This is a genomic window from uncultured Bradyrhizobium sp. (genome assembly GCF_947648125.1).
Classification (GTDB): domain Bacteria; phylum Pseudomonadota; class Alphaproteobacteria; order Rhizobiales; family Xanthobacteraceae; genus Bradyrhizobium.
The window spans coordinates 1-56,505 of record NZ_CANSMR010000020.1; the positions used below are offsets into that span (position 1 = coordinate 1).

At 64.7% G+C, this 56,505-nt stretch carries 50 protein-coding genes and 1 riboswitch (1 of these 51 only partly in view); of the genes, 27 read left to right on the plus strand and 23 right to left on the minus strand.

What is annotated here, in order from left to right:
• Window positions 1-253: 253 nt before the first annotated feature.
• Both Q0030_RS28480 and Q0030_RS28485 read left to right on the plus strand, forming a co-directional pair.
• Window positions 254-1,228, plus strand: coding sequence for a hypothetical protein (locus tag Q0030_RS28480; RefSeq protein ID WP_298374697.1), 975 nt, complete (start codon window positions 254-256; stop codon window positions 1,226-1,228).
• A 24-nt stretch (window positions 1,229-1,252) separates the two neighbouring features.
• Complete coding sequence (locus Q0030_RS28485) at window positions 1,253-2,251, plus strand: hypothetical protein (protein WP_298374698.1); 999 nt, start codon at window positions 1,253-1,255, stop codon at window positions 2,249-2,251.
• 33 nt (window positions 2,252-2,284) lie between these two features.
• Here the strand turns inward: Q0030_RS28485 and Q0030_RS28490 are convergent, their stop codons facing one another.
• From Q0030_RS28490 to gcvT, 4 genes are all read right to left on the minus strand, one after another.
• Window positions 2,285-2,716: a thioesterase family protein gene (locus Q0030_RS28490; protein ID WP_298374701.1), complete on the minus strand. Its 432-nt coding sequence runs from the start codon at window positions 2,714-2,716 to the stop codon at window positions 2,285-2,287.
• Window positions 2,717-2,889: 173 nt separating this feature from the next.
• Window positions 2,890-5,763 (minus strand): aminomethyl-transferring glycine dehydrogenase, encoded by a 2,874-nt coding sequence (gene gcvP / locus Q0030_RS28495; protein WP_298374703.1) that lies wholly within the window; start codon window positions 5,761-5,763, stop codon window positions 2,890-2,892.
• Window positions 5,764-5,785: 22 nt separating this feature from the next.
• A complete protein-coding gene (gcvH, locus tag Q0030_RS28500; RefSeq protein ID WP_298374705.1) occupies window positions 5,786-6,151 on the minus strand; it encodes a glycine cleavage system protein GcvH in 366 nt (121 codons plus the stop codon).
• Between the two features lie 19 nt (window positions 6,152-6,170).
• Entirely contained in the window at window positions 6,171-7,316 is a 1,146-nt protein-coding gene (gcvT, locus tag Q0030_RS28505; RefSeq protein ID WP_298374708.1) for a glycine cleavage system aminomethyltransferase GcvT, read from the minus strand.
• A 141-nt stretch (window positions 7,317-7,457) separates the two neighbouring features.
• Window positions 7,458-7,546, minus strand: a riboswitch (glycine riboswitch).
• 202 nt (window positions 7,547-7,748) lie between these two features.
• Between gcvT and alaS the strand changes: the two genes are divergently transcribed.
• Both alaS and Q0030_RS28515 read left to right on the plus strand, forming a co-directional pair.
• On the plus strand, window positions 7,749-10,436 hold the full coding sequence (gene alaS / locus Q0030_RS28510) for an alanine--tRNA ligase (RefSeq protein ID WP_298374710.1): 2,688 nt from the start codon (window positions 7,749-7,751) through the stop codon (window positions 10,434-10,436).
• Between the two features lie 11 nt (window positions 10,437-10,447).
• Entirely contained in the window at window positions 10,448-11,698 is a 1,251-nt protein-coding gene (locus tag Q0030_RS28515) for a cyclic nucleotide-gated ion channel (RefSeq protein ID WP_298375016.1), read from the plus strand.
• Here Q0030_RS28515 and Q0030_RS28520 read toward each other — a convergent pair.
• From Q0030_RS28520 to Q0030_RS28530, 3 genes are all read right to left on the minus strand, one after another.
• Window positions 11,695-12,195, minus strand: a complete 501-nt coding sequence (locus tag Q0030_RS28520; protein ID WP_298374713.1) for a DUF3455 domain-containing protein — start codon at window positions 12,193-12,195, stop codon at window positions 11,695-11,697. The genes Q0030_RS28515 and Q0030_RS28520 overlap by 4 nt on opposite strands.
• 36 nt (window positions 12,196-12,231) lie before the next feature.
• Window positions 12,232-13,446 (minus strand): NADP-dependent isocitrate dehydrogenase, encoded by a 1,215-nt coding sequence (locus Q0030_RS28525; protein WP_298374716.1) that lies wholly within the window; start codon window positions 13,444-13,446, stop codon window positions 12,232-12,234.
• Window positions 13,447-13,638: 192 nt separating this feature from the next.
• On the minus strand, window positions 13,639-15,366 hold the full coding sequence (locus Q0030_RS28530) for an alpha/beta hydrolase (RefSeq protein WP_298374719.1): 1,728 nt from the start codon (window positions 15,364-15,366) through the stop codon (window positions 13,639-13,641).
• 318 nt (window positions 15,367-15,684) lie between these two features.
• Here Q0030_RS28530 and Q0030_RS28535 point away from each other — a divergent pair, with 318 nt between their 5' ends.
• On the plus strand, window positions 15,685-16,884 hold the full coding sequence (locus tag Q0030_RS28535; protein ID WP_298374722.1) for a TrmJ/YjtD family RNA methyltransferase: 1,200 nt from the start codon (window positions 15,685-15,687) through the stop codon (window positions 16,882-16,884).
• A gap of 583 nt (window positions 16,885-17,467) precedes the next feature.
• Window positions 17,468-18,313, plus strand: coding sequence for a c-type cytochrome (locus Q0030_RS28540; RefSeq protein ID WP_298374724.1), 846 nt, complete (start codon window positions 17,468-17,470; stop codon window positions 18,311-18,313).
• Window positions 18,314-18,363: 50 nt separating this feature from the next.
• On the opposite strand, the gene Q0030_RS28545 is transcribed toward Q0030_RS28540, so the two are convergent.
• The 4 genes from Q0030_RS28545 to Q0030_RS28560 form a co-directional block, all read right to left on the minus strand.
• On the minus strand, window positions 18,364-19,134 hold the full coding sequence (locus Q0030_RS28545) for a glucose 1-dehydrogenase (RefSeq protein ID WP_298374727.1): 771 nt from the start codon (window positions 19,132-19,134) through the stop codon (window positions 18,364-18,366).
• Window positions 19,135-19,145: 11 nt separating this feature from the next.
• The gene (locus Q0030_RS28550; protein WP_298374729.1) at window positions 19,146-20,810 is read right to left on the minus strand and encodes a thiamine pyrophosphate-binding protein; all 1,665 of its coding nucleotides are present in this window, start codon (window positions 20,808-20,810) and stop codon (window positions 19,146-19,148) included.
• 113 nt (window positions 20,811-20,923) lie between these two features.
• On the minus strand, window positions 20,924-22,150 hold the full coding sequence (locus tag Q0030_RS28555) for an ABC transporter substrate-binding protein (RefSeq protein WP_298374733.1): 1,227 nt from the start codon (window positions 22,148-22,150) through the stop codon (window positions 20,924-20,926).
• 230 nt (window positions 22,151-22,380) lie between these two features.
• Complete coding sequence (locus Q0030_RS28560; protein ID WP_363323507.1) at window positions 22,381-22,836, minus strand: PACE efflux transporter; 456 nt, start codon at window positions 22,834-22,836, stop codon at window positions 22,381-22,383.
• A 92-nt stretch (window positions 22,837-22,928) separates the two neighbouring features.
• Here Q0030_RS28560 and Q0030_RS28565 point away from each other — a divergent pair, with 92 nt between their 5' ends.
• The 3 genes from Q0030_RS28565 to Q0030_RS28575 all read left to right on the plus strand — a co-directional run bounded on the left by Q0030_RS28565 (window position 22,929) and on the right by Q0030_RS28575 (window position 26,033).
• Window positions 22,929-23,819: a LysR family transcriptional regulator gene (locus Q0030_RS28565; RefSeq protein WP_298374739.1), complete on the plus strand. Its 891-nt coding sequence runs from the start codon at window positions 22,929-22,931 to the stop codon at window positions 23,817-23,819.
• Window positions 23,820-23,921: 102 nt separating this feature from the next.
• Window positions 23,922-24,650, plus strand: coding sequence for an SDR family oxidoreductase (locus tag Q0030_RS28570; RefSeq protein WP_298374742.1), 729 nt, complete (start codon window positions 23,922-23,924; stop codon window positions 24,648-24,650).
• Between the two features lie 108 nt (window positions 24,651-24,758).
• Window positions 24,759-26,033, plus strand: a complete 1,275-nt coding sequence (locus tag Q0030_RS28575; protein WP_298374744.1) for a tetratricopeptide repeat protein — start codon at window positions 24,759-24,761, stop codon at window positions 26,031-26,033.
• Between the two features lie 43 nt (window positions 26,034-26,076).
• Here the strand turns inward: Q0030_RS28575 and Q0030_RS28580 are convergent, their stop codons facing one another.
• Together Q0030_RS28580 and Q0030_RS28585 are read right to left on the minus strand one after the other, a co-directional pair.
• The gene (locus tag Q0030_RS28580) at window positions 26,077-27,294 is read right to left on the minus strand and encodes a GGDEF domain-containing protein (protein ID WP_298374747.1); all 1,218 of its coding nucleotides are present in this window, start codon (window positions 27,292-27,294) and stop codon (window positions 26,077-26,079) included.
• Between the two features lie 249 nt (window positions 27,295-27,543).
• Window positions 27,544-28,203 carry a TetR/AcrR family transcriptional regulator gene (locus tag Q0030_RS28585; protein WP_298374750.1) on the minus strand — a complete coding sequence of 220 codons (660 nt, stop codon included), beginning with the start codon at window positions 28,201-28,203 and terminating at the stop codon, window positions 27,544-27,546.
• Between the two features lie 268 nt (window positions 28,204-28,471).
• Between Q0030_RS28585 and Q0030_RS28590 the strand changes: the two genes are divergently transcribed.
• The 5 genes from Q0030_RS28590 to Q0030_RS28610 all read left to right on the plus strand — a co-directional run bounded on the left by Q0030_RS28590 (window position 28,472) and on the right by Q0030_RS28610 (window position 33,044).
• Window positions 28,472-29,014 (plus strand): OsmC family protein, encoded by a 543-nt coding sequence (locus Q0030_RS28590; protein WP_298374753.1) that lies wholly within the window; start codon window positions 28,472-28,474, stop codon window positions 29,012-29,014.
• Between the two features lie 35 nt (window positions 29,015-29,049).
• Window positions 29,050-30,177, plus strand: coding sequence for an acyl-CoA dehydrogenase family protein (locus Q0030_RS28595; protein ID WP_298374755.1), 1,128 nt, complete (start codon window positions 29,050-29,052; stop codon window positions 30,175-30,177).
• A gap of 47 nt (window positions 30,178-30,224) precedes the next feature.
• Window positions 30,225-31,103, plus strand: coding sequence for a sulfurtransferase (locus Q0030_RS28600; protein ID WP_298374758.1), 879 nt, complete (start codon window positions 30,225-30,227; stop codon window positions 31,101-31,103).
• A 99-nt stretch (window positions 31,104-31,202) separates the two neighbouring features.
• Complete coding sequence (gene cynS / locus Q0030_RS28605; protein WP_106951845.1) at window positions 31,203-31,691, plus strand: cyanase; 489 nt, start codon at window positions 31,203-31,205, stop codon at window positions 31,689-31,691.
• Window positions 31,692-31,988: 297 nt separating this feature from the next.
• On the plus strand, window positions 31,989-33,044 hold the full coding sequence (locus Q0030_RS28610) for a tetratricopeptide repeat protein (RefSeq protein WP_298374761.1): 1,056 nt from the start codon (window positions 31,989-31,991) through the stop codon (window positions 33,042-33,044).
• Between the two features lie 91 nt (window positions 33,045-33,135).
• On the opposite strand, the gene purB is transcribed toward Q0030_RS28610, so the two are convergent.
• Both purB and Q0030_RS28620 read right to left on the minus strand, forming a co-directional pair.
• Entirely contained in the window at window positions 33,136-34,569 is a 1,434-nt protein-coding gene (gene purB / locus Q0030_RS28615; RefSeq protein WP_363323508.1) for an adenylosuccinate lyase, read from the minus strand.
• Window positions 34,570-34,753: 184 nt separating this feature from the next.
• Window positions 34,754-35,581, minus strand: a complete 828-nt coding sequence (locus Q0030_RS28620; RefSeq protein WP_298374765.1) for an isocitrate lyase/phosphoenolpyruvate mutase family protein — start codon at window positions 35,579-35,581, stop codon at window positions 34,754-34,756.
• Between the two features lie 113 nt (window positions 35,582-35,694).
• Between Q0030_RS28620 and Q0030_RS28625 the strand changes: the two genes are divergently transcribed.
• Both Q0030_RS28625 and Q0030_RS28630 read left to right on the plus strand, forming a co-directional pair.
• A complete protein-coding gene (locus tag Q0030_RS28625) occupies window positions 35,695-36,651 on the plus strand; it encodes a LysR family transcriptional regulator (RefSeq protein ID WP_298374767.1) in 957 nt (318 codons plus the stop codon).
• Window positions 36,652-36,754: 103 nt separating this feature from the next.
• Window positions 36,755-37,147 (plus strand): hypothetical protein, encoded by a 393-nt coding sequence (locus tag Q0030_RS28630; protein WP_298374769.1) that lies wholly within the window; start codon window positions 36,755-36,757, stop codon window positions 37,145-37,147.
• A gap of 42 nt (window positions 37,148-37,189) precedes the next feature.
• On the opposite strand, the gene Q0030_RS28635 is transcribed toward Q0030_RS28630, so the two are convergent.
• Window positions 37,190-37,513, minus strand: coding sequence for a DUF1476 domain-containing protein (locus tag Q0030_RS28635; RefSeq protein WP_298374771.1), 324 nt, complete (start codon window positions 37,511-37,513; stop codon window positions 37,190-37,192).
• Window positions 37,514-37,862: 349 nt separating this feature from the next.
• On the opposite strand from Q0030_RS28635, the gene purC reads away from it, so the two are divergent.
• The 6 genes from purC (at window position 37,863) to Q0030_RS28665 (ending at window position 42,101) form a co-directional block, all read left to right on the plus strand.
• Window positions 37,863-38,630, plus strand: coding sequence for a phosphoribosylaminoimidazolesuccinocarboxamide synthase (purC, locus tag Q0030_RS28640; protein WP_016843454.1), 768 nt, complete (start codon window positions 37,863-37,865; stop codon window positions 38,628-38,630).
• A 15-nt stretch (window positions 38,631-38,645) separates the two neighbouring features.
• Window positions 38,646-38,888, plus strand: coding sequence for a phosphoribosylformylglycinamidine synthase subunit PurS (gene purS, locus Q0030_RS28645; RefSeq protein WP_029083848.1), 243 nt, complete (start codon window positions 38,646-38,648; stop codon window positions 38,886-38,888).
• Window positions 38,889-38,957: 69 nt separating this feature from the next.
• On the plus strand, window positions 38,958-39,482 hold the full coding sequence (locus Q0030_RS28650) for a hypothetical protein (RefSeq protein ID WP_298374776.1): 525 nt from the start codon (window positions 38,958-38,960) through the stop codon (window positions 39,480-39,482).
• 4 nt (window positions 39,483-39,486) lie between these two features.
• Entirely contained in the window at window positions 39,487-40,188 is a 702-nt protein-coding gene (gene purQ / locus Q0030_RS28655; RefSeq protein WP_298374778.1) for a phosphoribosylformylglycinamidine synthase subunit PurQ, read from the plus strand.
• Window positions 40,189-40,193: 5 nt separating this feature from the next.
• Window positions 40,194-41,174 (plus strand): tripartite tricarboxylate transporter substrate-binding protein, encoded by a 981-nt coding sequence (locus tag Q0030_RS28660; RefSeq protein ID WP_298374780.1) that lies wholly within the window; start codon window positions 40,194-40,196, stop codon window positions 41,172-41,174.
• A 189-nt stretch (window positions 41,175-41,363) separates the two neighbouring features.
• Window positions 41,364-42,101 (plus strand): tetratricopeptide repeat protein, encoded by a 738-nt coding sequence (locus Q0030_RS28665; RefSeq protein ID WP_298374782.1) that lies wholly within the window; start codon window positions 41,364-41,366, stop codon window positions 42,099-42,101.
• A gap of 7 nt (window positions 42,102-42,108) precedes the next feature.
• Here Q0030_RS28665 and Q0030_RS28670 read toward each other — a convergent pair whose 3' ends face one another.
• Window positions 42,109-43,053, minus strand: coding sequence for a DMT family transporter (locus Q0030_RS28670; protein WP_298375018.1), 945 nt, complete (start codon window positions 43,051-43,053; stop codon window positions 42,109-42,111).
• 322 nt (window positions 43,054-43,375) lie between these two features.
• On the opposite strand from Q0030_RS28670, the gene Q0030_RS28675 reads away from it, so the two are divergent.
• The gene (locus tag Q0030_RS28675; protein ID WP_298374784.1) at window positions 43,376-43,780 is read left to right on the plus strand and encodes a hypothetical protein; all 405 of its coding nucleotides are present in this window, start codon (window positions 43,376-43,378) and stop codon (window positions 43,778-43,780) included.
• A 67-nt stretch (window positions 43,781-43,847) separates the two neighbouring features.
• On the opposite strand, the gene Q0030_RS28680 is transcribed toward Q0030_RS28675, so the two are convergent.
• Complete coding sequence (locus Q0030_RS28680; protein ID WP_298374785.1) at window positions 43,848-46,082, minus strand: alkaline phosphatase family protein; 2,235 nt, start codon at window positions 46,080-46,082, stop codon at window positions 43,848-43,850.
• Between the two features lie 273 nt (window positions 46,083-46,355).
• Window positions 46,356-46,847 carry a PaaI family thioesterase gene (locus Q0030_RS28685; RefSeq protein ID WP_298374787.1) on the minus strand — a complete coding sequence of 164 codons (492 nt, stop codon included), beginning with the start codon at window positions 46,845-46,847 and terminating at the stop codon, window positions 46,356-46,358.
• Between the two features lie 186 nt (window positions 46,848-47,033).
• Here Q0030_RS28685 and purL point away from each other — a divergent pair, with 186 nt between their 5' ends.
• A complete protein-coding gene (purL, locus tag Q0030_RS28690) occupies window positions 47,034-49,265 on the plus strand; it encodes a phosphoribosylformylglycinamidine synthase subunit PurL (RefSeq protein ID WP_298374789.1) in 2,232 nt (743 codons plus the stop codon).
• Window positions 49,266-49,376: 111 nt separating this feature from the next.
• Here the strand turns inward: purL and Q0030_RS28695 are convergent, their stop codons facing one another.
• Complete coding sequence (locus Q0030_RS28695) at window positions 49,377-49,637, minus strand: GlsB/YeaQ/YmgE family stress response membrane protein (RefSeq protein ID WP_298374791.1); 261 nt, start codon at window positions 49,635-49,637, stop codon at window positions 49,377-49,379.
• 101 nt (window positions 49,638-49,738) lie between these two features.
• Entirely contained in the window at window positions 49,739-50,215 is a 477-nt protein-coding gene (gene soxR, locus Q0030_RS28700; RefSeq protein WP_298374793.1) for a redox-sensitive transcriptional activator SoxR, read from the minus strand.
• Between the two features lie 136 nt (window positions 50,216-50,351).
• On the opposite strand from soxR, the gene Q0030_RS28705 reads away from it, so the two are divergent.
• Together Q0030_RS28705 and Q0030_RS28710 are read left to right on the plus strand one after the other, a co-directional pair.
• Window positions 50,352-51,467, plus strand: coding sequence for an efflux RND transporter periplasmic adaptor subunit (locus Q0030_RS28705; RefSeq protein WP_298374794.1), 1,116 nt, complete (start codon window positions 50,352-50,354; stop codon window positions 51,465-51,467).
• Window positions 51,468-51,495: 28 nt separating this feature from the next.
• Entirely contained in the window at window positions 51,496-54,576 is a 3,081-nt protein-coding gene (locus tag Q0030_RS28710) for an efflux RND transporter permease subunit (RefSeq protein ID WP_298374795.1), read from the plus strand.
• 223 nt (window positions 54,577-54,799) lie between these two features.
• On the opposite strand, the gene Q0030_RS28715 is transcribed toward Q0030_RS28710, so the two are convergent.
• Entirely contained in the window at window positions 54,800-55,984 is a 1,185-nt protein-coding gene (locus tag Q0030_RS28715) for an acyltransferase (RefSeq protein ID WP_298374796.1), read from the minus strand.
• A 183-nt stretch (window positions 55,985-56,167) separates the two neighbouring features.
• Here Q0030_RS28715 and Q0030_RS28720 point away from each other — a divergent pair, with 183 nt between their 5' ends.
• Complete coding sequence (locus Q0030_RS28720; protein WP_298374798.1) at window positions 56,168-56,341, plus strand: DUF1328 domain-containing protein; 174 nt, start codon at window positions 56,168-56,170, stop codon at window positions 56,339-56,341.
• Window positions 56,342-56,470: 129 nt separating this feature from the next.
• Here Q0030_RS28720 and Q0030_RS28725 read toward each other — a convergent pair whose 3' ends face one another.
• A protein-coding gene (locus Q0030_RS28725) for a DUF427 domain-containing protein (RefSeq protein WP_298374801.1) crosses the window boundary here: on the minus strand, window positions 56,471-56,505 show its final stretch. 325 nt of this gene lie beyond the right edge of the window; the window shows 35 of its 360 coding nt (coding positions 326-360); its start codon lies off the right edge, out of view; it ends in the stop codon at window positions 56,471-56,473.

Genomic DNA, 56,505 nt, shown 5'->3' on the forward strand with positions numbered 1-56,505 from the left:
CCGCGATCCGGCAGAACTCCGGCCTGATCTCCGAGCAGATCCTTGCCGGCACGCCCGAGCGCGACGCCGAGGGCGAAGAGCCCGCCGACGAGTAAGCGTCAAGCATGATCCGGAAAAGTGCGAAGCGGTTTTCCGAAAAGATCATGCTCAAACGATCAAATCATTTCGCTGCAAGCGGGCGCTGAGGACGTTGAGTTGCCGACGTCTTCGGCGCCCGTTTGGTTTTGTAGCCGGTGTTCAGTGAGTTGAAGCGGTGAAGCGCCTGATCTTGGGTAATCCATCCGGGCTCGACCTGAAACGCGCAGGTCTGGGCGACGCGGTGCTTCCGCTTTCATTTCGCTTCGCCTGGGGCGTGCTGCCTTCGTCACAAGAGCTGGCGGCCTATTTCAGCGTGCGAGCGGGCCAGAAGCCGGGGAATCATTGGTCGGATTGGATTTCCCCGTCCGCGAAGCGCGCGACTTGGAAGGACCTCGCGTTCAACGATTATTGCCAGTCGTTCGACATCATCGAATTGTGGTTTGACCCTGATCCAAACGATCAGCTGCAGTTAATCTGGGTGCTCGACCAGTTTCATGCTCAGCCGGACATGTTAGCGAAGCTGAAATTGCGTCTCGTCGGCTTCAGCCTGCTAACGATGGACCCGGCATGGCGCGGTTGGAACGAGGTCCCGCTGGCTAACATCCGACCTGTGGATATCGAGACCGCTAGCATATGCTGGCAGGCGTATCGGGCGACAACTCCGCAGACGTGTTTCGATGTGATGCACCGCGACCTGAGTGCGTTTCCCTTGCTGAGGCCGGCTCTGCTTGATCTGCTTCGTGAGCTGCCATGGAGCAGATCTGGCCTTGGCGCGACCGAGATGCGGTTGCTGGAGCTAATCGCGGCAGGGTTCATGGGGACCAACGCGCTGTTCTACCTCCGCGGCTTTCGCCAGCGTGGCGTATTCAACGACATGGAAATCGGCAGGCTGCTCGAGGGCCTTGCGCATGGACCGCGGCCGGCGATCGCCGGGCTCGACGATGGCTTGCGCTCCATCGAGCCGGAGAATGCGAGAGCTCGCCTGGAGGCCTTTCAGCGAAGCCGCTTGTCGGTGACAGAGTTTGGCAAGGCGGTGCTCGCCCACAAGACGGACTTCACCGATCACAATCCGATCAATCGCTGGTGGGGCGGCACGCATCTCACCAACGAGAACCTCTGGCGCTGGAAGTCGGCGCTGGTCAAGCACTAGTGTCCATTCGCGGTGTCGACTGTTATGACCCGGCTCATCCTCACATTCACCGATAGCGGAGCGGGTGGCCTGAAGGCCGCACGGCTCGCCGATTGCGTTGTTGGCGTCGAGCAGCGGTTCGTTTGCGGAAAATTGCCGCCATCAAGCGAACTGGATGCCTTGTTCTCGCCGCGCGCGGCTTCGTATCGCGCCGGGGCTCATTGGCTGGACAATCTCACCGGCAGATTGCTTGAGGACGCGCATCGTCAGGGTCTCGGATTGATCGAATTTTGCGAGCGCTTCGATGCCGTCGATCTTTGGGGCGATCCCGATCCGAACTCACAACTGCAATTGATCTGGTTGCTGAATTACTTGCGCCCGCATGCGAGCGTCGCATCCAGGCTTGCGATATTGCAAGCTGATCTTATCATCGGCGAGCGAGAGCCGGCCGAATTGGCCGCATGGCAGCCGCGCCTCGCTCCCGTCCGAGGCCATCAATTCGAAGTCGCCAGCGCTGCGTGGGCGGCTTGGGGTGCGTCAACGCCGGAAGCCTGGTTCAATCTGTTGACGCAGGAGCTGCGCGCGCTTCCGCAATTGCGGAATTCAGTCGTCGCGCTGCTGGAAGAGCTCCCAGCGCGTGGCTCCGGGCTCGGCGCAACGGAAATGCGAATGCTGGAGCTGCTGTCAGCGGGACAGGTCCATCCGTACGATCTGTTTCCCGGGCACGAGAAACCCAATACCCGGCGGACGTTCGGTTATTGGGAGACCGGGGCCCTGCTGGAGGGGCTGGCTCGATGTCCGATGCCTGCCATCTCGGGCCTCGACGAGGGGCCGTTCGATCTCGACATGCACGAGGACCCGGAACGTCACCAACGCTATAAGCGCAGCAGGCTCGCGTTGACCGGCCTCGGCAAGGCAATCGTCGCGGGCTCCGGCGACTTCAGCCAATACAATCCGATCCATCGTTGGTCGGGCGGCACCGAGCTGACCAACGAGACGCTGTGGCGCTGGGACGCCGGGAGCCGCACCTTGGTCGCTCCGTAGGGCTAGCGACGCCGGCAGGCGCCGCGTGAATCCCTACGCCAGCGCTTTTTCTCGGCTCGCAATCAGCGCCCGCAGATCTTCCGTCACGGCGACCGACTGATGGGTCTTCTGGTCGGTCGCGACCCAGATGATCTCGCCGGTCGCGCGCAAATCCTCGGAGCCCTTGGCGAAGATCGCGAGTGTAAGCACGATCGAGGACCGGCCGATCCGCGCGACCCGCACGCAGACCTCGATGTCCTCGTCGAACCGGATCGGCGCCTTGTACTCGACGACCGACTTCACGGTGTGAAAGTCGATGCCGGTCCGTGCGACCTCGCCAAGATAGTCGTAACCGAGTGCGCGGAAATATTCGGTGATGGCGGTGTCGAAATAGGTCAGGTAGTGCGCGTTGAACACCACGGCCTGCGCGTCGACCTCGGAATAGCGGACGCGAAACGGGAAATGAAACCAGTATTCCTCGCGCATGGATCCTCCTGTCGCGGCTTTGTTCGCCGTCGTTTGCCCCCGGCCAGTGCGGACAATATGATAGCCGGATCGTAGATCGTAGGATGGGTAGAGCGGAGCGAAACCCATCTTTCTCGCACGTGATTGGCAGTGATGGGTTTCGCTGCGCTCTACCCATCCTACAACATGGCCCGTTACTCCGCGGCTTGCGCGTAATCCTCGATCGGCGGGCACGAGCACACCAGATTGCGGTCGCCGTAGACATTGTCGACGCGGCCGACCGGGCTCCAGTATTTGTCGGACCGCGACACGCCGGCCGGGAAGCAACCCTCGGCGCGGGTGTAGGCCCGGTTCCAGGCGTCGTCGGCGATGTCGTGGACGGTGTGCGGCGCTTGGCGCAGCGGCGAGGCCTCGACCTTCCAGCGGCCCTTCTCGATCTCCGCGATCTCGCCCCGGATCGCGATCATCGCGTCGCAGAAGCGGTCGATCTCGAACTTCGATTCCGACTCCGTCGGCTCGATCATCAGCGTGCCCGCCACCGGGAAGCTCATGGTCGGCGCGTGGAAGCCGTAGTCGATCAGCCGCTTGGCGATATCGTCGACAGTGACGCCGCTGGTCGTCTTCAGGGCGCGCGGGTCGACGATGCATTCATGGGCGACGCGGTCGCGGACGTTGCGATACAGCACGGGAAAGTGCGGCTGCAGCCGTGCGGCGATGTAGTTCGCGTTGAGGATCGCGATCTCAGTGGCGCGCGTGAGGCCTTCGCCTCCCATCATCAGGATGTAGATGTAGGAGATGGTCAGGATCGACGCCGAGCCGAACGGCGCGGCCGACACCGGGCCGATGGCGTGCGCTGTCGCGCCGTCGGTTGCGGGATGACCGGGCAGATAGGGCGCAAGATGCGCCTTCACGCCGATCGGGCCCATGCCGGGGCCGCCGCCGCCATGCGGAATGCAGAAGGTCTTGTGCAGATTGAGATGGCTGACGTCGGCGCCGTAATCGCCGGGACGGGACAGCCCGACCTGTGCGTTCATGTTGGCGCCGTCGAGATAGACCTGACCGCCATGCGCGTGCACGATGTCGCAGATCTCGCTGATATGCTCCTCGAACACGCCGTGGGTCGACGGATAGGTGATCATGACAGCCGCGAGGTTGGCCGAGTGCTTCTCCGCCTTGGCGCGGAGATCGTTGACGTCGACGTCGCCGCGCGCATCGCACGCGACAACCACGACGTCCATGCCGACCATCGCGGCGGAGGCCGGATTGGTGCCGTGCGCGGAGGAGGGGATCAGGCAGACCTTGCGGTGCGGCTCGCCGCGCGCGAGATGATAACCCCGGATCGCAAGGAGCCCGGCATATTCGCCCTGCGCGCCGGAGTTTGGCTGCAGCGAGATCGCGTCATAGCCGGTGATGTCGCACAGCCACTGCTCCAGCCGCTTGAACAGCGCATGATAGCCCTTGGCCTGATCCGCGGGCGCGAACGGATGCAGATTGCCGAACGCCGGCCAGGTCAGCGGGATCATCTCGGTGGTGGCGTTGAGCTTCATCGTGCAGGAGCCGAGCGGGATCATCGCGCGGTCGAGCGCGAGGTCGCGGTCACTGAGCTTGCGCATGTAGCGCAGCAGCTCGGTCTCGGAGCGGTGGGTGTTGAACACCGGATGGGTGAGGAACGCGCTGGTGCGCCGCAGCTCCTTCGGCAGCGCCTCGCGTGCGGCCGCCTCGATCTCGGCAAAGCTGAGCTTGCCGCCGAACACGCGCCACACTGCCTCGACGGTCTCCGGCGTCGTGGTCTCGTCGAGTGCGATGCCGAGCGTGGTCGCGCCGATGCGCAGATTGATCCGCTCCGCCTGCGCGCGGGAAACAATCTCGATCTGCTTCGCTCCGGCCTCGACCGTCACGGTGTCGAAGAACGCCTCGCTGGTCGGTGCAAAGCCGAGCTTGCGCAGGCCTGCGGCGAGCACGGTGGCGCGGCGATGCACGCCGCGTGCGATGTGGGTTAGGCCCTCGGGGCCGTGATACACCGCATACATCGAAGCGATCACGGCGAGCAGCACCTGCGCGGTGCAGATGTTGGAGGTCGCCTTCTCGCGGCGGATATGCTGCTCGCGGGTCTGCAGCGCGAGGCGATAGGCCGGTGCGCCACGCGAATCCACCGAAAGGCCGACGATGCGGCCGGGCAGCGAGCGCTTCAGCGTGTCGCGCACCGCCATGTAGGCGGCGTGCGGTCCGCCATAACCCATCGGCACGCCGAACCGCTGTGCCGAGCCGATTGCGATATCGGCGCCGAGTTCGCCGGGCGAGGTCAGCAGGGCCAGCGACAGCAGGTCCGCGGCGACGATCGCAAGCGCGCCCTTGGCGCGCAGTGATGCGATGGCCGGCCGGAGGTCGCGCACCGCGCCCGTCGTGCCCGGATATTGCAAGAGCGCGCCGAGCACGTCGGCGTTGTCGAGCTCGGTCAGGGGATCGCCGACCACCAGCGCCCAACCCAGCGGGGCGGCGCGTGTGCGCATCACCGCCAGCGTCTGCGGATGCACTTCCTTGTCGACGAAGAACACCTTCGCCTTCACCTGCGAGTGGCGCTCGGCGAGCGCCATCGCTTCGGCCGCCGCGGTCGCCTCGTCGAGCAGCGAGGCGTTGGCGACGTCGAGCCCGGTGAGGTCGCAGATCATGGTCTGGAAGTTGAACAGGGCTTCGAGCCGGCCCTGGCTGATCTCCGGCTGATACGGCGTATAGGCGGTGTACCAGGCCGGGTTCTCCAGGATGTTGCGCTGGATCACCGCGGGCAGGATGGTGCCGGAATAGCCCTGGCCGATCAGCGAGGTGAACACCTGGTTCTGCGCGGCGAGCTCGCTCATATGCGTGAGCGCTTCGGTCTCGCTCAGCGCCCGGCCGAGATCGAGCGGCGCCTTCTGAAGGATCGACGCCGGCAGCGTCTCATTCATCAGCGCCTGCAGGCTCGCGGCGCCGACCGTTTCCAGCATCGCGTTGATGTCGCGCGGTGACGGTCCGATGTGGCGGCGGACGAAATCGGTGGCGGCTTCGTTGATCGGCTTGAAGGGCGCGTTCATGGGCAGATCCTTGGGGTGATCCTCAGGCGGTGTGTGCGGCGTAGGCGGCCTCATCCATCAGGCCGCCGAGCTCGCTCTTGTCGGCAATCTTCAGCTTGAAGAACCAGGCCTTGCCGCCGGCATCCGAATTGACCAGCGCGGGCTCGGCCGCGAGTGCCTCGTTGACCTCGATCACGTCGCCGGTGATCGGCGCGTAGACGTCGGAGGCGGCCTTGACGGATTCGACGACGGCGGCGGCCTCGGCCTTCTTCAGGCTGCGGCCGACCTTGGGCAGTTCGACGAACACGACGTCGCCAAGCTGCGATTGCGCGTAATCGGTGATGCCGATCGTGGCGACGTCGCCCTCGATGCGGAGCCATTCGTGGTCGGACGTGTACAGCGTCGTCATGGGATCGATCCTTTGGCGTTTAGCGTTTGTAGGTATTGGGAACGAAGGGCGTGGCGGCGACCTTGAGCGGCAGTCGTTGGCCGCGCACCTCGGCGAAAACGGTGGTGTCGAGCGCGGAAAGGGATGTCGGCAGATAGCCCATCGCAACCGGCGCATTGAGGCTCGGGCCGAAGCCGCCCGAGGTCACCTTGCCGATTGGTTCGGTCGAGGTCGGATCGGCGAACAGGGCAGCGCCCTCGCGCACCGGCGCACGGCCATCGGGCTTCAGGCCGACACGGCGGCGAGCGGCGCCATCGGCGAATTGTGCGAGAATCCTGTCGGCGCCCGGAAAACCGCCGGCGCGGGCGCCGCCGCTGCGGCGAACCTTCTGCACCGACCATTCCAGCGCGCCTTCGACCGGCGTCGTCGTGGTGTCGATGTCATGACCATAGAGGCAAAGCCCGGCCTCGAGCCGCAGGCTGTCGCGCGCGCCGAGCCCGATCGGCAGCACGTCGGGATTGTCCAAGAGGGCAGTGACCAGGGCTTCCGCCTTGTCAGCGGGCACGGAAATCTCAAAACCGTCCTCGCCGGTGTAGCCGGAGCGCGAGACGAAGCAGTCGATGTCGGCGACGCGGCGCGGACCGCCGTCCATGAATTTCATCGAACTGACATCTGCACAAAGTTTCGCCAGCGCCGATTCGGCCTTCGGCCCCTGCAATGCGATCAGCGCGCGGTCGGCCAGCGACACGATCTCGCAAGCTTCCGAGAGATGCGCGCGCAGATGCGCCTCGTCCTCGGCCTTGCAGGCGGCGTTGACCACCAGAAACAGGTGATCGCCGAAATTCGCCACCATCAGGTCGTCGAGCAGGCCGCCGTCGTCGTTGGTGAATTGCGCGTAGCGCTGCCGTCCCGGCGCGATGCCGACAATGTCCTGCGGCACCAGTTTTTCCAGCGCGAGCGCTGCGTCACCGACCTTGCCGGACTTGGCCCTCAGCACGAGCTGTCCCATATGGGACACGTCGAACAGGCCGGCTTCCTTGCGGGTGTGCAGGTGCTCCTTCAGCACGCCGGCCGTGTATTGCACCGGCATGTCGTAGCCGGCGAACGGCACCATCTTGGCGCCGCGCGCCAGATGCAGCGCGTGCAGCGGGGTCTGTTTCAGCGGAGAGGTTTCGCGCGCAAGCATCACAGGGCCCTCGCGGTTCCCGCCGGGGACCTATTTCCCCTTGAGAAACCTGCAGAAAGCCCCATCTGTCGCTGTGCCTGAGAGTATTATCCCGTCGGCGGACGCATCGGGGAGAACCCCAGCGCCTCTTTCCAGATGTCAGACGTCACGCGGTCCTTTTGCCTGAGAGTTTCCGGGGCGGTTGCTCCTTCGGCGCCGGCGGTAAGGCCGGTCTCTCCCGACGTGACTAATAACAGGTAGGTAGAAAACACGGCGCCACCAAGACTGTCAACGCAGCTGCAACAACTATCCAATGGGCTTTGTGCTGCCGCGGCAAGCCCATGATCCGCCTGCACAGTTTCTGGACACCGCAGCTGGCAATGTCTAAAAGCGTTCGGCCGGAAAATGACGCCTTTTTGCGGCTGGCCGGCCCCTTTTTCCGATTGGATGAACATGAGCAGCGTCAACGACATCAGGTCGACATTTCTGAACTTCTTCAAGGAGAACGGCCACGAGATCGTGGCGTCGTCGCCGCTGGTACCGCGCAACGACCCGACCCTGATGTTCACCAATGCCGGCATGGTGCAGTTCAAGAACGTCTTCACCGGCGTCGAAAAGCGCGGCTATCAGCGCGCCACGACGTCGCAGAAGTGCGTGCGCGCCGGCGGCAAGCATAACGACCTCGACAATGTCGGCTACACCGCGCGCCATCTCACCTTCTTCGAGATGCTCGGCAACTTCTCGTTCGGCGACTATTTCAAGGAGCGCGCGATCGAGCTGGCCTGGAACCTGATCACCAAGGATTTCGGGCTGAAGAAGGACAAGCTGCTCGTCACCGTCTACCACACCGACGACGAGGCGGCCGGCTACTGGAAGAAGATCGCGGGCTTCTCGGACGACCGCATCATCCGCATCGCGACCTCGGACAATTTCTGGGCGATGGGCGATACCGGCCCGTGCGGTCCGTGCTCGGAAATCTTCATCGATCGCGGCGAGCACATCTGGGGCGGACCTCCGGGCAGCCCGGAAGAGGACGGCGATCGCTTCCTCGAATTCTGGAATCTGGTGTTCATGCAGTACGAGCAGGTGACGAAGGAGGAGCGCGTGGCGCTGCCGCGTCCCTCGATCGACACCGGCATGGGGCTGGAGCGCATGGCCTGCATCCTGCAGGGCGTCGAGAGCGTGTTCGAAACCGACCTGTTCCGCCATTTGATCGATGCGGCTGCATCGGCCCTCGGCCATGGGCCGAACGCGCAGAACGTGGCGTCGTACCGGGTGATCGCCGACCATCTGCGCTCCTCGGCGTTCCTGATTGCCGACGGCGTGCTGCCGTCGAACGAGGGCCGCGGCTATGTGCTGCGCCGGATCATGCGCCGCGCGATGCGCCATGCGCAGCTGCTCGGCGCCAGCGAGCCGCTGATGCATCGCCTGGTCTGGGCGCTGGTGCGCGAGATGGGCCAGGCCTATCCGGACCTGGTGCGCGCGGAGAAGCTGATCGAGGAGACGTTGCAGCTGGAAGAGACCCGCTTCCGCAAGACTCTGGTGCGCGGCCTGTCGATCCTCGACGAGAAGAGCGCCAGCCTCAAGAAGGGCGACATGTTCGACGGCGACACCGCGTTCACGCTGTACGACACTTATGGATTCCCGCTGGACCTGACGCAGGACGCGCTGAAGTCGCGCGGCATCAGCGTCGACCAGGCCTCGTTCACCGACGCGATGAACCGTCAGCGCGAGAAGGCACGTGCCTCCTGGGCCGGCTCCGGCGAGGCGGCCACCGAGACCATCTGGTTCCCGCTGCGCGAGAAGCTCGGCGCGACCGAATTCCTCGGCTATGAGACCGAGAGCGCGGAAGGCGTGGTAACGGCGCTGGTCAAGGATGGCGCCGAGGTCGACGGCCTCAAGGCCGGCGAGAGCGGCGCGATCGTGCTGAACCAGACGCCGTTCTATGCCGAGTCCGGCGGTCAGGTCGGCGACGTCGGCATCCTCACGGGCGAGGGCGTCAAGTTCCGCGTCACCGACATGCAGAAGAAGGCCGGCGACCTGTTCGTGCATGTCGGCACGGTGGAGCAGGGCACCTTGAGCGTCGGCACCGCGCTGCAACTCGAGGTCGACCACGCCAGGCGTTCGTCGATCCGCGCCAACCACTCGGCGACGCACCTGTTGCACGAGGCGCTGCGCCAGGTGCTCGGCGATCACATCGCCCAGCGCGGCTCGCTGGTCGCGCCCGATCGCCTGCGCTTCGATTTCGTGCATCCGAAGCCGATCACGCCGGAAGAACTCGCCCGGGTCGAGGACATCGCCAACGATGTCGTGCTGGAGAATGACGAGGTGACGACCCGCATCATGGGGGTCGACGACGCCCGCGAGGCCGGTGCGCGCGCGCTATTCGGCGAGAAATACGGCGACGAGGTTCGCGTGGTCTCGATGGGCAAGAGCGCCCGCGAGCACGGCCAGAACGCGCTCGGCTGGTCGGTCGAGCTCTGCGGCGGCACCCATGTCCGCCGCACCGGCGACATCGGCCTGATTTCGGTGACCGGCGAGAGCGCGGTCGCCTCCGGCGTCCGCCGCATCGAGGCCCTGACCGGACATCATGCGCGCAAGCACGCCAATGACACCATGACGCTGGCGAAGACCGCGGCGGCCGAGCTGCGCACCTCGATCGAGGACGTGCCGGCGCGCATCGCAGCCCTGATGGAGGAGCGCAAGAAGCTCGAGCGCGACCTGTCGGATGCCCGCAAGAAGCTCGCGATGGGCGGCGGTTCGTCGTCGAACGGTGCTGCCTCCGGCGTTCGCGAGGTCGGCAACGTCAAGCTGCTCGCGCGCGCGGTCGAGGGCGTCGAGACCAAGGATCTGAAGAGCCTGGTCGACGACGGCAAGAAGCAGATCGGCTCGGGCGTGGTGGCGATCGTCGGCGTCACCGAGGACGGCAAGGCCGGCATCGTGGTCGGCGTTACCGCCGATCTCACCTCGCGCTTCAATGCGGTCGAGCTGGTGCGCAAGGGCTCCGAGGTGCTCGGCGGCAAGGGCGGCGGCGGCCGGCCCGACATGGCGCAGGCCGGCGGCCCCGATGGCGCCAAGGCGGACGCCGCGCTGTCGGCGATCGAACAGGCCATGACTCAACAGGCATCGGCCGGCGCCTGACGGAGAGGCTGATCGTGGCGACGGCTCCGCTCAAGCCCACGATCAGCGATCCCGGGCTGCGCGAGCGTCTCTACGAGCTGCTCGAGCAGGACCACCTGCCATATTCGGTCGGCTCGCGCTTCGTCCGGCTTGTCGTCGCGATCATCACCGTCGATGTGCTGGCCGCGATCCTGGCGTCGGTGCCGGAGATCGATGCCCAGTTCTGGTGGCTATTCACGGCGATCGAGATCGCCGCGGTCGTCGCCTTCGCGCTGGAATATACTGCGCGGCTCTGGAGCGTGGTCGGCCGCTCGCTACGCGACATGACGCCGTTGCAGGCGCGGCTCGAATATGCCTTTTCGGCGCTCGGCGTGATCGATTTGCTCGCCTTCCTGCCGTCGGCCATCGCGCTTGCGATCGGCGACAAGACCGCGCTGGTGCTGTTCGGCATGCTGCCGTTCCTGAAGCTGGTGCGGTATTCGACCGCGATGCGCTCGCTGCTGGCCGCGCTGCACGCCGAGCGTCGGACGCTGTTCGGCTGCGTCGTGATCCTGACCGGCGCGGTGCTGCTGTTCGCTTCGCTGCTCTATGCCATCGAGCACAAGGTGCAGCCGGACAAGTTCGGCACCATGCCGCAGGCGATGTGGTGGGCGATCGTGACGCTCGGCACCGTCGGTTATGGTGACGTCGTCCCGGTGACGCCGCTCGGGCGGATCGTCACGGTGGTTGCGATCGTGGTCGGCTTCGCGATGATCGCGCTGCCGGTCGCGATCATCTCGACCGCGTTCGCCGACGAGGTGCGGCGCCGCGACTTCGTCGTGACCTGGGGCATGCTGGCGCGGGTGCCGCTGTTCTCGCATCTCAACGCCGCCGACATCGCCGACATCATGCGGCTCTTGCGGTCGCAGACCGTCGAGGCCGGCGAGGTGCTGGTGCGGCGCGGCGATGCGGCGTCGTCGATGTACTTCATCACCGCCGGCGAGGTCGAGATCGACCTGCCGAGCCAGCGGGTGCGGCTTGCCGACGGCTCATTCTTCGGCGAGATCGCGCTGCTCAGGCGGACCAGCCGCTCCGGCACGGTGACGGCGGTGCGGAAGACCAAGCTGCTGCTGCTCGATGCGCAGGACTTCCATGCCCTGATCGAGCGGATGCCGGCGCTCGCTGCCCATGTCAGGGAGACAGCGGAGGCGCGCCTCGCTGATCCGCTCACGGCCGGTGGCGACCTTGCCGTCGGCGAGATCGCCCAGGCACCGCAAGAGACCGATGGCGGTATCCGCGATTAGTCGCGGCGCAGGAACACGTAATCCGCCGAATACGCCGCGCTCTTCAGTGCGCCTGATTTGTCGCAGACGCCACTGAGCTCGCCGCCCGAGGTGTTGATCCGCTGCACCGTGGCGACGCTCGCGAGCAGGCCGTTGCCGCGGTGGGAGATCACCTCGAGCTTCAGCCAGGGAATGTCTGAGGCGGTGGCGCCGGGTGCGCTGCCGGCGGTGCGGGCGGTCACGGCGCTGCCGTCGACATGCTCCCAGTTCGGCCCGGCGTAGTGCCGGCCGACGGTGCGGCCACCGGCGATCAGGGTGGCGACTGGTTCGCGGAACGACCAGGCGAGCTTGCCGTCGGTGACCGGCTTGCACTCATAAACCTGCACGCCCTCGGCATGCGCGGTGAGGACCGCGGTCTCGTCGGGCGCCGCAACGGGGGCGGGCAGGGGATCGGCAGCGAGGGCCGCCGATCCGGTCAGCAGGAACGATGCGAGCGCAACGGCTCTAACAAGGGCCATGATTACGCTCGCACCTGTTGTCCGGCTACGGCGGCCTCAGGCCGCCATCGCCTTCCCGAGGTTGTCGGCAACCTTGTCGAGGAAGCCGGTGGTCGAGAGCCAGCGCTGGTCGGCGCCGACCAGGAGCGCGAGGTCCTTCGTCATGTAGCCTTCTTCGACGGTCGCGACGCAGACCTTCTCCAGGGTGGTGGCGAACTTCGCCAGCGCCTCGTTGTTGTCGAGCTTGGCGCGGTGGGCGAGGCCACGGGTCCAGGCGAAGATCGACGCGATCGAGTTGGTCGAGGTCTCCTTGCCCTTCTGGTGCTCGCGGTAGTGGCGGGTCACGGTGCCGTGGGCGGCTTCGGCTTCGACCGTCTTGCCGTCCGGGGTCAGCAGCACCGAGGTCATCAGGCCGAGCGAGCCGTAGCCCTGGGCCACGGTGTCGGACTGCACGTCGCCGTCATAGTTCTTGCAGGCCCAGACATAGCCGCCGGACCATTTCAGCGCCGAGGCCACCATGTCGTCGATCAGGCGGTGCTCGTAGGTCAGGCCCTTGGCCTCGAATTCCTTCTTGAACTCGCGGTCGTAGATGTCCTGGAAGATGTCCTTGAAGCGGCCGTCATAGACCTTCAGAATCGTGTTCTTGGTCGAGAGGTAGACCGGGTAGTTGCGCAGCAGGCCGTAGTTGAGGGAGGCGCGGGCGAAATCGATGATGGAGTCGTCGAGGTTGTACATCTCCATCGCGACGCCGGCGCCAGGCGCCTTGAACACTTCCCGCTCGATCACGGTGCCGTCCTCGCCGACGAACTTCAGCGACAGCGTGCCCTTGCCGGGGAACTTGATGTCGGTGGCGCGGTACTGGTCGCCATAGGCGTGACGGCCGATGATGATCGGCTTGGTCCAGCCTGGAACCAGGCGCGGCACGTTCTTGCAGATGATCGGCTCGCGGAAGATCACGCCGCCGAGGATGTTGCGGATGGTGCCGTTCGGCGACTTCCACATCTGCTTCAGGCCGAACTCCTTCACCCGGGCCTCGTCGGGGGTGATGGTGGCGCATTTGACGCCGACGCCGACCTTCTTGATGGCTTCGGCGGCGTCGATGGTCACCTGGTCATTGGTCTCATCGCGGTATTCCATGCCCAGATCGAAATAGAGCAGTTCGACATCCAGGAACGGGTTGATCAGCTTGTCCTTGATGTACTGCCAGATGATCCGGGTCATCTCGTCGCCATCGAGCTCGACGACGGGGTTGGATACCTTGATTTTTGCCATGACAGGGAGGCCCTCTTGGGAACGGCGCGCTTTTGACGGCGGGGGTGGAATACGCCTGCGCTATAGCACCGCCCGGGGACGGGCGGAAGCGCACCGGGTATGCACTTTCAGCCCATCTTTTCACCGAGAACCGCCATTCTGACGACGGCTCTCGATCCTTGTCCTGGACGGGTTTTCCGCGCCTGAACCCCTCTAGAATGGGACCTGCGTCGCGGTCCCGGCCACGATGTACCAGGTCACGAACAGGCCGGCGATCAGGGCCCCCGGCAGGCTCGATCCGGTCCGCCGCCAGGTGAAGGTCGCGATCACGCCGACGATTGCCAGGAGTGGTACGAACTGGATCGCGACGATGGTCGAGAGCGGCACGAATCCAGGGTCCGGGACCGGGTTGAACAGCTTGCCCGTCAGCCACAGCGTGCCGTATTGCAGCACCAGCAACACGATGAAACCGAGCGTCAGCGCCAGGATGTTGGTCAGATAGAGCGCTGCGCGCGGCGCGCCCATGGTCGAGAAATTCCGGTGCAGCACATGCAGCGCCACCACGAAAAACGCCGTGAACGGAATCAGATAGATCAGGAAGATGAGGAATTGCTTCGCACTCATCAACTTGAGTGCGACGATCCAGAACCTGAAGTCGATCTTGAAGGCGAGGTCGGCGAGCCAGAGCGCGGCGTAGCCCACCGCAACCGAGGCCAGCGCGATCACGACGGATTGACCGACGAGGCCGGACCGGCTGGCCCGCTTCGGGACGAACCACATCAGGGCCATCGTGATCAGGCCGTTGATGATGGCCCAGACCAGGATCTGGTTGGTGATGCCCTGCGGCAGGAACGCGCTCGGGGTCACCAAGGTGCCGCCCAGCGCAAAGGCCGGGTAGTAGGTCAGTGCCGGGATGAAGGCGGACAGGATGAACGCTATCGTCCAGCGCCGCCCGCTGGCGGCCGTGTGCGCCGGCATGGTGCCGTCGGCAACCGCCGGCAGCCGCAGGCGGGAGAACATCGGTGCCTCCAGCAGCCCATCGAATGTCCCGATCATGAGCGCCACGAAGCCGATCAGCGCGATCAGGGTGCCGATCTCCTTGCGGAACCAGATCTGGTCGTCGACCGGACGAGGCGTGCCGCCCTTCAATGTCTTGGCGAACCAGTCGAGGCTGTAGCCGATCGCCTCATGCGAGATGTGCTCGGCCGGATGGGTCATCGCCGGGGTGTACAGCACCCGGGCGGTGCCATTGGCCGGATCGCCATAGACCTTGCCCGGCTCGACCGCGCCTTGCGTCCCGAACAGCGCCCAGAGCTTTGGGCTCTTGGTGACGTCGCGGGCGAGGTCGACGCCCCACATCAGGGTGGAGAACTCCTCGTATTGGGCGAACACCAGCGCGGTGTTGCGCGGCCAGCTCGCGGTGCCCTCGGCGGCGAACGGCTTGCCGGTGGACGAGCCCTCCAGCACCATCGACTTGTAGTCGTTGGGCATCGCGGTGGCCGCCGCCAGCACGGTCCAGCCGCCCATCGAATGGCCCTCGAGCCCGATGTTGTCCTTGTCGACGAAGGGTAGGCTGCGGAGATAGGTCAGACCATCCGGGCCGCCAAAACCGTTGGCGAAGGAGGGCGGGTCGCTGTAGCCATGGCCGGTCTGGTCGAGTGCCAGCACCACATAGCCGCGGCGGGCGAACTCGATGGCGAAGCCGTCCTGGGTCTCGCGCGAATTGATGTAGCCGTGGACGGCAAGGATGCCGGGCGCCGGGATCTGCGGCGTGGCGTTCGGCGGGACGTAGAGCAGGGCGCTCATGGTGTTGCCCTTGGCGCCCTTGAATCTGACATCCTCGATCCGGATGCCGCCTGTGGTCTGCGTGAGGTGGGCGAGCAGGCCCCCCGCCACGATCAAGACCAGGCCCACAATCGCCAGCGTCCATCTGCCCCGCATCGTCGTCCCCCCAAGTGCTTCGACCCAAGTGCCTCGCCGTTCAACCGGCGTCTCAAGCGTGCCTTTACAGCTTCGCTTTGGTTGTGGTTGATAGCCTATCCGAAGGCGAAGCGCGCGCAAGCGGCAGTCTTCGCTCCGTGCGATTGGGATTCCGATTGAGGATTCGCAAACGCTGCTAACCCTGTTATCTCCTTGGAGAAAATGGTCCCGCGCAAAACCGGTGCAAAGCTGGTTGCGCCGCCCTGCATGAGAGTTTGAGTCGGCTGCTTCGGAAGCTGATTCAAAATCTTCAGACGTTGAATCAGAAAGTGAAGTGAGATGTCCGGCACCGACAAGACCAAGGCAGGGCACGACCTTGCCGGTCCCGTCGTCATCCTGGTCGAGCCGCAGCTTGGCGAGAACATCGGCATGGCCGCGCGCGCGATGGGTAACTTCGCGCTGACCCGGATGCGCATCGTCAATCCGCGTGACGGTTGGCCGAATGTCGCCGCACAACGCGCCGCCGCCGGCGCCGACCACATCATCGGTTCCGTCGAATTGTTCGACACGGTCGAGCAGGCTATCGCCGATCTCACGCTGGTGTTCGCGACCACCGCGCGCGCCCACGACCAGGCCAAGCCGGTGGTCGGGCCGGAAGGCGCGGCGAACGTGATCGTCCGCCATGTCGCATCCGGCGGCGGGGCAGGCATCCTGTTCGGGCGGGAGCGCGCCGGCTTGACCAATGAGGAGGTCGCGCTCGCCAACCGCATCATCACCTTCCCAGTCAACCCGGGCTTCGCCTCGCTCAACCTGGCGCAGGCGGTGCTCTTGATGGGATACGAGTGGTTCAAGCTCTCGACCGCGGGCGCGCTGCCGTTCGCGATGCCCGAGCGGTCCGAGCCGGCTTCCCAGCACCAGATGCAGGCGTTCTTCGACAACCTCGTCGCCGAGCTCGACAAGGTCGAGTTCCTGCGGCCGGCCGAGAAGCGCGACACCATGCTGGTGAACCTGCGCAACATCTTCACCCGGATGGACCCGACCAAGCAGGACATGCACACCCTGCACGGGGTGGTGATGGCGATCGCCGAGGGCCGCAAGGGCCCGGCCAAGGGCGGCGTGCTCGACGGCGCGCAAGCAACGCGGCTGCGGGCGCTGCTCGCCGAGCAGGGCGGGGGCGGTGCCGCCGCCGACAACTCCAGCACGGTGCGCGGGCTCGCCCGGCTGCTCCGCCGCAACCCGACCGACGCCGAGCGGATCCTGTGGCAGGCGCTGACGCGGGATCGCCGCTTCGCCGGCCAGTTCAAGCGCCAGACCCCGGTCGGCCGCCACATCCCCGACTTCGTTTCCTTCGTACACCGGCTCGCGATCGAGCTGGTCAATGCCGGCGAGAGCGACGCCATCGGCACGGACCGCGCCAAACGCCGCGCCTGGCTCGAGGCGCGCGACTATCGGGTGGTCGACATGCAGGTGGCCGATGTCGAGCGCGACCTCGACGGCGAACTGGCGCGGCTGGAAGGGAGTTTGCAACAGGGGCGGTGAGTCCTGGCCGTCGTTCCGTCTGCTCGGTAAGAGTGAGTTCGAGGCACGACTCTCTCCGCGCGTCGTCCCTGCGAAAGCAGGGACCCATACTCCGCGGCCCGAATTGTGAACGGGACTCGTCGTTCCACAATCGCGCAACAATGACCATTCGTGGTTATGGGTCCCTGCTTTCGCAGGGACGACGCTGAATTTGTTGCGCCGCTTGTGAGTCACGCATCCGGGGCGCGGCCCTTCTGTTTGCCCGCCGACCCGCACAAGTTCTTGAGCAGTAGCGATTGGTCGGTGAGGTGTTGATCCCGATAACACGCGCCTCGGATTTCGGAACGGTCGTGCTGCCTTCTCAAACACGTGAAATCTGCTAGATTTTGATTAGCCAGCCCTCCGGCAATCGGATCTGTAGAGAAGAGGGGCGGCGATCGTACCATCGATCCGGGCGCGGCTTTTCTTGCGCGCCGGCTACGTAATTTTGCACATGGCCTTCGCACCGTTGAACACCGGTGCGCACATTTCGCTGACGTACGTTTTTGAAGCCAGAAATCGATCAGAGCTCTATCGCCATACTTAATTGATTGGAGGCGTCGTCATGATCCGTATCGGATCGTTAGCGCTCGTTATCGGTGCGGTATTGACCAACCCGGCCAGCGCACAATCGGAATTGGTCGCGCGCGGTGATTATCTGGTCAACGGCATCCTGACCTGCGGCAACTGCCATACTCCGAAGGGACCGTCGGGGGAGATCAGGGATCGGGCTTTTTCTGGCGGCGCGTCATGGGATGAGCCGCCGTTCAAGGTCACGGCCCCGAACATCACCCAAGACACCGAAACCGGCATCGGCAACTACACCGACGCCGAACTCAAGCAATTGCTGCGGAAAGGCATCAAGCGCAGCGGCACGCGGGTCGCCATGATCATGCCAAGCGGCTTCTACGAGATCATGACCGATCGCGATCTCGATGCGGTGATCGCTTATCTGCGCACGATCAAGCCGATCAGGAATGCGGTGCCGGAGCCAATCTACAAAATGGCACAGGGGCATCCTGTTCCCCCGGGCGGTGAAAGCCCGTACACCGAAGCGATGTTGGGCGACAAGGTGCAGCAAGGATTTTACCTCGCCACGATTGCGCACTGCATGGAGTGCCACACGCCGATGGGTCCGCAAGGGCGAGAATTTGCAACCAGCATGGGCGCCGGCGGCGGCAAGTTTCATGGACCTTGGGGCGTCTCGGTTTCGCGGAACATCAGCTCCAGCAAGACGAAAGGCATTGGCGGCTGGACTGATGACGAGATCAAACGCGCCATCACTCAGGGTGTCAGCAAGGACGGCAGCAAGCTCAATCCGCCGATGGGCTTCCATTACTACGCCACCGTGTCAGCCGCCGATCTAGACGCCATTGTCGCCTATTTGCGCACGGTGCCGCCAAAGGAATAGTCTGAAAAAGGAATAGCCTGAAGCCGCGACACGCTCTGCTGAAGCGCAGCTCAAGCGGCGCTGTAGCCGCCGTCGACCACCTGCGATGCGCCGGTCATGAACGACGCCTTGTCCGAGCACATCCAGACCACGGCCTCCGCGATTTCCTCTGGTACGCCCAGGCGGCGTGCGGGCACCTTGGCGATGATTTCATCGTAACGCTCGTCCATCGTCTCCTTGGTCATCGGCGTCTTGATGTATCCTGGATTGACGCAATTCACGCGGATGCCGTCTTGGGCGTATTCGATCGCAGCAGACTTGGTCAGCCCGACGACGCCGTGCTTGGTCGCGACATAGTGGCCCGACGTCGCAAGGCCGACCAGCCCGGCGATCGAGGCCGTGTTGACGATGGCGCCACCGCTGCCCTGCTTGAGCATCTGCGCGATCTCGTATTTCAGGCAGAGGAAGACGCCCATCAGATTGACGGAAAACATCTTCGCCACGGAGGGCTGCGTGAGCTCATGGATGCGTTGGCCGGGCGGGCCGACGGAGCGCCCGGCCACGCCGGCATTGTTGAACGCGCAATCGATGCGCCCGAACGCCGATACCGTGCGTGCCACCATGTTGGCGACGTCAGCCTCGTCGGTGACGTCGCCCTGGATCGCGATCGACTGGCCGCCCGCCGCATTGATGAGCGCGACCGTCTCGTCGATGCGCTCCTTCGAAAGATCCGACACCGCGACGCGCGCGCCTTCGCGCGCCATGGCAATCGCGGTTGCCCGGCCGATGCCGGAGCCGCCGCCCGTCACCAATGCAGCCTTGCCATCCAGAATGCCTGCCATCAGAAGCTCCTCTAGCGCTTGCCTTCGATTGCGATCTCGACGAGGTACGGACGCTGCGCCGCGACAGCCTTCGCAACTGCGCCGGCGATGTCGTCGGCCTTCTCGACTTTGACCGCCTCGACGCCCATGCCGGCCGCGAGATGCACGAAATCGAGCGCGGGACCGGTGATATCCATGTTCTGATAGGGATGCTGGGTGCCGGCTTCGAAGTTCTGCCGCCAGACATCCACATTGTGCTTGAGGATGCGGTATTCGCCGTTCGCGAGCACCACGAAGACGATCGCAAGCTTGTGGTGCGCGGCGGTCCACAGCGCCTGGATCGCATACATCGCCGAGCCGTCGCCGGAGATCGCGACAACCGGACGGTCCGGCATTGCGACCTTGACGCCGATCGCTCCGGCAAGACCCTGGCCGATGCCGCCGCCACGTCCGCCGAAATAGTCGCCGAAGCCGCGATAATCGAAGGCGCGCGCGAGATCGAGGCTCGCGGTGATGCTCTCATCGACGATGACGACGTCATCAGGCAGACCGCGACGCAGTTCCGCGGTGACGCGCGGCATCGAGCTCGGCTCACGGTTCCAGCTCTTCTCGACGCGCGCGCGATAAGCTTCCTTCTCCTTCGCCTGCAGTTCGGCCAGCGCAGCGTTGCGGTTTTGCGCGGCCTGCCTGAAGTCCGCGCCCGCCTTGGCGCGCAGCGCGTCCGTCAATGCACTGATGCTGACGGCGATGTCGCCGACGATGCCGGCATCGAGCCGGTTGTTGAGCGCGAGACGCTCGGCCGAGGCCTCGATCTGGAGCACGGACGCGCCGTGGGGAATGTGACTATCAGGCGCAAACCAGATGTCCTCGAAGAACGGGCCGCCGATCAGCAGCACGAGATCGGTCTCGCCGAGGATCTTGCGTACCTGCCGGGCGTCGCCGGGGAGCGACTGACGATAGCTCGGATGATTAGTCGGAAAGGGCGCGTGATGCCGCAGCCCTTCGAACCACACGGTCGCACCGATCGTTTCCGCAAGCGCGACCAGCGCCTGCTCGCCACCCGATCGCGCGACGTCGTCGCCGGCGATGATGGCCGGATGGTGTGACTTCAGAAGCAGCGCAAGCATCGCTTCGATGCCTGCCGGATCGGGGCGTGTCGACCGCCACAGATTGTCCGGCGTCGATGCATCGACCGCGGTCTCCTGTTCCATGACGTCGATCGGGAGCGATACGAACACCGGTCCCTGCGGCGCATCGGTCGCCACCTTGAACGCGCGGCGCATGATCGGAGCGATCTCGTCGGCGCGCTCGATCTGAACGCTCCACTTCGTCACCGGCGCTGCCATCGCAACGAGGTCGTGGCCGAGCAGCGGATTGTTGAGCCGCATGCGCGTGTCCTGCTGACCCGCCGTCGCGACCACCGGCGAATTTGCTTTCAGCGCGCCGTAGAGCGAGCCGATACCGTTGCCAAGGCCGGGAGCGACGTGCAGGTTGGCAACGGTGACCCGTCCCGATGCCTGCGCATAGAAGCTGGCGGCGCTGACGGCGACGCCTTCATGCAGCGCCATGATGTATTCGAGTTGAGGAAATGCCGGCAGGCTGTCGAGCAGCGGCGTTTCCGTCGTGCCGGGATTGCCGAAGATATGACGCACGCCGTGCGACACGAATGATTCCATCAGCACACGGCGTCCGCGCATTCACTTCCTCCGGTTGGTTCTGGTCCGTTTTGCGCATCATCGGCCGATGAGCGGGCGATGGCAACTGCAAGCCGGTTCGCGTCCGCGCGGCGCCGATGCAGACGCCCGGACGATCACGCCTTCGAGATGCCGCCGTCGATCACCGGTCCCATCGGCTCGTAGCGTTCGCCGCTGAAGCGCGTCAGTTGCAGTTGCTCGAGCGGATAGTAGTCGGTTGGCGAGGTGTTGATCTTGATGCCGGGCAGCAGCATGTCGGAATCGACATCCTTCAAATTCGCCGCTTGCTTGATGATGTTCTCGGGCGTGACATCGTCGCCGCACTGCTTGAGCACCTGAACCAGGATCTGGCTGGTGAGATAGCCGGTGACGGCGTAGATGTCGTTCTTGGCCGCCGCGGGATCGTATTTGTCGAGGAAGGCCCGCCATTTCTGGATGGCGGGATCGTTGTCCCAGGCGACGTCGACGGGATCCTTCAAATAGGCGCTGGAAATGATGCCCTTGGACACGTCGAAGCCTGCGGCCTTCAGTGTCGAGCCGGCGGAGGAGGCATTGTTGCCGATGTAATGCGCCGGCTGCCAGCCGAGCTCGGCGATCTTCTTGATGCCTTGCGCCGCGAATTTCGGCGTGGTCATGCTCATGAACACGTTGGCGCCGGCGGATTTGCAGCGGACCACCTGGCTGTCGATGGTCGGATCCGCGGTCTCATAGGACAACTCCGCCACGATCGACGATGTCTTACCGCCGAGTCCGTCCTTGAAACCCTTCAGCACGTCGCGTCCGAAATCGTCGTTCTGATAGACGATGCCGATCTTGGGATCGTTCTGTGTCGACAGGACATGCTGCGCGAAGGCCCGGCCTTCGATCTGGTAGCAGGGCTGGAAACCCATGGTGTAAGGGAAGTTCTTGTAGTCGCCGAACTTGGTCGCGCCTGACGCGATGAAGAGGTGCGGGACCTTCTTCTGGTTCATGTATTTCATGATCGCCGCATTGGTCGGCGCACCGAGCGGCGCGAACAGCACATCGATCTCGTCGCCTTCGACCAGCTTGCGCGCCTGCTCGACGGTCTTGGCCGGGCTGTAGGCGTCGTCATAGGTGATGTACTTGATCATGCGGCCGTTGATGCCGCCTTGCTCGTTGATCATCTTGAAATAGCCGCCGGGCGTGCGGCCGATCGATGAATAGACCGCAGCCGGTCCCGAATAGGCGTCGATGTTGCCGATCACGATCTCGGTTTTGCCCTTGGCGATCGCGGGCCTGCCGAGCAGCAGCGTGGCTGACGTGGCGGCAGTGCCCTTGATGAGATCACGGCGGGTGAGCTGGGGTGAACGGTTCCTTGGCATTGTGGTCCTCCGCTTCTTGTTGTTGGCCGTTTTGGCATTGTTGGCCGGCTGGCAGCCTCTGACGGGCATGTCGGCTTGAAGCATTCCATCGCCTCCAAGCCGGATCAAACCAGTCTATGAGTGGAGCGCGGCGGAACTTGTGTGCAGTCGCTATTGCCGGAAATATTCGCGCGGTGTCAGGGTCCGGCGCGGCAGATCGAATGATCCGCCGCGCCGGGCGCCGAGATTGATCAGGCCGGCACGGCCCGGTTCGCCGTACGACCGTGCGTGCGGAGATCGCGGCCCGGGAAGACGCGATCGTACGCGATGTTGAAGACGAACGCGTAGACCAGATAGAACGCGACGATCGAGATATCCATCATCAGCGCCGCCCACAGCGAGATGCCGAGATACCAGGCGACGAACGGGATCAGCAGCACGATCAGGCCGGCCTCGAACAGCATCGCGTGCGCGACCCGGATCGGCATCGTCTTGACGACACGGCCGGTGACGCGGACCAGCGCGTGGTCGAAGCCGAGATTGAACAGCAAGTTCCAGATTGTCGCCACCGTCGCCGAGACGACGCCGATGACGCCCATATGGGCGACCGGCTGATTGAACAGCCAGGCGGCTGCCGGCGTGAAGATGGCGATACCGATCAGTTCGAACAGGACTGCGTGCCTGATCCGGTCGGAGAAGGAACGCATAGACATTTTGAAACCCTTTCTTGTCGTTGCGACCGGGTTTCTATCTGATATTGTGGGATTACAAAGTTAGATAATATCTGGAAAAGAGATAGATGGCCGTTTCCATGGACCAGCTCGAATCCTTCGTGGTGGCGGCCGAGCAGGGCTCGTTCTCCGGCGCGGCCCGGCTTCTGAAGAAAGCGCAATCGGCCGTCAGTACGCACGTCGCCAATTTGGAGACAGACCTCGGGATTGCGCTGTTCGACCGGGCCGGCCGCAACCCGATGCTGACCGAAGCGGGGGCGCGGCTGTTGCCGGAAGCAAAATTGATCCTCGATCGCCGCGAGCATCTGATCGGTGTCGCCAGCAGCTTCGAGGCGCATGTCGAGAAGCGGCTGGTGGCGGCGATCGACGAGCTCTATCCGGAGAGCGCGGTCGGCGAGCTGTTTGCGGAATTCGCCAAGCGCTTTCCTCATGTCGAAGTGGAGCTGCTGTTTCCGATCATGGAGGACGTCAGCCGTCTCGTACTCGACGGCAAGGCTGATGTCGGCGTGATGTGGCGACAGGAGCATCTGCCGCCCGAGCTCGGCTTCAAGACCATCGGCTGGGTGCCGCTGCAACTCGTCTGCGGCAAGAACCATCCGCTGGCGCATGGGCGGGTGGACTGGGAAGAACTGAAGCGGCATCGCCAGATCATGGTCACGGTGCGCAACGAAGGCACCGAGCGGCACCGGCTGCGTGTCGCGGCAGAGGTGTGGTGGGTCGAGAGCCACTGGGTGATCCTGCAGATCCTCAAGCAGGGCGTCGGCTGGGCGCTGATCCCGGCCCACATCATGGCAAGCTCGCAAATTGCCGAGGAACTGGCCGTTCCCGAACTGGAATTCGACGAGGGCGCGCATCCCGTCGCGCTGGAAGTGGTCTGGCACAAGCAGCGGCCGGCGGGGCCGGCGGCAAAATGGCTGCGTCGCCGTTTCGCCACGCGGCCGCCGATGCTCCGCATGTGACGGGACGTGCGCGTCGGATAACGCAGCTCGCCGCATGGGAGCTGACATCACGACCGCGATGTGTTGCCATGCGTGCCGCACTGACCTGACAGGGTGGAGACGATGGCGAAGCAGTTGGAAGGCAAGGTCGCGGCCGTGACCGGGGCGGCGTCAGGCATTGGACTTGCGAGCAGCGAGGCGATGCTGGCCGCCGGCGCGCGCGTGGTGATGGTCGACCGTGACGCGGCCGCGCTGCAAGCGCTCGCCGGCCAGCACGGCGATGCGGTGATTCCGCTGGTCATCGACCTGCTCGATCCGACGGCCTGCGCGAGCCTGCTGCCAAAGATCCTCGAGAAGGCCGGCCAGCTCGACATCCTGCACGCCAATGCGGGGATCTATGTCGGCGGCGATCTCGTCGATGCCGATACCGGCGCGATCGACCGGATGCTGAACCTCAACGTCAATGTCGTGATGAAGAACGTGCACGACGTGCTGCCGCACATGATCGCGCGCGGGACCGGCGACATCATCGTGACGAGCTCGCTCGCCGCACATTTCCCGACGCCGTGGGAGCCGGTCTATGCCTCATCGAAATGGGCGATCAACTGCTTCGTGCAGACGGTGCGGCGCCAGGTGTTCAAGCACGGCATCCGCGTCGGCTCGATCTCGCCCGGGCCCGTGATCAGCGCGCTGCTCGCGGACTGGCCGGCGGAGAAGCTCGAGGAGGCCAAGGCGGCGCGCAGCCTGCTGGAGGCGAGCGAGGTTGCCGAGGTCGTGATGTTCATGCTGACCCGACCGCGCGGCATGACCATCCGCGACGTCGTGATGCTGCCGACGAACTTCGATCTGTAGGCAACATCGCGCCCATACCGTCGGCCTGCCGTTGCGGCACAAGCAACGGAAGGTTGTGTTGCGGGCAGGAGCTTTGCTACTAGTCTCCCGGTGGGCGTGGGGGACGATGTGACAGAACGGGTAAAACGTGCATTCGCCGCCAGGGCGATGATGATCGCGCTTGGAGTGCTGCTGGTGCCAATTCCGGCTGCGCGTGCACAACTTCTCCCGCCAGCCAAGTGCACCGTGGCCGGAAACATCAGCCTGGATGATCGCATCGCAGGTTGCACTGCCTTGATCGAGGCGATGTCGACCAATTTGCAAGGAGCGATCTCTGCGCATTTTCGACGGGCAGCGCTCTATCTTGATAAGAACGACGTTGATCGGGCAATCGAGGACTACAATTACGTCATCGAGCGCGATCCGAACAATCTGATCGCCCTTCTCCGCAGGGCATGGGCGCATAAACGGAAGGGCGAGGTCGATACAGCGCTTGCCGACTACGGTCGAGCCATAGAACTCGCTCCAAAAGACACCTACGCATACCTGGGACGGGCTGGCGCCTACTTGATCAAGCAGGATGTTGACAGCGCGATCGACGACTACGGCCGAGCCCTTCTAACCCATCCCGACAATGTGGCTGCGTATGTCGGCCGCGGGCGCGCCTACAATCTCAAGGGCGAGCCAGATCGGGCGATAGCTGACTGCAATCGTGCGATCGAGATCAGCCCGGAACGCGGGACGGGGGTAGGCCTCATCTGCCGTGGCCACGCGCACATCGTCAAGGGCGACATAGAGCTCGCATTGGACGACTTCAATCAAGCTATCCGTTTCAATCCAAAGAATCCCCTGCCTTATGTTGGCCGAGCCAGCATCCTTCGCGCTCGCGGCGACCTCGAACTGGGACTATCCAACATCAAACAGGCGATCGAGCTGACCCCGAACGATCCTCAACTTCATCGCTGGGCGGGGAGCGCTTACTTTCAAGGCGGGCTCCTGTCGGAAGCGAACGACGAGTTCGTCCGCGCCGGCGAGCTCGATCCGAAGGATGTTTACACGCAGCTATGGCTCGACCTGGTACGTCGCAAGACTGGTCAATCGAGCAAGCTTGACGAGGTCGCCAAGCAGCTTGACATGTCACAATGGCCGTCGCCGATCGTTCGGCTTTTTCTCGGCACCACGGCGCTGGAAGCGGTCGTTAAGGCCGCCGACGATGCCAATCCGGTCAAGGTGAAGGGGCAGCTTTGCGAAGCGCATTTCTATGGCGGTGAGCTGGCGCTGGCGAAAGGTGCGACGGACGAAGCCGTGCGGCTGCTTCGCCTCGCCGCTGACGGATGCCCGAGGATCTACTTTGAATGGGCGCCAGCCAATGCCGAGTTGCGCAAGCTCGACACCAGACACTGATGGTATTTGACGATCGCGGGCGGCCTTCCTGCCGGACGTCGCCTCAGGCGGCGCCGCGATCGAGCGCCAGCGTGGAATCCTTTTTCGTCAGCCGGCGCAGCGCCGCGACATTGGTGGCGACGGAGGCCAGGCGGCACTGTGCCTTGCCGTCGGATTTGGCCTCGTAGAGCGCGGCATCGGCAACGGCCAAAAGCTCCTCGGCCTCGGTGCCGTGCTCGGGCGAGACAGCGACACCGACGCTGACGCCGACCTTTGCGAAGGTGCCGTCGGCCAGCCGGTACGGCATCGTGACGGCCTGGATGATGTGCTGGCCGATCCCGAGCGCCTGCTCGGCGGTGACGCCGTTCGCCAGCACCACGAATTCATCGCCGCCGAGGCGCGCGATCGCTGCGGTCTCTGGCAGAGCGCGCCGCAGCCGCTCGGCGGCCAGCATCAGCACCTGGTCGCCGGCCGCATGGCCATAGGTGTCGTTGATCGGCTTGAAATTGTCGAGGTCGAGGAACAGCAGCGCAAACGGCCTGCCATTTCCGGCCGGAGCCGCCAGCTTCGTGTTCAGCGCGGCGACGAAACCGGCGCGATTGCGCAGGCCGGTCAGGGTGTCGTGATGGGCAAGATGACCGTTCTCTCGCTCGGCGCGCATGGTCGCGATCAGCATCTTGTTGAGGCGGAAGGCCGCGACCGTCATCGCCGCGAGATACATCGGCACCTGCAGGAACACGATGAACAGCAGCGGCTCGCCGGCCAATGCCGCGCCCGGCACGATCGGACCAAGGCTGAGCAAAATCATGGTGCCGGCAAGGCGGGGCGCGCTGAAGTTGCGGAAGCAGATGCCGCCGACCATCGCCGCCGCCGACAGCGAGGCCAGCATCGCAACCACCCAATCGCCGCTTGCGAGGCTGATCAGGATGCCGAAGCCGACGCTGGCGCTCCAGGCGACCGCGAGGACGAGGTGCAGATCGGTCGGCGTCGGCCGCCGTTCGCGTGCCGCGCGATGCGCAGCCAGGAGCACCGCCAGTCGCGAGAGGCAGATCACGAGTTCGAGGATGACCCAGGTGATGAACGGCGCGGTCGGCTCGCGGATCGCAATCACGGCCGCGACGGCGACCGTATTGACCGCGCCGGCCGCGAACACCGGCAGCGAGCCATAGAGATCCCCGATCAGCGCCGCGCGGATGTCATCGGGCACGCCCGGACCCGCATCGGCGAGCCAGCGCGTCACGCCCCAGCGCGGCTGGCTGTATCGTCCTTTTTCGGACTGCATTGTTCTTGCCCCGTACTTTCACGTCGCAACTGACCCGGCCGGAGCTAACAGGCGTTTAAGGCCGCGGCGGATCGCGCGGTGTGATTGACGACAGGTAAATCCGGCGGGCGATCGCGCCGCTGAATACCGATGCCGGAGGCTGCAATGCGGCCGTTGGCAGCGCCGATCCGTTCGGCCAGCGGTTAATTTCGAGCGGCGGCGATCAAGTCGGGCAGCGAGGTGATCGGGGGCGTCGCTCTATCGCGGCGCCTAGACTGCCATGAGTTCGTCCGCGCGGCCCGCGCGCTTCGCCTTCTTCAGCTTGGCCGGCGCGAACAGATTGCTTGCGGCGAGGCCCGCGGTGTCGGCGACACCGGGATCGCACGATACCATGGCGGCGACGATGGCGCCGTCGATCAACAGCGCGAGCTGGTGCGCGAGCACCGCCGGTTCGGTCGCGCCCATCTCGCCGGCGAGCTTCTCGATATGCGCCAGCACCACCTTCTTGTGCTTCAGCGCGATATTCCGGAACTGCTTGGCATCCTTGTCGTGCTCGGCGACCGCGTTGATGAAGGGGCAGCCGTAGAAGCGTTCCTCGGCGAACCAGGTCTTGAGGGCAGGGAAGATCCGCGCCAGCTTGGTCTGCGGATCGCCGCCGCCGGCCTCGATCGCGCCGATGAACCATTCGCGCCACTGCCGGCCTTCGCTCTCCAGCACGGCATGCACGAGGTTGGTCTTCGAGCCGAACAATTTGTAGAGCGTGGTCTTCGCGGTTCCGGCCTCGTCGATGATCGCATCGATGCCGGTGGCGTTGATGCCGTTCTTGCAGAACAGATGCGTCGCCGCATTGAGCAGGCGCCCGCGCGCGGACTCGTCGTCGCCGGCGGCGAACGCGGCGGCAGGTTTTTTCTTCGCAAGCGATTTGGCCATGCGCGGCAGTAAATCGGAGCGCGGCAAAATCATCAAGTCGCATCTTCACGGGGGGCGGGCATGTGCGCCGTCCTGCGCTCAAAGTAATCGCGGCGGCGCGGCAGATGCACCGCGTTTGAGCAGCCGCGCCCTGATCAATCGGCAGGCAGGCAGAGCTAACCGCCTGCGCGATTTCACCTTTTGATTTGGCGGAGGACTGGCACGCTTCGTGCAGGAAACAGACCGTTCGGTATCCTGACCCAATCCATCGCTCCCAGGGAGAAAACTGATGACCGCTGTCGCTCAAAAAACCGCACTGACCGGCTGCCTCGCGCCGATCGACAGAGGCGGGCTCGAGCAGCTGATTGCCAACGGCAAGGCCAACCCGAAGGTGATCAAGACCTTGAAGTGCAGAACGGTGGCCGAGGGCAAGTTCCGCCACGCCAACTACATCCGCAACCTCGCGCCCTACATCGTCGACGAGCCGCCGGGCCTGCTCGGCGATGACACCGCGCCCAATCCCTCCGAGGCTTCGCTCGCCGCGCTCGGCTCCTGCCTGGCGGTCGGCCTGCACGCCAACGCCGTGCATCGCGGCTGGATTGTCAACAAGCTCGAGCTCGAGCTCGAGGGCGACCTCAACATCACCGCGGTGTGGGGCACCGGCGACGTCAGCGAGAAGCCGGTCGGCTTCACCGACGTCCGCGTCAAGGTCGACATGGAATGCGAGGGCGTCGCGCAGAGCGAGATCGACGCGCTGGTGGCGCATGTGAAGAAGTGGTCGCCGGTCGCCAACACCTTCACCCGTCCCGTCAATCTCGAGGTCAGCGCGTAAGGCTCGACCGGCAATTCAAGGTGCGGAGACCAACCATGGGTTCACTGGCTTTATCGCGGGTCGCAGCTCAAGATCCCGCACCGACCATCACGGACGAGGTCGCGCGCCTCGCCCGTCAGGATCTGGCGCCGCTCGCATCCGCGATTGACGCCGGCTCGGTCTATCCCGGCGACTTCCTGCGCCGGCTCGGCAAGGTCGGCGCGTGGAGCAGCCACGTGCCGCAAGAGGGGCCTGCCGACCTGCGCTGGGCGATCCAGTCGATGGCCGCGCTCGGCGAGGTCTGCGGCGCCACCGCGTTCATGGCGTGGTGCCAGAACACGCTGGTCTGGTACGTCGCCAATTCCACCAACGTGAAGCTCGCCGCGCGCTTCGGCAACTGCTTCTCCAGCGGGCGCGCGCTCGGCGGCACCGGGCTCTCCAACCCGATGAAGAGCTTCTTCGGCATCGAGCGGCTGAAGCTGAAGGGCCGCAAGGTCGATGGCGGCTACATCGTCCGCGGTGCGCTGCCCTGGGTGTCCAATCTCGGGCCCGACCACTACTTCGGCACGATCTTCGAGCGAGAGGACGAAGGCACCAACGGCGAGCCGGGCAGCACGGTCATGTTCCTTGCCGATTGCTCCGACCCCGCGATCACGTTGACGCCGTGCAAGCCCTTCCTCGCAATGGACGGCACCGGCACTTACGGCGTCCAGTTCCGCGACGTGTTCGTGCCCGACGAGCTGATCCTGGCCGAGCCGGCTGCGCCGTTCGTCAGGAAGATCCGCGCCGGATTCATCCTGCTGCAGGTCGGCATGGGCCTCGGCCTGATGAAGGATTGCATCAACATCATGGACGAGGTCCATGCGCCGCTCGGTCACGTCAACCGCTATCTGCCGCAGCAGCCGGTGCAATTCCGCGAGCTCTATGCCGAGTTCGAGAAGGAGGCGATGACGCTGGCAAGCGATCCCTACAACGCCGACGACAGCTACTGGCGCCGTGTCGTCGCGCTGCGCCTGCGGCTCGGCGATGCCAGCGTCGCGGTCGCGCATGCGGCGATGCTCCATTGCGGCGCGCGCGGCTATCTGATGAGCCATCGCGCCCAGCGCAGGCTGCGCGAAGCCTATTTCGTCGCCATCGTCACGCCCGCCACCAAGCAGCTGCGCAAGATGCTGGCGGACGGGTGACGAGAGTTCGGGACCACCACAACTGCAACCACAAACAGGAGAGAGCCATGACGGACGTTCTGATCACCGCCGGCGAACTTGCCGAGCTCGTCAAGAAAGAGCCGTGTGTCATCATCGACACGCGGAATCCGGATGCCTATGCGGCCGGCCATTTGCCCGGTGCCGTCAATGTGCATGACGTCTTCACGTTCCTTGCGACCTCGACGCCGGAGGGAATCCACGAGCTGAAGACCAAGTTCGCCGACGCATTCGGCGCCGCCGGTCTCTCCGGCAAGGAGACCGCCGTGATCTACGAGCAGTCGATGAATTCCGGCTTCGGTCAGTCCTGCCGCGGTTACTACCTGCTGACGATGCTCGGCTATCCCAAGATCAAGGTGCTGCATGGCGGCTTCGATGCCTGGAAGGCCGCCGATCTGCCCATCACCACGGACGTTGCGGTGCCGCTGAAGGCTGGATTTGCGATCGTGCCTGAGGCCGGCGACATCATGATCGACGCCAAGGCGATGCTGGCGGCGGTCGGCAAGCCCGGCGTCGCGATCCTCGATGTGCGCGACGTCGACGAGTGGATCGGCGAGAGCTCCTCGCCTTACGGCAAGGATTTCTGCCCGCGCAAGGGCCGCATTCCCGGCGCCGTCTGGCTGGAATGGTACCGGATGATGAAGCCGACCGGCGAAGGCCCGCGCTTCAAGTCGAAGGACGAGATCCTGGCGGAGTGCGCGACCGTCGGCATCTCGCAGACCACACCGGTCTATCTCTACTGCTTCAAGGGCGCGCGCGCCTCGAACACCTTCCTGGCGCTGAAGAACGCCGGCGTGAAGGACGTGCGGATGTACTTCGGCTCCTGGAACGAGTGGTCGCGCGACCCGGCGCTGCCGATCGACGAGGGTCTGCCGACCGCTGCCGTCGTAACCGGCAAGGCGGCATAGAATCTGCATGTTTGCGGGCGTCCGGCGGCGTAAAATGCGGCCGGACGCCGATCAATGCCGGCGTCGGCACCGCGCGCCGATCCCCAAGGAGGAAGCCTCATGAAACGCGAAGACCTCACCGAAAAGCTGCTCGACATCAAGCGCGAGAAGGGCTGGAGCTGGAAGCATATCTGCGAGAAAATCGGCGGCTATTCCGAGGTCCTGATCGTCGGGGCGATCCTCGGCCAGATGAAGCTGACAAAACCGCAGGCGGCCAATGCCGGCGAGCTGTTCGGGTTGTCGAAGGCCGAGACCGCAATGCTCAACGAGGTGCCGATGCGCGGCACCGGCACGCCGATGCCGCCGACCGATCCCCTAATCTACCGCTTCTACGAGATGGTGATGGTCAACGGCCCGGCGTGGAAGGCGCTGATCGAGGAAGAATTCGGCGACGGCATCATGTCGGCGATCGACTTCGACATGGCGATGGAGCGCGTCGCCAATCCGAAGGGCGACCGCGTCAAGATCACCATGAGCGGCAAGTTCCTGCCGTACAAATATTACGGCGCCAGCGGCAACGTGCCGGAATACGGCTTCAAGGAGGAGTGAGGCTGGCGTCGCGGCAGCGACGGCAGCGTCATTCCGGACAGCGCCGAGCGGCGATCCGGAACATGAGGATTCCGGGTCTGGTCCGTTTGGTCCATCTCCAAATGGGGGGACGAGGCCCGTCACCCCAACTCCGTTCGCACTTCCTTAATCGGTGCTATGTCCCGGATATAAACCAATGGGCGTCGCTCTTATGCACGCTTTTGCAAGTGGAGAGCGCTGCCACAAAGACAAGTAGCTGCTGACTTGTCCTGCAACCTCATGCTATTCGCATGACCGTTGGTTGGGGCGGGAAGTCACGTGAAACGAAGTACATGCGGCCTATTTGCCGGTGCGATGGCGGCGTTGGCAACCAGCCTGTCGTTACCAAGCGTCCGGGCAAAACCCAACGAGGACTGGGCAAGGTGCCTAAGTATCGAGAAAATTCCATCTGCGGAGCGGATTTTAAGCTGCACTGCCGCATTGGCGTCGGGAACTGACAGCTGGGCTTCCAGCAGGGCTTACTTTCTTCGCGGCCAAGCGCATTTCGATGAGCAGAATTTTGAAGCCGCTATCGCCGACGTCTCACAGTTTCTTCATTCCTACCCGAGCGACGTGCAGGGACTCCAGGCACGTGCAGCCGCATACTTCAGGCAGCGCAACTTCGACCTTGCGATTGCCGACTATACCCGTGTGATCGAGATCGAGCCGAAAGGACCATTCGCCTATGCCTATCGCGGGGAGGCGTATCAGGCCAAGGGTGACCTCGACCGTGGCATCGCTGATTACAGCAAGGCGATCGAGATCGATCCCGAGAACAAGTCTGCTTATACCGGACGAGCGGTTGCCCATAGGCTCAAGGGCGAGCTTGACCTTGCGATAGCCGACCACGATCAGGTCATTCGGCTCGATCCGCAGAGTGCTCTTGCGTATTTTGGTCGTGCCATGGTCCATTGGCTGAGCGGGGCGCTTTCCCAGTCTTTAGCCGATTTCGAACAGGCCGGGCGGCTCAATCCGAAGAGCGCTTATGCTGCCTTGTGGCGCGAAATTGTTGCCAGGCGCAGTGACCGGCCGAGCCGGTTGGCAGAGGCTACAACGCAGCTCGACATGACGAAGTGGCCCGCGCCGATCATCAATCTCTTTCTTGGGGCGTTGACGCCGGAGCAAGTGCTCAGCGCTGCCGACGATTCCGATCCAACAAGAAGGAAAGGTCAGGTCTGCGAGGCGAATTTCTATACTGCCGAGTTCGGCTTGCAGCGCGGCGCCAAGGAAGATGTGCGGCGATCGCTTGAGCTGGCTGCAGCCGATTGTCCGAAGTACTTTGTTGAAGGTTGGGCTGCCACCGCCGAACTGAAGGCCCTGAGCGCAAATCCGTGACTGCCGAGGCTTGTGCTCATCAAGGGCTGTCGCGGATTGCGAGCTGCGAGTGTAATCCCACTCGCTATTTGGCGCTCAATGCTCCTCCTAGCTACAGGATCGTGCCAGGCGCGTAGCTCGCCGCTTCCGGCTTGGCCCGGGCGAGTGCGTCGACTTGCTCGGCGAAATAGTCGACCTGGGCGCCGGCGTCGCCGGAGTTGGCGCGACCTTGCGCGAGCACAAGCTGCAATTCGGCTGCACTCAAGCCAAGCCGTTGGTCGGCGGCGAGGCGCTGTAGCAGATCGTTCTGCACGATCTTGCCGGTGCGCAGGTCGCCGATGGCGGCGACGGCGTGCTCCTTGATCGCCTCGTGGGCGCCTTCGCGGCCGGCGCCCTTCTTGACTGCTTCCATCATCACCGTGGTGGTCAGCAGGAAGGGCAAATAGCGGTTGAGCTCGGTCGCGACGACGGCTTCGAACACCTCCATCTGATCGAGCACGGTGAGCAAGGTCTCGAGCAGGCCGTCGGTGGCGAGGAAGGCGTCGGGCAGCATCACGCGGCGAACGACGGAGCAGGAGACGTCACCCTCGTTCCACTGATCGCCGGCGAGCCCGGAGGCCATGGCAAGATAGCCCTTCAGGATCACATGCAGGCCATTGATGCGCTCGCAGGAGCGGCTGTTCATCTTGTGCGGCATCGCCGAGGAACCCACCTGGCCCTTGGCAAAACCTTCGCTGGCGAGTTCATGGCCCGCCATCAGGCGGATGGTCTTGGCGAAGTTGCCGGGACCGCTGGCAAGCTCGGTGAGCACGCTGACCGCACGGAAGTCGAGGCTGCGCGGATACACCTGGCCGACGGCGTCGAGTGCTTTCGGCAGGCCGAGGTGAACGAGGATGCGCTCCTCGAGCGCGCGCGCCTTGCCGGCATCGCCATTGAACAGGGTGATCTGGTCGAGACGGGTGCCCACCGCGCCCTTCAGGCCGCGAGCGGGGTAGGTCTGCAACACATTGACCAGGCTCTGATGCGCCAGCAGCATCTCTTCGCCGAACATGGCGATGCGCTTGCCGAGCGTCGTGACTTGCGCGGCCACGTTGTGGGTGCGTGCGGTGAACGGGATGTCGCGCAATTGCTGCGCGCGCTTCGCAAACCGAATCAGCGCGGCGATGCTCTTGGTCTCGACCAGCTGCAACGCGCGGTAGACCTGCAATTGCTCCACGTTCTCCGTGAGGTCGCGGCTGGTCATGCCCTTGTGCAGGTGCTCATGACCGGCAAGGTCGCAGAATTCCTCGATACGCGCCTTCACGTCGTGGCGGGTGACGCGCTCGCGCTGCATGATGGAGGCCAGGTCGATCTGGTCCTTGACGCGCTCGTAGCTTTCGATCACGCCGTCCGGAACCGGAATCCCGAGATCGCGCTGGCCCTTCAGCACGGCGATCCAGTAGTCGCGTTCGAGGCGAACCTTGCCCTCGCCACTCCAGATGGCGCGCATGGCGGGTGAGGCATAACGTTCAGCGAGAACGTTGGAAATGTGATCCTGGGACATGATCCGCTCTCTTGGCATTGCCTGAGGCTGGCTGCAAGTCGCGACCTGTCATGAATCGTCAGGTCTGATAGCGCCTTGGCCGGACTTGCAGTGTTGGCGCTACCATACCAGATCAGTAGATGCGCCGCCTCAGGCAATCCCGGGGCGGCGCCGGCATTCCCCGCCGCGGGACGGGACGTCCCACGCGCTACTCGCCCTTCGCGGCAGCAAACGCCTCGCGCACCTCCTTCACCGGCGCCATGTCGCGCACGAAACTGAACGATCCCTGGTCCTTCATCTCGCGGGCACAGCGCAGGAAGGCGGCCAACGCGTGCCGCTGCATCGCGCCACCGACGCTGATGCGCTTGACGCCGGCGGCGGAAAGTTGCTCGACCGTCAAGGTCGGATCGGCAAAGCCCATCACGAGGTTGAACGGCCGCCGCACGGCCGAGACCACGGTCTTGATGGTGCCGATGTCGTGGAGACCCGGCGAATACAGCACATCGGCGCCGGCGGCCTCGAACGCCTGCAGCCGCTTGATCGTGTCGTCGAGATCCTTGCGGCCGTGCAGGAAGTTCTCCGCACGCGCGGTCAGCGTGAATGGGAATGGCAGCGCCCGCGCGGCTTCGACGGCGGCCTGAACCCGCTCGACCGCGAGCGAGAAGTCGTAGATCGGATGCTGCGGGTTGCCGGTCGAATCCTCGATCGAGCCGCCAACGACGCCGGCTTCCGCCGCGCGGGTGATCGCCCTTGCAGCGGTCCTCGGATCATCCGCGCCGCAGTTTTCCAGATCGGCGTTGACGGGCAGGTCGGTGGCCGCGGCGATCAACCGGCAGTTCTCGATGATGGCATCGAGGCTGACGGTTGCGCTGCCGAGCGTGTTGGCGAGCCCGAGGCTCGTGGTCGCGAGCGCCTCGAAACCGATCGCCGCGAGCAGCTTCGCCGTGCCGGCATCCCAAGGATTCGGGATGATGAAGGCGCCGGGGCGCTGATGCAGATCGCGGAACCGTGCTGCCTTGTCTGCCTGGGTGCGCATGTGAACTCCTGATGATTGGAAAAAGCGACTGGCCCAGCGATAGGGCGGTTTCGGCCATCAGACAAATTTGTTATTTCTTTCGATATCATCAGCTTTTTGCATGAGGTGAGGGGATGGATAGCGACGCGCTCAACACGTTCCTGGTGGTGCATCGGCGCGGTGGAATCTCGAATGCCGCGAAGGCGCTGCATCGCTCGCAGCCGGCGATCTCGCGGCGCATCGCGCTGCTCGAGCAGGAGCTCGGCGTGCCGCTGTTCGAGCGGATCGCGGGCAAGACCAGATTGAGCGATGCGGGGCGGGTGATGGTGCCCTATGCCGAACGCGCGGTGGCGGCGGCACAGGATGCCGAGAATGCGGTGCGCGCGCTGCTGCGCGACAATTCCGGTCCGGTGGCGCTCGCGGTGACCGGCACGCTTGCGGGCGAACGGCTCTCGAAAGTGCTGAAGCGCTTTGCGCGCCGGCATCCGGACGTCGCGCTGACGCTGCGCACTGCGACCAGTGCCGAGGTCAGCGATCTGATCCGGCGCGGCGAGGCGACGATCGGGCTGCGCTACGACCGCGACCGCTCCGGCGACCTCGATTGCGAGGTGCTGTTCGCCGAGCCGCTCGGGGTGGTCTGCGCGCCGGACCATCCGCTGGCGGGACGCCGGGTCGGCCGTCTCGCCGATCTCAGCGACGAGCGCTGGATCGCCTTTCCCGAGGTGCCCGGCCGGCGCGAGATCACCGCTTCGCACGTGTTCGCCCTGTTCCTGACGCACGGGCTCGGCGAGGTCGACTGGACGCCGGTCGACAGCCTCACGGCGCAGAAGCGGCTGGTCGAGGCCGGGCTCGGGATCGCGCTGCTCTCACAGAGCAACGCGGCGGAGGAGCTGCGCGCCTCCTCGATCGCGACGATCCGCGTCGGCAATCTCACCGCCAGTCATGAGGTCGTCGCGGTAACGCGGCATGGCGGCTTCCTCAGCGCCGCGTCGCGCCGCCTGCTCGACATCATCCGCACAGACTTCAGCAAGGTGAAATCGGCGCCGCGGGCCGCGAAGCCGCCCCGTCCGTCACCACGGCGTCACCGTTAACGGGCGATGAAGCAGCTTCGGGGTTTTTGCCGGCCCCGGTTTGTCTTGTTGCAACCGGAGGTGGTTAGAAACGCGTCTCGTTCCCTCGGTGCAAGGATCCGCCATGACGTCGATGACACGCCTGTTCGCAACGGCCATCAGCCTGCTGCTCCTGACGGCTCCTGCTTTCCCTCAAACTCCGGGCGGGCGGATCACCCTGGTCGAGCAACCCGTTCCGATCCGCCAGGAAGGGACGGTCCGCGTCCAAAGCAACGTCAACCTGTTCCTGCCGGGGCCGAGCGGTGACGGCGAGGAGGCACAGAAGCTGCGCGACCGCGCTCGCCGCACCGTTTATGAAATGGCGGCGCGCGAGTGCGACCTGCTGCGCGAGGTGATGGCAAAGGATTGCCGGCTCGAATCGGTCAACGTCAATATCAACGTCGGCCGGCAATACGGTCAGCAGCAGGAGGGTTTCAACGTGAGCGGCTCGATGAGCATGCAGATCACATTGAAGTAGGTATCCGGAGAAATAGGTATCCGGAATCGCCGTCGCGGGGACCTACGTCCCCGCCTTGACCTGAGCCGCCGCCACGGCCAGGAGCTCATCCATCTTGGCGCGAACGTCGCGCTCGGTGACGGCCTGGCCCTTGGCGGTGAGGTCCTTCAGAACCTTGTGCAGCACGTCATTGTCGCCGGCTTCCTCGAAATCGGCGGCCACCACTTCCTTGGCATAGCCGTTGGCGGCATCGCCCGTGATCCCGAGCTTCTCGGCGGCCCACAGGCCGAGCAGCTTGTTCCGGCGCGCTTCGGCCTTGAACTTCAGCTCCTCGTCGAGGGCGAACTTCTTTTCGAAACCTTCCTCGCGCTTGTTGAATTCGTTCATGGCTGAAGTTCCAATTCCCTGCTGAATGGTGGGCCGCAGCTCATTGCGACAGCCCCGATGCCTGCCTAAATAGGTGGGAGGAATCGGCAAGACAACGAGCCGTTAAGCCGCAGGCAAAACAGGCGGAATCGGGCCTTTTTGATTGGGCGGTATAAGTGCCCCGAACGGGGCACTATCGATTGTGCTGGGTGGGCCAATCGGATAGGTTGCCAACAGGCATGGTTCTTGTTCTGTTTCCAGTTGGATTGCCCAGGTTCCAGGCCTCCGCGGCAGCTCCGTCGTGGGTCGTAACCCCAAGTCATCCGGAGCACCCAAATCCATGGATTTCAACAAAACACGGTACATCCCAATGAGCCGTCGACGCCGTATTTATGAAGGCAAGGCCAAGGTGCTTTACGAAGGCCCCGAGCCGGGAACCCTGATCCAGCACTTCAAGGACGACGCGACCGCGTTCAATGCCAAGAAACACCAGGTGATCGAGGGCAAGGGCGTCCTCAACAACCGGATTTCGGAGTACCTGTTTCAGCACCTCAACGACATCGGGGTGCCGACCCACTTCATCCGCCGCCTCAACATGCGCGAGCAGCTGATTCGCGAGGTCGAGATCGTGCCGCTCGAGGTGGTGGTGCGGAACGTCGCCGCCGGCTCGCTGTCGCAGCGGCTCGGGATCGAGGAGGGCACCCAGCTGCCGCGGTCGATCATTGAGTTCTATTACAAGAACGACCAGCTCAACGACCCTATGGTGTCGGAAGAGCACATCACCGCCTTCGGCTGGGCCACGCCGCAGGAGATCGACGACATCATGGCGCTGGCCATCCGCGTCAACGACTTCCTGACCGGTCTCTTCCTCGGCATCGGCATCCGCCTCGTCGACTTCAAGATGGAGTGCGGGCGGCTGTTCGAGAACGAGATGATGCGGATCATCGTCGCCGACGAGATCTCGCCGGATTCCTGCCGGCTGTGGGACATCAAGTCGAACGAGAAGCTCGACAAGGACCGTTTCCGCCGGGATCTGGGTGGCTTGCTTGAAGCCTACACCGAGGTCGCGAAGCGGCTCGGCATCCTGATCGAAAACGAGCGGCCGGCCGGCAGCGGCCCGGTGCTGGTGAAGAGCTAAGCTTAAGGGGCGATCGTGAAGGCACGTGTAACTGTGACATTGAAGTCGGGCATCCTCGATCCGCAGGGCAAGGCGATCGAGGGCGCGCTGAAATCGCTCGGCGTCGACGGCGTCGCCAGCGTTCGCCAGGGCAAGGTGTTCGACATCGAGCTCGCCGCGACCGACAAGGCCAAGGCTGAGGCGGCGCTGAAGGCCGCCGCCGACAAGCTGCTGGCCAATACCGTGATCGAGAACTATCGGGTCGAGGTTCTGAGCTAGCGAGCGCGCCAAATGATAACAGCCGCTCCCGCCGCTGCTCGCCGTGACCGAATCTTCGTCGGAGCGCTCTTGGTTGGCTTGCTGACGGCAGCTGGAATCGGCGGGGCTTCGGCTCAACCGGCGCCGGCAGCGCCTGCCGCGACGACGCAGCCGCCGCCGTTCACCGTCAGCGGATGGAGCTACGAGCGCCGCGGCTCCGATGTGCATATGTTCCGCTGCGCGCAATCGTCCTGCGGCGCGGGCTCCAAGGTGAGCTACCGGTATTATACCGGCGGAAAACAGATGACTCTCGACCAGTTCCGCGAGGGGCAGGAGCAGATCGTCAAGGCGCTGGAGCAGCGGACGCCGGGGCAGCGCATTACGCTGCTCGGCGTTGATGGCGACAAGGGCACCGCGGGGCCGCGCATGTTCAAGGCACGGCGCCTGACCGTGACAGCCAACGGCGCAAGCGAGTATCAGGTCAGCGGCTTGCTGCTTGCCGGACAAGGCTCCGCCAGCCTGATCAGCTCGGCGCGTGACGAAAAGGCCAGCAACGACAATTACGCGAAGTTTGCCGCCGCAGTTAAGCTCGTGCTGGCACCCAAAACCAGGTGATGCAATGAAATCAGCCGTCCTCGTCTTCCCCGGCATCAATCGCGAGCGAGACATGGCGCGCGCGCTCAAGCTTGCATCCGGCAATGAGACCGCGATGGTTTGGCACGCCGAGACTGCGCTGCCCAAGGGCACCGACCTCGTGGTGGTGCCCGGCGGCTTCTCCTATGGCGATTATCTGCGCTGCGGCGCGATCGCGGCCCGCGCACCCGTGATGGACGCGGTGCGCGACTTCGCAGCCTCGGGCGGGCTAGTGCTCGGCGTCTGCAACGGCTTTCAGATCCTCTGCGAGTCCGGGCTGTTGCCGGGCGTGCTGATGCGCAATGCCGGGCTGAAATTCGTCTGCCGCGACGTGCACATGCGAATCGAACGCTCCGACACGCCGTTCACCCGCGGCTACAATGCCGGCCAGGTGATCCGCGTACCGGTGGCGCATGGCGAGGGCAATTACGAGGCGGACGAGGAGACGCTGAAGCGGCTCGAAGGCGACGGGCGGGTGCTGTACCGCTACTGCTCGGCCGATGGCGTGGTCGACGAGGCCTCCAACTTCAACGGCGCCGCGCATTCGATCGCCGGCATTGTCAACGAGCACGGCAACGTGCTCGGTATGATGCCGCATCCGGAAAACCACGTCGAAGAGATCATGGGCTGCACCGACGGCCGCGGCCTGTTCGCAGGACTGGTCCAGCAGTTCGAAAAAGCGGCGTAGTTATCATGCTGCGAAGGTGCCTTGCCGCGGCGGCAGCCGCGGTCCTACTGCTTGCGACGGCGGCGCACGCCCAAGATACCTCGAAGCTGGACTTCCCGAAGCGTCCGATCACGATGATCGTGCCGTTCACGGCCGGCGGCACCTCGGACGTGATTGCCCGCGCGGTGGCCGACCAGATGAGCGCGGCGCTCGGCCAGACCATCATCATCGAGAATGTCGGCGGCGCCGGGGGCTCGACCGCGCTGACCCGCGCCGCGCGCGCCGAGCCGGACGGCTACACGATCGCGATCGGCAACGCCGGCACCAATGCCGCGACCTACACGATCTATCCGAAGCTGTCGTTCACGCCCGACTCCTTCGCGCCGATCGCCGTGGTCGCCAAGACCTTCGGCATCGTCGCGTTGCGCAAGGATTTTCCGGCCACGGACCTCAAGGAATTCATCGACTACGCGAAGAAGAATCCGGGCAAGGTCAATCTCGGCCACGCTGGCGTCGGCTCCTCGAATTACTTGATCTGCAAGAGCTTCGTGCATGCCGCCGGGATCGACGTGCAGCTGGTCGGCTATCGCGGCGCGGCGCTCGCGCTGACGGACGCGATCGGCAGCCAGATCGACGGCGTCTGCGATGCCGCCGCCTCGGTGTCGCAGGCGATCGACGACAAACTGGTGAAGGCGGTCGTGGTCGGCTCGACCGTGCGGCTCGCCTCGCTGCCGGACTTGCCGACCTCGACTGAAGCTGGCCTGGCCGAGTTCGAGGCGCAAGGCTGGAACGGCCTGTTCGCGCCGAAGGGCACCCCGGGCGAGATCATCGCCAAGCTCAACGCCGCGGCGCGCACCGCGGTCGCGAGCGAAGCGGTGAAGAAGCGCTTCGTCGAGTTGTCGACCGTTGCGCCTGACGCCGATGAACTCGCACCCGAGGTGCTGCAGCAACTCGTGACCCGCGACGTCGCGAAGTACCGCGCGCTGCTCTCGGACGACAAGAAGTAGCGGCTTCGCGATGCGCGCGGATCATGAACCTGATCCGCTCCGGCAGACACCAACGCAGGGATAGCCGCTTCCATTTCACAATCTCGTCACGCTAGCGCCGCTTGAGTGGCAACCTGGGATTGTCGCAGCGTGCCGGGTAAGGTATGACGGAAGCGATTTGGATGATTGGTCTGGTTCGCTGGAATTCGCATGCCCGTTGCATTGGTCGTACTGCTGCTCGACATCACGCTGATCTATCACGCCTCGCGCACCGGGCGCCTGCAGCCGTGGGCTTTCATCATCCTGATGGTGCCGCTGGTCGGCGCACTCGCCTACATCGTCGTCGAGCTCGTTCCGGAATGGTGGGGCGGACCGGCTGCCGCGCAGGCACGCAAGCGCGTCGCCAACCGTATCGATCCGGAGAAGCGGTATCGCGAACTGTCGGACAAGCTCGCGACATCGGACACGATCGCCAACCGCGCGGCGCTGGCCGCGGAGTGCCAGACCATCGGGCGTTACGAGGAGGCGGAGAGCCACTACGATCACGTCTTGCGGCTGCCGCAGGGCGACGATCCGGCCTACGCCCTGGCCAAGGCGCAGGCCCAGTTCGCCCGCAAGCAGGCGGCCGAAGCGCTGGCGACGCTCGATGCCTTGCGCGAGCGCTGGCCCGATTTCGAGTCCGCCGAGGGGCATCTCCTCTACGCCCGCTCGCTCGCCGAAATCGGCCGGCTCGACGAGGCGCTGGAGGAATACCAGGCGGTGTCGCAGTACTTTCCGGGAGCCGAGGCGCGGGTCCGCTATGGCCTGTTGTTGCAGCTGGTCGGCCGCACCGCCGAGGCGCGCATCGTATTCAACGAGCTGTTGATCCAGATGCGGCGCGCACCGAAATACCTGCGCGATGCGCAGGCCGAGTGGCTCTCGATCGCCGAGAAGCAGTTGTCGACCTGAGCTGCGGTTACGATTTTCGCAGCCACCGCTTGACCGCTTCGCCGGGCACCGTCATCGCGGCGACGCCGGCCATGACCAGCAGCAGGCCGAGCGCAAGGTTCGACGGTACGGATTCCCCGAGCAGGATCACCGACAACGCGACGCCGATCGGAATTCGCAAATAGCCTTGTGCATTCGTCGTGAGCGTGCCGAGCCGCGTCAGGCACATGTAGAACAGCATCAGGCCGAACGCGCTGGAGAAGATGCCCATCACGACGGTGGCGACCAGCGCCTGCGGCGTCGGGTGCAGCGTCCAGGGATGGTCGACGATCAGGGCGAGCGGCAGCAACACGGTGCCGCCGAACAGCAGCGAGCCGGCGGCCACCACCATCGGGTCATAGTCGGAGAGACGAAGCCCGAAGATCGTGGCGCAGGCGAACGAGACGGTGGCGAGCAGGATCGCGATCTCGGCGACAATCTCCTTGCCGAAGCCCGAGAGCGCATCGAGGCCGATGATCGCGACCGTGCCGGCGAGGCCGAGAATCGCGCCGACGAACTTGAGCGGCGAGGCCGGCTCGTGCCGCGTGATCGCCCAGGTGATCAGGAAGGCGAAGATCGGCGTCGTCGAGGCCAGCACCACGGTGTTGGACGCCGGCACGTAGAGCTGCGCCCAGGTGATCACCAGGAACGGGATCGTCGAGTTGATGGTCTGCTGGAACGCGAACAGCTTCCAGGCCTTGATGTCGGTCGGGATGCGGATGCCGCGGATCCGCAGCACCACGAGCAGGAAGAGGGCGGCGACCAGCGAGCGCGCCGAGATGAAGGTGACCGGCGGGATCGAGCCGAGCCCGATCTTGGTCAGCGGATAGGTCGAGCTCCAGCAGCAGGCCAGCGCCAGCAGCAACGCATAGTCGCGCCAGCCGCGCGCACCGGGCGTGGTGGTCGAAGTCGGCGTGATCGCGGGAGCCGTCACGCCGCCCGTCTTAGCTGTGCTCTTCGGCACCTTGATTGGCTCCCCGGCGCATTTGCGCGCGACGGGTCCAATGTAGCGCGTCGCCGCGCCGCAAGGCTAGGGCGTTTGGCCGGTGCGCGGCCGGATCGCGCGACAGTCCAGTCAGGCCATGGGTGCTCGCCGACTCGCAATTCAAACGATCACAACACCGTTCAAGGGCGTAAATCACACGCGCCCGCAGCGAATTCGAACTAGCATGGTGCCGGCGCAGCCGTTCCTTGCGAAGCGCAGGGAGCAGTCCGGACGGCACCGCATTCTGCGAACGACTGACAAGGAGCACAGCATGAAGAACGCTCTCGTTTGCGGCTTCGCCGCAGTGGTCATCTGCTTGATGGCGGCGGACGTCGCTCGCGCCCAAGCCGGAGCTCCGCCGGTACCGACGACGCGAATTCTCGCGATCGGGACCCTGAACCCGGGCGTCGACCCGGCCGCGGCGCGCGCGATCCTGCCGACCGAGGTCCGCGAGACCGTCAAGCTTTACCTCGATGGCAAGGTCGACCAGTGGTTCTCGCTGCAGGGACGTCCCGGCGTGGTGTTCATCCTGAACATGACCGACACTGCGGCGGCTCACGAGATGCTGGAGAAATTGCCACTGGGGCAGGCGCATCTGATGAGCTTCGAATTGATCCCCGTCGGCCCGCTCAATCCGCTCCGGCAGTTGCTGGGGACGGCGACCGGGTCGCCGTAGCCCGGATATGGAGGAAACAACGATGGACGCCGGCTTGGCGTCCATCGCGTGACTTTTGCCCGAGATCCTAGCGCAGGACCTCGCTCAGCACCTCGCCATCGACCTGGTGGGGTGTGGTGCCGAGGAGCCGCATGACGGTCGGCGCCACGTCGATATTGCGCATGCGCCGCACCACGGTGTCCCTTCGGATCTGCGGTCCCGCGGCGATGAACGTCGCGCTCATCACCGGAAGCTCGGGATCGTGACCGTGGGCGCCATAGAAGTTCGGCATCGACAGGGCGGTGGTTGCCGAATTGAACGGCGCGTCGCCCTGGCGCGCGACGCCGGGGTTCTGGATGCCGTCGAAATTGTAGCCGGGCGCCATCAGCGCGAACACGTCGCCATAGTCCTGGCCGACGGTCTTGCTGATGCACTGTCCGGTACCGGCATCGCATTGCAGCGGCCGGGTCTCGACGACGGTGAAGATGCGCTGATCCCTGAGCGAGTAGTTGAAGCGTGCATTGGGATCGACCGCGTTCCTCACCGCATCGGTGATCTGCGCCACCAGGTTACGGTAGGTCGCAAGATCGACGGTGCCGCCGAGCTCGCGGTTTTGCAGGTTGACGTAGATGTCGGCGGCAGGACCCGAGGTGCGGACCCCGACCTTGCTGGTGTCGATGCCGGCGTTGCGCAGGATGTTGGTGAGATTGACCGATGTGTGGAACGGCGCGAAGCCGTGATCCGACACCACGACGACGTTGCTGTCACGGCCCGCCGCATCGGCAATCTGCTTTACCGCTCTGTCTGCCGTCTGGTAGGCGAAACGGATGTAGGACGCGTAGCGCTTGACCTTGGCCGGATCCTGGTTGGCGCCGATCGAATTCGGGTCGGTCGGGTTGGTGCCCTGGCGGGGATCGGTCAGCAGGAACTGGTGCTCGGAGCCGTCGGGCTGCTCGATATAGACCATGACGAGGTCGGCGTCGGGATGGGTCTTGATCGCGCGCTCGCCGATATTTGCCTGGTAGCGGACGAAGGTCTTCACCATGTCCTCGTACATCGTCTCGATCTCGACATCGGGGAAGCTGGTGAAGCCCGGGCTCAGACGCTCCGGAATGCGGAAGTCGGCCTGCGGACGCCAAAAGCCGATGTTGTCGTTGATGTCGTCGACATCGGCCAGCACCGGCGTGTTGCGCGGGATGTAGTTGGCGCCGTAGCGGGCGAAGCGCACCACCGAGAGGTCGGGCGACAGCGCCGAGACGAAGTAGGCTGCGCCGGCCTTCGCCCCGCTGCCCTCGAAGAAGAACGGCGCGTTCTCGCCGCCGAACTTGACGTAGGCCGGCCCGGTCGACGGCGCGTGGAACGGTCCTGCGGTGATGCCGCGGTTGGCGTCGAAGAACACCAGCGTGTCGTAGTTCACCTTGCGGTCATTGGTGGTGTCGATCGCGGCGACGCGGATCGAATACTTGACGTCAAGCGTCGCGGTGTTGGTGCAGGTCGCGGTCGCCGCCGCGGAACATGAGAACGTCTCGATCGGCGCCGAGGTCACCAGCACCGGGCTGAACGAGAAATGGCCCGCAGCCTGCAGCGCCGCGACAATGCCCGGATCGGTCGTGAAGTCGCTGCGCGACAGCGAGAAGCCCTGGGCACCGATGCCGCCGAATGCGCCGAACGGCACCGTGAAGTCGGTCACGCGGGTCGGCTGGGCCGGCTGCACCACGGTCTTGTTGATCGAGATGTCGGCGCCGTCGCCGCCGGGCCAGGTCGCGGTGACGACCTTCTTGCCCTGCTGGCGCAGCTGCACCCACAGGGGCTGTGCCGTCGGGTGCGCCGACGGTCCGAGCGGGCTTTCGCTGTAGCCGCCGATCGGCGCCGCGAAGCCGCTGATGCTGCTGGAGATCGGGCCGACGATCGGCTGGAACGTGTTGGAGGGGATGTCGTTATGCACTGCGGTCGAACCGGTCGCGATCGCGATATGCGAGACCGCGGTGAGCGACGGTGACGCCGTCACGTTCTGCAGAGCCACTGCGCCGCGCCGGCTGAGCCGGGCAAGCCCGCCGTCGCGCGGCAGCACGCCTTCCTCGATGAATTTCTGGATGAAATCGGGCTTGGCACCATCGAGCGAGATCATCACCACGCGCGGCTTGCGGCCGTGATGACCGCCGTCATGGTCTTGATCCTGGTCCTGATCGTGACCGCGGGACTCGCCGATGCCGCGGTCGCCATTGTCGCCGTCCTGGCCGGCACGAGCCGGCGTTGCAACGCAAGCCAGCGATGCGACAAGCGACATCGCTGACGTCACGGAAACAAATGTCTTCAATTTCATGAGAATGCCCCAACTTCGCTGCGCGAACACACAAACGGAAACCGTTCAGCAATATTCGGGGGCTTGGCTGACGCGCATGTGACGCGCACGCGACGACGCAACGACAGCATGTCGTCGCGTCACAACTGGCGTTTGCATTGCTTCACAAGAAGAACGCGCGTGAACACAACGCGCTAGAGCCGAGCTCTCGATTTAACCCGTGGTGATGTAACGGCTGGATGAAGGCGTGTGTCCACAGACCTTGGGCGTTCTGCGCGAAACGGGTCGTGAGCGTTACGCTGTCTTCTCCGCCGGCGCCTTGCGCTTCGTCCGTTTGATGGTGCCGGAGAAGCTGAACAGCGGCCGCTCGGCCGATGTCAGCATGCCGCGCACGAAGATCAGCGATCCGCCGGCACGGGTGACCTCGCCGGTGCATTCGATCAAGGCACCCTCGCGGGCCGCATCGAGGAATTCCGAGGCGAACGAGACCGTGACCCCGGGGCCCTGGAGCACCGGGGACGCAAGCGCGAACAGGCAGTAATCCGCGAAGGTCATGAGGCAGCCGCCATGGACGTTGCCCGAGCCGTTGAGGTGCTTCGGGCCGACCCGGAACGCACAGGCGATGCGGCCGTTCTCGTCCATGCAGTGGTAGAAGGGGCCGGTATGGGTCTCGAAACTGTCCCGGGTCCAGGTTCGCCAGCCGGCGAATTCGCCCTCGGTCTCGACGTGCAGGTCGGGGCGGCGGTTGAATGCCGTATTGAGTGCGGTCTTGGCGAGCTCGTTCACGAAATCTGGCCTTCAATTATCGGGTTCGGGACCTTAAATCCGATCCATCCCCATTGTGCAAATCCCAAGCACAGATCCAGGCTGCAAATCCCGGGCCGCGTCCAACCGCCGCAAAGCTCTGGACAGGCCGGAAATGGGCCGTAAAAGGCCTTTTCGCCCCCGTTCGATCTACCTATTAAGGGTCCCATGACCGCGCCCAAGAACGACCCCAAGAACGAGCCTCAAATCACCCCCGAACTCGTCGCCGCCCACGGGCTGAAGCCGGACGAGTACGAGCGCATCCTGAAGCTGATCGGGCGGGTTCCGACCTTCACCGAGCTCGGCATCTTCTCGGCGATGTGGAATGAGCATTGCTCGTACAAGTCGTCGCGCATCCATCTGCGCGGGTTGCCGACCAAGGCCCCCTGGGTGATCCAGGGCCCCGGCGAGAATGCCGGCGTGATCGATATCGGCGACGGCCAGGCTGTGGTCTTCAAGATGGAGAGCCACAACCACCCGAGCTACATCGAGCCCTACCAGGGCGCGACCACCGGCGTCGGCGGCATCCTGCGCGACGTCTTCACCATGGGCGCGCGCCCGATCGCCTGCCTGAATGCGCTGAGCTTCGGCGCGCCGGAGCACCCCAAGACCCGGCATCTGGTGTCCGGCGTGGTCGCGGGCGTCGGCGGCTACGGCAATTCGTTCGGCGTGCCGACGGTCGGCGGCCAGGTCCGCTTCCACACCCGCTATGACGGCAACATCCTGGTCAACGCGATGGCGGTCGGCCTCGCCGACGCCGACAAGATCTTCTACGCGGCGGCTTCCGGCGTGAACATGCCGATCGTCTATCTCGGCTCCAAGACCGGCCGCGACGGCATCCACGGCGCCTCGATGGCCTCGGCCGAATTCGACGACGCCTCCGAGGAGAAGCGCCCGACCGTGCAGGTCGGCGATCCCTTCGCCGAGAAGCTGCTGCTCGAAGCCTGCCTCGAGATCATGGAAGCCGATTGCGTGATCGCGATCCAGGATATGGGCGCGGCCGGCCTGACCTGCTCGGCGGTCGAGATGGGCGCCAAAGGCGATCTCGGCGTCGATCTCGATCTCGATGCGGTGCCGACCCGCGAGACCGGCATGAGCGCCTACGAGATGATGCTCTCGGAGAGCCAGGAGCGCATGCTCATGGTGCTCAAGCCCGAGAAGGAGAAAGAGGCCGAGGCGATCTTCCGCAAATGGGGGCTCGATTTTGCCATCGTCGGCTACACCACGCCGAGCAAGCGCTTCGTCGTCAAGCATGGCGGCGACGTGATGGCCGATCTGCCGATCAAGGAGCTCGGCGACGAGGCGCCGGTCTATGACCGTCCGCATGTCGCCTCGACTGCGCTGCCGGTGATCCGCGGCCAGGACGTCAAGCCGCCGCTCGGGATCGCAGAGGCGCTGACGAAGCTGATCGGCACGCCCGAACTGTGCTCGAAGCGCTGGGTGTGGGAGCAGTACGACCACGTCATCCTCGGCAATACCATGCAGCGTCCCGGCGGCGATGCCGCCGTGGTCCGCGTCCAGGACGGGCCGAAGGGGCTCGCGCTCACCGTCGACGTCACGCCGCGCTATTGCGAGGCCGATCCGTTCGAGGGCGGCAAGCAGGCGGTCGCGGAAGCCTGGCGCAACATCACCGCGGTCGGCGGCCGGCCGCTCGCGATCACCGACAATCTCAACTTCGGCAATCCGGAGCGGCCCGAGATCATGGGCCAGTTCGTCGGCTGCCTGAAGGGCATCTCGGAAGCCTGCCGTGCGCTGGATTTCCCGGTCGTGTCCGGCAATGTCTCGCTCTACAACGAGACCAACGGCCGCGGCATCCTGCCGACGCCCTCGATCGGCGGCGTCGGCGTGCTCGACGACTTCACCAAGTCGGCGACCCTGGCGTTCAAGGCGGCGGGCGAGGCGATCCTCTTGGTCGGCGAGACCCAGGGCTGGCTCGGCCAGTCGGTGTACCTGCGCGATGTCTGCGGCCGCGAGGAGGGCGCTCCGCCGCCGGTCGATCTCGCCACCGAGAAGCGCAACGGCGACGTGGTGCGCGGCATGATCCGCGCCGGCACTGCGAGTGCGGTGCATGACGTGTCCGACGGCGGGCTCCTGATCGCGCTCGCCGAGATGGCGATCGCAAGCGGCATCGGCGCGCAGCTCCTAGCGGCGCCGTCCTCGATCGTGCCGCATGCCTACTGGTTCGGCGAGGATCAGGCCCGCTACATCGTCACCGTGCCTGCGGCGGACGCAGGCCTCGTGCTGGCCAAGATGAAGGGCGCCGGCGTGCCCTGTGCGCGCATCGGCACCACAGGCGGCGACGCGATTGCGGTTGCCGGCGAGCCGCCGGTGACGATCGAAAGCCTGTCCCGCGCCTTCGAGCACTGGCTGCCGAACTACATGCACGGCACTGCCGCCTGATCGCGTCGGATCGGGCGCTACAAGCGTCGAGCGAACAAGGTCTCAATAGCGCGATGAACCCGTCATCGCGCTATTGCCTTATGTCCAGGCGCGATCCCTTCGGATCAAGCGCTAGGTGGCGCCGCGGATCGCGCGCCAGGCAAAAATGATAATCACTGCGCCGATGAAGCCGGCGACGAGATAGCCGATCCATCCTCCGCCGATCGATACGCCGAGCAGACCCAATAGCCAGTTCGCCAGCGCGGCGCCGACGATGCCGAGGATGATATTCATGAAGATGCCGGTTCCGGTCTTCATGAACATCTCGGCGAGCCAGCCGGCCAATCCGCCGACGATGATTGCGGCGATCCATCCAACTTGAGGGTCGTTCATCTGAGGACTCCCTAGGGTCAAGCAGTCCGGCCACCATAGCTGAGAATCACATGGCCACATGTGACCAATGGCAGGTTGTGCGCAACTTGTTGGCGACGGGCTCAAGCCTGCCGCCCCCGGCGCTGCCTGCGTTCGGCCGCGGTGATCAGGATGCGGGGGCCCGGGCCCTGCGCGCCGAGCCTGTCGTCGCCATTGCGCAGCGGGCAATCGGTGACCGACAGGCAGCCGCAGCCGATGCAGCTGAACAGCTTGTCGCGCAGGTCGGTGAGATCGCTGATGCGCTGTTGCAGCGCCGCGGTCCAGGCGCGCATCGCACGCTCCCACTCGCGCATGGTCGGGGCGCGATCGAGCGGTATCGCTGCGAAGGTTTGCCTGATCTCTTCCAGCGGAATCCCCGCGCGTTGCGCGATCCGGATCACCGCGATGCGCCGCAGCACGCCACGCATGTAGCGGCGCTGGTTGCCGCTGGTGCGCCGGCTCGCGATCAGCCCCTTGCTCTCGTAGAAGTGAAGGGTGGAGACGGCGAGGCCGCTGCGCTGCGCCACTTCGCCGACTGAAAGCTCTTGTGGAAGCGCCATTTGCTGCGAGATCCCGAATTAGAAGTCCTGCAAGCTGCGAGCCTTGACCTCAACCATACTTGAGGTTCTATAACAGTTGCGGGCTTGCAGGGGCAAGCTTCCGGCCGAGATGCCGGGGTTCGTTCTTGGAAGCGAAATGCCGTCCGCATCATCCTCATCGCGCCGCTGGCTCGGGCTTCGCCCCAAGCCGTTCGGCATCACCCTTGTCTTGCTGATCTGTGCCGCGGCCGCCTTGTTCGCCTGGCGCGCCGGCGGATCCAGTGCGTCAGCCAAGGCCACCGCCGAAGCCCCGCCAACGCCGGTAGCCGCCATGGTGGTGCGGACCGAAACCTTGCCGCGCTCGATCGAGGCGATCGGTTCGTTGCAAGCAGTGCGGCAAGTGATTCTGGCACCCGAAGTTGCCGGCCGCGTCACCGCGATCAATTTCGATGCCGGTACCGATGTCGCCGAGGGCGCAGCGCTGGTGCAGCTCTATGACGCGCCGCTGCGCGCCTCGCGCGCGGTTGCGGTTTCCAAGGGACGCTTTGCGCAATTGCAGGAGAAGCGTTCGCAGGGGCTGGCGCCGTCGGGCTTCGTGACCCAGGAGACGCTGCAGCAGCGGCAGGAAGACCTCAAGCAGGCCGACGCCTCGGTCGAGCAGCTCGATGCGCAGATCGCGCAGACGACGATCCGCGCGCCGTTCGCCGGCCAGATCGGCCTGCGCAAGGTGAACCTCGGTCAATACGTCAATGCCGGCGATGCGCTCGCCACGCTGACCGCGCTCGACCAGCTCTATGCCAATTTCACCGTTCCGCAGCAGCGCCTGTCAAATCTGAAGGTGGGAGGCACGGTGACGATCCGTACCGACGCTTTCCCCGATCGGGTGTTCGAGGCCACGATCAACGCCATCGAACCGCAGGTCGCCGAGGATACCCGCAATGTCCTCGTGCAGGCGCTGTTCTCTAATCCCGACCGGCTGCTGCTGCCTGGGCTCTTCGTGATGGTGAACGTCGTGCTGCCGCCGCAGCTCGACGCCATCGTGGTGCCCGTCACCGCGATCCAGACCAGCGCGTCCGGCGAGAGCGTGCTCGTGGTGCGCGACAACAAGGCGGTCGGCGTTGCCGTCAAGACCGGGCAGCGCATCGGCGAACGCGTCGTTGTGGAGCACGGGCTTTCGCCGGGCGATCACATCGTGACCGCGGGCCAGCTTCGCGTCATGCCGGGTGCTGCCGTCCAGATGACTATGGCGGAGACGCCGGAGAAGGGACGCTAGCCCACAGGCGGCGTCTGAGGCCGGCATCATGCATTTCACCGACATCTTCATCCGCCGGCCGATTCTTGCGACGGTCGTCAGCCTGCTGATCCTCTTGATCGGCACCGCGGCCATGGTCTCCCTGCCGGTGCGGCAGTATCCCAGCATGGAAAGCGCCACCATCCAGGTCGATGTCTCGTTTCCCGGCGCGACCCAGGACGTCATGCAGGGCTTTGTCACCTCGGTGATTGCGCAGTCGATCGCGACCGCCAACGGCATCGAATACATGACCTCGAACTCGACGCTCGGCACGAGCCAGATCAAGGCCAAGCTGGTGCTCAATGCCAATGCCGACCGTGCCATGACCGAGGTGCTCGCCAAGGTGCAGCAGGTCAAGTACCGCATGCCGGCCGGCGTGTTCGATCCTGTGATCACAAAGATCACCGACGGCGCATCGGCGGTGCAGTACATCGCTTTCACCAGCGACACGCTGACGCCGGCGCAGATCACCGACTTCGCCACCCGCGTGGCGCAGCCGCTGTTGACGTCGGTCCCCGGCGTCGCCTCGGCCGACACGTCGGGCGGATCGTCGCTGGCGATGCGGGTGTGGATCGATCCGTTCAAGCTCGCGGCGCGCGGCCTGACCGCGGCCGATATTTCTGCTGCGCTGCGTTCCAACAATGTGCAGGCGGCGCCCGGGCGGCTGCGCGGCGAGATGACCGTGACCAACATCACCGCGGCGACCGACCTGCGCAATCTCGACGATTTCCGCAAGATGGTGATCAAGACCGGCGCCGCTGGCGGCGGCCTGGTGCGGCTCGGCGACGTCGCGACGCTCGAGATCGGCGGCGAGAATTACGATTCGAACGCGCGCGACAGCGGCCGGCCCACCGTCTATATCGCGGTGCAGCCGACGCCCGACGGCAACCCGCTGGAGATCGTCGCCGCCACCGCCAAGGTGATCGAGGACCTCAACCGCGTCGCGCCGCCCGGATTGCAGGTCGCCGACGTCTTCAACATCGTGCACTTCGTCAAGGCCTCGATATCAGAGGTGCAGCACGCGCTGGCCGAGGCGATCCTGATCGTCGTGGTGGTGATCCTGCTGTTCCTCGGATCGTTCCGCTCGGTGTTGATCCCGGTCGTCACCGTGCCGCTGTCGCTGGTCGGCACCGCGGCGATGATGCTGGCGCTCGGCTTCTCCATCAATTTGCTGACCTTGCTTGCGATGGTGCTGGCGATCGGGCTCGTGGTCGACGACGCCATCGTCGTCGTGGAGAACATCCATCGCCACATCGAGGAGGGCCTGAGTCCGGGCGACGCGGCCCTGATCGGCGCGCGCGAGATCATCGGCCCGGTGATCGCGATGACGATCACGCTGGCCGCGGTCTATGCGCCGATCGGCCTGATGGGCGGCCTGACCGGCAGCCTGTTTCGCGAATTCGCTTTCACGCTGGCAGGCTCGGTGGTGGTCTCGGGCGTCATTGCCCTGACCTTGTCGCCGATGATGAGCGCGCAACTGCTGGGGGAAGCGACCTCGCATGGACGGTTTGCCCGTTTCGTCGAGCACCAGTTCTCGAAATTGTCGCGCGGCTACGGCCGGCTGTTGGCCGCGACGCTCAAGATGCGCGCCGCGGTGCTCGTGGTCGCGGTCAGCGTGCTGGCGGCAATCGTGGTGTTGTTTCTCGGCAGCCAGCGCGAGCTCGCGCCGTCCGAGGACCAGGGCTATGTGTTCACGGTGCTCAGGGCGCCGCAATATGCCAGCGTCGACTACACCACGCGCTACACCAACCAGGTCGAGCAGCTGTTTCGCTCGTTCCCGGAGTATCACGCCAGCTGGGTCATCAACGGCACCGACGGCCAAAACCATGCATTCGGCGGCATCACGCTGACGGATTGGGACAAGCGCAAGCGCTCCGCCGACGACATCCAGAACCAGCTCTACGGCATGTCCTATGGCGTGCTCGGCGCGAGCGTGACACCGTTCCAGCCCGCCGCGTTGCCGGCGGCGACCGGCGGCCTGCCGTTCCAGATGGTGGTGCGCTCGGCCGGCGATTTCTCAACCATCTATCAGGAGGTCGAGACACTGAAGGCGGCCGCCTGGAAGAGCGGGCTGTTCGTCTTCGTCGACAGCGATCTCGCGTTCGACAGCCCGACCGCGCGGATCACGATCGATCATGCCAAGGCGGCCGAGGCCGGCGTCAGCATGCAGACCATCGCCGACACGCTCGCTGTGCTGGTCGGCGAGAACTACGTCAACCGCTTCAACTTCTTTGAACGCTCCTACGAGGTGATCCCGCAGGTGCGGCAGGCCGACCGGGTCACGCCGGACAATCTCGGAAACTTCAATGTCCGTTCGAGCTCGGGGCGGATGTTCCCGCTGTCGACGGTGATCAAGGTCAACGTCAAGCCTGAGCCGAACCGGCTGCCGCAGTTCAACCAGATGAATGCGGCGACGATCTCTGCGGTGCTGAAGCCCGGCGTCACCATGGGGCAGGCGGTGTCGTTCATGCAGGCGCAAAAGCTGTCGCCGGGCATGACCGTCGACTGGCTGTCGGACAGCCGGCAGTATGTCCAGGAGGGCAACCGCCTGATCGTCACCTTCGGCATGGCACTGATCGTGATTTTCCTGGTGCTGGCGGCGCAGTTCGAAAGCTTCCGCGATCCCCTGGTCATCATGGTGACGGTGCCGCTCGCGGTCTGCGGCGCGCTGCTGCCGCTGTATTTCGGCTTCACCACGCTGAACATCTACACCCAGATCGGCCTCGTCACCCTGATCGGGCTGATCTCCAAGCACGGCATCCTGATGGTGAGTTTCGCCAACGAGATCCAGCACCATGAAGGGCTCGACCGCGTCGCCGCGATCCAGAAGGCCGCCGCGGTCCGCATGCGCCCGGTGCTGATGACGACGGCCGCGATGGTCGCTGGCCTTGCGCCGCTGCTCTATGCCGACGGCGCCGGCGCGGCCAGCCGCTTTGCCATCGGCATCGTCGTGGTGATGGGGATGCTGATCGGCACGCTGTTCACGCTGTTCGTGCTGCCGACCTTCTACATCCTGATCGCCCGCGACCACCGCGCCGCGGCCGCACCGCGTCTCGAAAGCGTGGCGGCCAGGAGTGAGATCGCTGCGTAGGGAGCGGTAGTCTCTTTGACTGAAGCGGTCCTTCGACGAACTCGCTTCACCTCTCCCGCTTGCGGGGTCAAGACGAGCGAAGCTCGCTCTTAGGTCGACGCGCGTAGCGCGGCGGGTGGGGGCTCTCTCCACGATGTGACTCGCGGAGAGAGCCCCCACCCTAGCCCTCCCCCGCAAGCGGGAGAGGGGGCGCAGCTCAGATGCCGCAATATCAATGCTCTAGCTAAAGCACGTATTTGGCGCCCGGCAGCTTGCGCAGCACGGCGGTGGCGGCCCAGCTCAGCGCTACGGTGGCGAAGAACGCGATCGCAGCCTTGGCGATCGCTGGCAACTCCATGTCGAACAGCCAGTATTGCAGCCATAGCACGATCGGATAGTGCACCAGGAACATGCCGTAGGCATCGCCCTGCATGCGGTCGAGCAGCGTCGGGCCGGCCGCCTTCGATTGCAGGAAGTAGGCCAGGATCGCGAACAGGATCGAGGCGCTGAACAGCACGTAGAAGGTGCCGTAGGACGCGAGATACCAGCCCGGCAGCGGATCGGGGTTACCGATGACCCCCCGCTTGATGTAGATCATCACCCACATCAAGCAGTAGGGGATCAGCGTGATGCCGGTCCAGAACCAGCGCCGCTCGGTTAGCCGTCCGTTGGCGCTGAGCAGGCCGCCCTCGAGGTTCGCCGCCCCGATCCCTGCACCGATGAAGAAATAGGACGCATACAGCAGCACCCGGCTCGCCTGCACCGAGAACGGTCCGAGCTCGAACCAGTAGTTCTGGCCGTAATGCACCAGCATCGGCAGATAGGCGACCGCACTGACGACCACGAGGAACAGCCAGAACTTCGACGGACGTTGAAATCCCTTGATCGACAGACGGTTGATCGGCTCGAGCAGGCGCGACGACACCCGGTAGAGCACGCTCGCCGTCACGTCGAAGGTCATCAGGACCCAGACGAACCAGATCGGGCCGCTCGGCCACGGCCCGAAAATCATGGTCTTCCACCAGAATTCGGAGAAGGTCAGCTCCGGCGTCGCACGCAGCGCGATCGCGTAATAGGCGATCGGAATCACGGTGAATGCGCAGATCACGAAGGGCAGGCCGAGCCGCAGCAGCCGGTCGCGCAGGAAGATCAGCCATGGCTTGTGGCCGAGCCCGGGCCAGACGAACAGCCCCGACAGGAAGAAGAACATCGCCATGAAGAAGCTGTCGGTGGCGAGCACGATGCCGTCGAAGCCGATCCAGGACGTCGGGTCGGTATGGCCGAAATGGGTGTAGGGAATCACCGCGTGATGCAACAGCACGACCAGCGTCAGGAAGGTGCGTGCACGGTCGAGGGCGACGTTGCGCTTGTGGAGCTTCGGTGCTGCCTGGACGTCGACGGCCGGAGCCGCGTGAGCAATCGATTTCATGGTGCCCCCAGCCGGGTCTGCACCCGGATGTTGCAATCGGGAACCCGATTCAGCAAGGCCCAATCGTCCCGATTCCATGGTGTCGAGGTCGGTCATTTCAGTGGATCTGTTTCGATCTGGAACCGGGGTCGGTGGCGGGCGTTGTCGGGCGGACGCGCAAGGCGCGGGTTTGTGGAGCGAGCAATGACACTGCTGAAATGGGCGTTGGTCTTCCTTGTCGTCTCGATCATCGCGGGCCTGCTCGGCTTCACCGGCATCGCCGCCGCCTCCGCCGACATTGCGCGCTTCCTGTTCTACGTATTCGTCGTGATCTTCCTGGTGCTGCTGATTCTTGGACTCACGATATTCAGGGTCTAGCGGCGATCCGGCCGAACACTCCCGTCGTCATGCCCGGGCCTCGCCCGGGCATTTCCGTTTTTTCAGGACTGGATGGGCACGCTCCGAAACGGCCGGGCGAGGCCCGGCGCGCGCGGCAGGCGCGATAGTTTAGGCGACTTCCTCGATTTTCACCTTGTCCGGAT

What these genes read in the sequence shown, in the direction of transcription:
- Q0030_RS28715 (WP_298374796.1), bottom strand. Translation starts at nt 55,984, where the DNA reads ATGAAATCGATTGCTCACGCGGCTCCGGCCGTCGACGTCCAGGCAGCA.
- Q0030_RS28710 (WP_298374795.1), top strand. Translation starts at nt 51,496, where the DNA reads ATGCATTTCACCGACATCTTCATCCGCCGGCCGATTCTTGCGACGGTC.
- purL (WP_298374789.1), top strand. Translation starts at nt 47,034, where the DNA reads ATGACCGCGCCCAAGAACGACCCCAAGAACGAGCCTCAAATCACCCCC.
- Q0030_RS28630 (WP_298374769.1), top strand. Translation starts at nt 36,755, where the DNA reads ATGACGTCGATGACACGCCTGTTCGCAACGGCCATCAGCCTGCTGCTC.
- Q0030_RS28585 (WP_298374750.1), bottom strand. Translation starts at nt 28,203, where the DNA reads ATGGCCAAATCGCTTGCGAAGAAAAAACCTGCCGCCGCGTTCGCCGCC.
- Q0030_RS28565 (WP_298374739.1), top strand. Translation starts at nt 22,929, where the DNA reads ATGGCCGTTTCCATGGACCAGCTCGAATCCTTCGTGGTGGCGGCCGAG.
- Q0030_RS28530 (WP_298374719.1), bottom strand. Translation starts at nt 15,366, where the DNA reads ATGCGGGGCAGATGGACGCTGGCGATTGTGGGCCTGGTCTTGATCGTG.
- Q0030_RS28675 (WP_298374784.1), top strand. Translation starts at nt 43,376, where the DNA reads ATGAAGAACGCTCTCGTTTGCGGCTTCGCCGCAGTGGTCATCTGCTTG.
- Q0030_RS28545 (WP_298374727.1), bottom strand. Translation starts at nt 19,134, where the DNA reads ATGGCAGGCATTCTGGATGGCAAGGCTGCATTGGTGACGGGCGGCGGC.
- Q0030_RS28570 (WP_298374742.1), top strand. Translation starts at nt 23,922, where the DNA reads ATGGCGAAGCAGTTGGAAGGCAAGGTCGCGGCCGTGACCGGGGCGGCG.
- Q0030_RS28485 (WP_298374698.1), top strand. Translation starts at nt 1,253, where the DNA reads ATGACCCGGCTCATCCTCACATTCACCGATAGCGGAGCGGGTGGCCTG.
- alaS (WP_298374710.1), top strand. Translation starts at nt 7,749, where the DNA reads ATGAGCAGCGTCAACGACATCAGGTCGACATTTCTGAACTTCTTCAAG.
- Q0030_RS28525 (WP_298374716.1), bottom strand. Translation starts at nt 13,446, where the DNA reads ATGGCAAAAATCAAGGTATCCAACCCCGTCGTCGAGCTCGATGGCGAC.
- Q0030_RS28520 (WP_298374713.1), bottom strand. Translation starts at nt 12,195, where the DNA reads ATGGCCCTTGTTAGAGCCGTTGCGCTCGCATCGTTCCTGCTGACCGGA.
- Q0030_RS28560 (WP_363323507.1), bottom strand. Translation starts at nt 22,836, where the DNA reads ATGCGTTCCTTCTCCGACCGGATCAGGCACGCAGTCCTGTTCGAACTG.
- Q0030_RS28535 (WP_298374722.1), top strand. Translation starts at nt 15,685, where the DNA reads ATGTCCGGCACCGACAAGACCAAGGCAGGGCACGACCTTGCCGGTCCC.
- purQ (WP_298374778.1), top strand. Translation starts at nt 39,487, where the DNA reads ATGAAATCAGCCGTCCTCGTCTTCCCCGGCATCAATCGCGAGCGAGAC.
- Q0030_RS28705 (WP_298374794.1), top strand. Translation starts at nt 50,352, where the DNA reads ATGCCGTCCGCATCATCCTCATCGCGCCGCTGGCTCGGGCTTCGCCCC.
- Q0030_RS28620 (WP_298374765.1), bottom strand. Translation starts at nt 35,581, where the DNA reads ATGCGCACCCAGGCAGACAAGGCAGCACGGTTCCGCGATCTGCATCAG.
- gcvH (WP_298374705.1), bottom strand. Translation starts at nt 6,151, where the DNA reads ATGACGACGCTGTACACGTCCGACCACGAATGGCTCCGCATCGAGGGC.
- Q0030_RS28660 (WP_298374780.1), top strand. Translation starts at nt 40,194, where the DNA reads ATGCTGCGAAGGTGCCTTGCCGCGGCGGCAGCCGCGGTCCTACTGCTT.
- Q0030_RS28695 (WP_298374791.1), bottom strand. Translation starts at nt 49,637, where the DNA reads ATGAACGACCCTCAAGTTGGATGGATCGCCGCAATCATCGTCGGCGGA.
- Q0030_RS28680 (WP_298374785.1), bottom strand. Translation starts at nt 46,082, where the DNA reads ATGAAATTGAAGACATTTGTTTCCGTGACGTCAGCGATGTCGCTTGTC.
- gcvT (WP_298374708.1), bottom strand. Translation starts at nt 7,316, where the DNA reads ATGCTTGCGCGCGAAACCTCTCCGCTGAAACAGACCCCGCTGCACGCG.
- Q0030_RS28490 (WP_298374701.1), bottom strand. Translation starts at nt 2,716, where the DNA reads ATGCGCGAGGAATACTGGTTTCATTTCCCGTTTCGCGTCCGCTATTCC.
- Q0030_RS28635 (WP_298374771.1), bottom strand. Translation starts at nt 37,513, where the DNA reads ATGAACGAATTCAACAAGCGCGAGGAAGGTTTCGAAAAGAAGTTCGCC.
- Q0030_RS28595 (WP_298374755.1), top strand. Translation starts at nt 29,050, where the DNA reads ATGGGTTCACTGGCTTTATCGCGGGTCGCAGCTCAAGATCCCGCACCG.
- Q0030_RS28665 (WP_298374782.1), top strand. Translation starts at nt 41,364, where the DNA reads ATGCCCGTTGCATTGGTCGTACTGCTGCTCGACATCACGCTGATCTAT.
- Q0030_RS28550 (WP_298374729.1), bottom strand. Translation starts at nt 20,810, where the DNA reads ATGCGCGGACGCCGTGTGCTGATGGAATCATTCGTGTCGCACGGCGTG.
- Q0030_RS28555 (WP_298374733.1), bottom strand. Translation starts at nt 22,150, where the DNA reads ATGCCAAGGAACCGTTCACCCCAGCTCACCCGCCGTGATCTCATCAAG.
- Q0030_RS28600 (WP_298374758.1), top strand. Translation starts at nt 30,225, where the DNA reads ATGACGGACGTTCTGATCACCGCCGGCGAACTTGCCGAGCTCGTCAAG.
- purC (WP_016843454.1), top strand. Translation starts at nt 37,863, where the DNA reads ATGAGCCGTCGACGCCGTATTTATGAAGGCAAGGCCAAGGTGCTTTAC.
- Q0030_RS28580 (WP_298374747.1), bottom strand. Translation starts at nt 27,294, where the DNA reads ATGCAGTCCGAAAAAGGACGATACAGCCAGCCGCGCTGGGGCGTGACG.
- Q0030_RS28720 (WP_298374798.1), top strand. Translation starts at nt 56,168, where the DNA reads ATGACACTGCTGAAATGGGCGTTGGTCTTCCTTGTCGTCTCGATCATC.
- Q0030_RS28540 (WP_298374724.1), top strand. Translation starts at nt 17,468, where the DNA reads ATGATCCGTATCGGATCGTTAGCGCTCGTTATCGGTGCGGTATTGACC.
- gcvP (WP_298374703.1), bottom strand. Translation starts at nt 5,763, where the DNA reads ATGAACGCGCCCTTCAAGCCGATCAACGAAGCCGCCACCGATTTCGTC.
- cynS (WP_106951845.1), top strand. Translation starts at nt 31,203, where the DNA reads ATGAAACGCGAAGACCTCACCGAAAAGCTGCTCGACATCAAGCGCGAG.
- soxR (WP_298374793.1), bottom strand. Translation starts at nt 50,215, where the DNA reads ATGGCGCTTCCACAAGAGCTTTCAGTCGGCGAAGTGGCGCAGCGCAGC.
- Q0030_RS28625 (WP_298374767.1), top strand. Translation starts at nt 35,695, where the DNA reads ATGGATAGCGACGCGCTCAACACGTTCCTGGTGGTGCATCGGCGCGGT.
- Q0030_RS28590 (WP_298374753.1), top strand. Translation starts at nt 28,472, where the DNA reads ATGACCGCTGTCGCTCAAAAAACCGCACTGACCGGCTGCCTCGCGCCG.